Annotated in this window: 54 protein-coding genes and 1 tRNA gene (2 of these 55 running past the window's edge); 36 read left to right on the forward strand and 19 right to left on the reverse strand. The window is 65.3% G+C overall.

Going from position 1 to position 56,699, the window contains the following annotated elements; translation table 11 throughout:
- Positions 1–1,236 carry the 5' portion of an amidase family protein gene (locus tag V6V88_RS24330; RefSeq protein WP_338616770.1) on the reverse strand. Its footprint begins 174 nt before the window's first position, so the window shows 1,236 of its 1,410 coding nt (coding positions 1–1,236); its start codon is at positions 1,234–1,236; its stop codon lies beyond the left edge, outside the window.
- 83 nt (positions 1,237–1,319) lie between these two features.
- Positions 1,320–2,297, reverse strand: coding sequence for a tripartite tricarboxylate transporter substrate binding protein (locus V6V88_RS24335; protein WP_142052943.1), 978 nt, complete (start codon positions 2,295–2,297; stop codon positions 1,320–1,322).
- Between the two features lie 142 nt (positions 2,298–2,439).
- On the opposite strand from V6V88_RS24335, the gene V6V88_RS24340 reads away from it, so the two are divergent.
- The 12 genes from V6V88_RS24340 to V6V88_RS24395 all read left to right on the forward strand — a co-directional run bounded on the left by V6V88_RS24340 (position 2,440) and on the right by V6V88_RS24395 (position 15,146).
- The gene (locus tag V6V88_RS24340) at positions 2,440–3,348 is read left to right on the forward strand and encodes a LysR substrate-binding domain-containing protein (RefSeq protein ID WP_338616772.1); all 909 of its coding nucleotides are present in this window, start codon (positions 2,440–2,442) and stop codon (positions 3,346–3,348) included.
- An 85-nt stretch (positions 3,349–3,433) separates the two neighbouring features.
- Positions 3,434–4,066, forward strand: coding sequence for a GntR family transcriptional regulator (locus V6V88_RS24345; RefSeq protein ID WP_174245413.1), 633 nt, complete (start codon positions 3,434–3,436; stop codon positions 4,064–4,066).
- 27 nt (positions 4,067–4,093) lie between these two features.
- Entirely contained in the window at positions 4,094–5,083 is a 990-nt protein-coding gene (locus V6V88_RS24350) for a tripartite tricarboxylate transporter substrate binding protein (protein ID WP_338616777.1), read from the forward strand.
- 32 nt (positions 5,084–5,115) lie between these two features.
- A complete protein-coding gene (locus V6V88_RS24355; protein ID WP_338616780.1) occupies positions 5,116–6,120 on the forward strand; it encodes a tripartite tricarboxylate transporter substrate-binding protein in 1,005 nt (334 codons plus the stop codon).
- Positions 6,121–6,152: 32 nt separating this feature from the next.
- Positions 6,153–7,214 carry an isocitrate/isopropylmalate family dehydrogenase gene (locus V6V88_RS24360; protein ID WP_223573179.1) on the forward strand — a complete coding sequence of 354 codons (1,062 nt, stop codon included), beginning with the start codon at positions 6,153–6,155 and terminating at the stop codon, positions 7,212–7,214.
- A gap of 2 nt (positions 7,215–7,216) precedes the next feature.
- Complete coding sequence (locus tag V6V88_RS24365; RefSeq protein WP_223573181.1) at positions 7,217–8,089, forward strand: amidohydrolase family protein; 873 nt, start codon at positions 7,217–7,219, stop codon at positions 8,087–8,089.
- Between the two features lie 25 nt (positions 8,090–8,114).
- Positions 8,115–9,029 carry a LysR family transcriptional regulator gene (locus V6V88_RS24370; protein WP_338616782.1) on the forward strand — a complete coding sequence of 305 codons (915 nt, stop codon included), beginning with the start codon at positions 8,115–8,117 and terminating at the stop codon, positions 9,027–9,029.
- A gap of 193 nt (positions 9,030–9,222) precedes the next feature.
- The gene (locus tag V6V88_RS24375; protein ID WP_160144406.1) at positions 9,223–10,197 is read left to right on the forward strand and encodes a tripartite tricarboxylate transporter substrate binding protein; all 975 of its coding nucleotides are present in this window, start codon (positions 9,223–9,225) and stop codon (positions 10,195–10,197) included.
- A 29-nt stretch (positions 10,198–10,226) separates the two neighbouring features.
- Positions 10,227–11,375: a mandelate racemase/muconate lactonizing enzyme family protein gene (locus V6V88_RS24380; protein WP_338616787.1), complete on the forward strand. Its 1,149-nt coding sequence runs from the start codon at positions 10,227–10,229 to the stop codon at positions 11,373–11,375.
- The gene (locus tag V6V88_RS24385) at positions 11,372–12,379 is read left to right on the forward strand and encodes a D-2-hydroxyacid dehydrogenase (RefSeq protein ID WP_338616788.1); all 1,008 of its coding nucleotides are present in this window, start codon (positions 11,372–11,374) and stop codon (positions 12,377–12,379) included. Before V6V88_RS24380 ends, V6V88_RS24385 begins: the two co-directional genes overlap by 4 nt.
- A gap of 225 nt (positions 12,380–12,604) precedes the next feature.
- Positions 12,605–14,458, forward strand: coding sequence for an ABC transporter ATP-binding protein (locus tag V6V88_RS24390; RefSeq protein ID WP_338616789.1), 1,854 nt, complete (start codon positions 12,605–12,607; stop codon positions 14,456–14,458).
- 82 nt (positions 14,459–14,540) lie between these two features.
- Complete coding sequence (locus tag V6V88_RS24395; protein WP_223573190.1) at positions 14,541–15,146, forward strand: hypothetical protein; 606 nt, start codon at positions 14,541–14,543, stop codon at positions 15,144–15,146.
- A 32-nt stretch (positions 15,147–15,178) separates the two neighbouring features.
- Here V6V88_RS24395 and V6V88_RS24400 read toward each other — a convergent pair whose 3' ends face one another.
- Positions 15,179–15,574: a hypothetical protein gene (locus tag V6V88_RS24400; RefSeq protein ID WP_338616793.1), complete on the reverse strand. Its 396-nt coding sequence runs from the start codon at positions 15,572–15,574 to the stop codon at positions 15,179–15,181.
- Between the two features lie 329 nt (positions 15,575–15,903).
- Positions 15,904–16,809 carry a LysR family transcriptional regulator gene (locus V6V88_RS24405; RefSeq protein WP_223573192.1) on the reverse strand — a complete coding sequence of 302 codons (906 nt, stop codon included), beginning with the start codon at positions 16,807–16,809 and terminating at the stop codon, positions 15,904–15,906.
- Positions 16,810–16,995: 186 nt separating this feature from the next.
- Here V6V88_RS24405 and V6V88_RS24410 point away from each other — a divergent pair, with 186 nt between their 5' ends.
- The 4 genes from V6V88_RS24410 (at position 16,996) to V6V88_RS24425 (ending at position 20,470) form a co-directional block, all read left to right on the forward strand.
- A complete protein-coding gene (locus V6V88_RS24410) occupies positions 16,996–17,745 on the forward strand; it encodes an SDR family oxidoreductase (RefSeq protein WP_223573194.1) in 750 nt (249 codons plus the stop codon).
- A 122-nt stretch (positions 17,746–17,867) separates the two neighbouring features.
- Positions 17,868–18,254: a VOC family protein gene (locus tag V6V88_RS24415; RefSeq protein ID WP_223573196.1), complete on the forward strand. Its 387-nt coding sequence runs from the start codon at positions 17,868–17,870 to the stop codon at positions 18,252–18,254.
- A 274-nt stretch (positions 18,255–18,528) separates the two neighbouring features.
- Positions 18,529–19,611 carry a type IV toxin-antitoxin system AbiEi family antitoxin gene (locus V6V88_RS24420; protein WP_280001114.1) on the forward strand — a complete coding sequence of 361 codons (1,083 nt, stop codon included), beginning with the start codon at positions 18,529–18,531 and terminating at the stop codon, positions 19,609–19,611.
- Positions 19,612–19,666: 55 nt separating this feature from the next.
- The gene (locus tag V6V88_RS24425) at positions 19,667–20,470 is read left to right on the forward strand and encodes a hypothetical protein (RefSeq protein WP_280001115.1); all 804 of its coding nucleotides are present in this window, start codon (positions 19,667–19,669) and stop codon (positions 20,468–20,470) included.
- 58 nt (positions 20,471–20,528) lie between these two features.
- Here V6V88_RS24425 and V6V88_RS24430 read toward each other — a convergent pair whose 3' ends face one another.
- The 6 genes from V6V88_RS24430 to V6V88_RS24455 all read right to left on the reverse strand — a co-directional run bounded on the left by V6V88_RS24430 (position 20,529) and on the right by V6V88_RS24455 (position 25,476).
- The gene (locus tag V6V88_RS24430; RefSeq protein WP_280001116.1) at positions 20,529–20,807 is read right to left on the reverse strand and encodes an Arm DNA-binding domain-containing protein; all 279 of its coding nucleotides are present in this window, start codon (positions 20,805–20,807) and stop codon (positions 20,529–20,531) included.
- A gap of 241 nt (positions 20,808–21,048) precedes the next feature.
- Positions 21,049–21,122: transfer RNA gene (locus V6V88_RS24435), tRNA-Gly, on the reverse strand.
- Between the two features lie 131 nt (positions 21,123–21,253).
- Complete coding sequence (locus V6V88_RS24440; protein WP_062839877.1) at positions 21,254–22,240, reverse strand: tripartite tricarboxylate transporter substrate binding protein; 987 nt, start codon at positions 22,238–22,240, stop codon at positions 21,254–21,256.
- Between the two features lie 74 nt (positions 22,241–22,314).
- A complete protein-coding gene (locus V6V88_RS24445) occupies positions 22,315–23,268 on the reverse strand; it encodes a hydroxymethylglutaryl-CoA lyase (protein ID WP_223573201.1) in 954 nt (317 codons plus the stop codon).
- Positions 23,265–24,458 carry a CoA transferase gene (locus V6V88_RS24450; RefSeq protein WP_175234730.1) on the reverse strand — a complete coding sequence of 398 codons (1,194 nt, stop codon included), beginning with the start codon at positions 24,456–24,458 and terminating at the stop codon, positions 23,265–23,267. Before V6V88_RS24450 ends, V6V88_RS24445 begins: the two co-directional genes overlap by 4 nt.
- A gap of 121 nt (positions 24,459–24,579) precedes the next feature.
- Positions 24,580–25,476 (reverse strand): LysR substrate-binding domain-containing protein, encoded by an 897-nt coding sequence (locus V6V88_RS24455; RefSeq protein ID WP_062839874.1) that lies wholly within the window; start codon positions 25,474–25,476, stop codon positions 24,580–24,582.
- A 127-nt stretch (positions 25,477–25,603) separates the two neighbouring features.
- On the opposite strand from V6V88_RS24455, the gene trmB reads away from it, so the two are divergent.
- From trmB to lysM, 4 genes are all read left to right on the forward strand, one after another.
- Positions 25,604–26,458: a tRNA (guanosine(46)-N7)-methyltransferase TrmB gene (gene trmB / locus V6V88_RS24460; protein WP_062839873.1), complete on the forward strand. Its 855-nt coding sequence runs from the start codon at positions 25,604–25,606 to the stop codon at positions 26,456–26,458.
- A complete protein-coding gene (pip, locus tag V6V88_RS24465; protein ID WP_062839872.1) occupies positions 26,458–27,399 on the forward strand; it encodes a prolyl aminopeptidase in 942 nt (313 codons plus the stop codon). The genes trmB and pip overlap by 1 nt, the downstream gene beginning before the upstream one ends.
- 11 nt (positions 27,400–27,410) lie before the next feature.
- Positions 27,411–27,611 (forward strand): sulfur carrier protein ThiS, encoded by a 201-nt coding sequence (gene thiS / locus V6V88_RS24470; RefSeq protein WP_056324916.1) that lies wholly within the window; start codon positions 27,411–27,413, stop codon positions 27,609–27,611.
- A gap of 303 nt (positions 27,612–27,914) precedes the next feature.
- Positions 27,915–28,361: a peptidoglycan-binding protein LysM gene (gene lysM, locus V6V88_RS24475; protein WP_056324913.1), complete on the forward strand. Its 447-nt coding sequence runs from the start codon at positions 27,915–27,917 to the stop codon at positions 28,359–28,361.
- 115 nt (positions 28,362–28,476) lie between these two features.
- Here the strand turns inward: lysM and ffh are convergent, their stop codons facing one another.
- Positions 28,477–29,883, reverse strand: a complete 1,407-nt coding sequence (gene ffh, locus V6V88_RS24480) for a signal recognition particle protein (protein ID WP_056324911.1) — start codon at positions 29,881–29,883, stop codon at positions 28,477–28,479.
- A 107-nt stretch (positions 29,884–29,990) separates the two neighbouring features.
- On the opposite strand from ffh, the gene ccsA reads away from it, so the two are divergent.
- The 4 genes from ccsA to V6V88_RS24500 all read left to right on the forward strand — a co-directional run bounded on the left by ccsA (position 29,991) and on the right by V6V88_RS24500 (position 32,404).
- Positions 29,991–30,833, forward strand: coding sequence for a cytochrome c biogenesis protein CcsA (gene ccsA / locus V6V88_RS24485; protein WP_062839871.1), 843 nt, complete (start codon positions 29,991–29,993; stop codon positions 30,831–30,833).
- A gap of 1 nt (position 30,834) precedes the next feature.
- Positions 30,835–31,089, forward strand: coding sequence for a PP0621 family protein (locus tag V6V88_RS24490; RefSeq protein ID WP_128829324.1), 255 nt, complete (start codon positions 30,835–30,837; stop codon positions 31,087–31,089).
- Positions 31,090–31,183: 94 nt separating this feature from the next.
- Complete coding sequence (gene ampD, locus V6V88_RS24495) at positions 31,184–31,762, forward strand: 1,6-anhydro-N-acetylmuramyl-L-alanine amidase AmpD (RefSeq protein WP_223573202.1); 579 nt, start codon at positions 31,184–31,186, stop codon at positions 31,760–31,762.
- A gap of 18 nt (positions 31,763–31,780) precedes the next feature.
- The gene (locus V6V88_RS24500; protein WP_062839868.1) at positions 31,781–32,404 is read left to right on the forward strand and encodes a glutathione S-transferase; all 624 of its coding nucleotides are present in this window, start codon (positions 31,781–31,783) and stop codon (positions 32,402–32,404) included.
- Positions 32,405–32,413: 9 nt separating this feature from the next.
- On the opposite strand, the gene V6V88_RS24505 is transcribed toward V6V88_RS24500, so the two are convergent.
- The 7 genes from V6V88_RS24505 to V6V88_RS24535 form a co-directional block, all read right to left on the reverse strand.
- Complete coding sequence (locus tag V6V88_RS24505; protein ID WP_056324897.1) at positions 32,414–33,373, reverse strand: tripartite tricarboxylate transporter substrate binding protein; 960 nt, start codon at positions 33,371–33,373, stop codon at positions 32,414–32,416.
- A 72-nt stretch (positions 33,374–33,445) separates the two neighbouring features.
- Positions 33,446–34,867 carry an FAD-binding oxidoreductase gene (locus tag V6V88_RS24510; RefSeq protein WP_223573204.1) on the reverse strand — a complete coding sequence of 474 codons (1,422 nt, stop codon included), beginning with the start codon at positions 34,865–34,867 and terminating at the stop codon, positions 33,446–33,448.
- Positions 34,864–35,829, reverse strand: coding sequence for a 2-hydroxyacid dehydrogenase (locus tag V6V88_RS24515; RefSeq protein ID WP_223573206.1), 966 nt, complete (start codon positions 35,827–35,829; stop codon positions 34,864–34,866). The genes V6V88_RS24510 and V6V88_RS24515 overlap by 4 nt, the downstream gene beginning before the upstream one ends.
- Complete coding sequence (locus tag V6V88_RS24520) at positions 35,826–36,503, reverse strand: RraA family protein (RefSeq protein ID WP_223573208.1); 678 nt, start codon at positions 36,501–36,503, stop codon at positions 35,826–35,828. The genes V6V88_RS24515 and V6V88_RS24520 overlap by 4 nt, the downstream gene beginning before the upstream one ends.
- A 38-nt stretch (positions 36,504–36,541) precedes the next feature.
- Positions 36,542–37,516 carry a tripartite tricarboxylate transporter substrate binding protein gene (locus tag V6V88_RS24525; RefSeq protein ID WP_062839863.1) on the reverse strand — a complete coding sequence of 325 codons (975 nt, stop codon included), beginning with the start codon at positions 37,514–37,516 and terminating at the stop codon, positions 36,542–36,544.
- A 91-nt stretch (positions 37,517–37,607) separates the two neighbouring features.
- Complete coding sequence (locus V6V88_RS24530; RefSeq protein WP_338616803.1) at positions 37,608–38,642, reverse strand: NAD-dependent epimerase/dehydratase family protein; 1,035 nt, start codon at positions 38,640–38,642, stop codon at positions 37,608–37,610.
- A 6-nt stretch (positions 38,643–38,648) separates the two neighbouring features.
- On the reverse strand, positions 38,649–40,124 hold the full coding sequence (locus V6V88_RS24535; RefSeq protein ID WP_338616806.1) for an aldehyde dehydrogenase: 1,476 nt from the start codon (positions 40,122–40,124) through the stop codon (positions 38,649–38,651).
- A 92-nt stretch (positions 40,125–40,216) separates the two neighbouring features.
- Here V6V88_RS24535 and V6V88_RS24540 point away from each other — a divergent pair, with 92 nt between their 5' ends.
- From V6V88_RS24540 to V6V88_RS24570, 7 genes are all read left to right on the forward strand, one after another.
- Complete coding sequence (locus V6V88_RS24540; RefSeq protein WP_062839860.1) at positions 40,217–41,167, forward strand: LysR family transcriptional regulator; 951 nt, start codon at positions 40,217–40,219, stop codon at positions 41,165–41,167.
- Between the two features lie 191 nt (positions 41,168–41,358).
- The gene (locus tag V6V88_RS24545; protein ID WP_223573214.1) at positions 41,359–43,539 is read left to right on the forward strand and encodes an ATP-binding protein; all 2,181 of its coding nucleotides are present in this window, start codon (positions 41,359–41,361) and stop codon (positions 43,537–43,539) included.
- Between the two features lie 284 nt (positions 43,540–43,823).
- Entirely contained in the window at positions 43,824–46,679 is a 2,856-nt protein-coding gene (locus V6V88_RS24550; RefSeq protein WP_338616807.1) for a toxin VasX, read from the forward strand.
- Positions 46,679–47,668 (forward strand): hypothetical protein, encoded by a 990-nt coding sequence (locus V6V88_RS24555; RefSeq protein WP_338616808.1) that lies wholly within the window; start codon positions 46,679–46,681, stop codon positions 47,666–47,668. The genes V6V88_RS24550 and V6V88_RS24555 overlap by 1 nt, the downstream gene beginning before the upstream one ends.
- Positions 47,553–48,782, forward strand: a complete 1,230-nt coding sequence (locus V6V88_RS24560) for a hypothetical protein (protein WP_223573218.1) — start codon at positions 47,553–47,555, stop codon at positions 48,780–48,782. The genes V6V88_RS24555 and V6V88_RS24560 overlap by 116 nt, the downstream gene beginning before the upstream one ends.
- A gap of 33 nt (positions 48,783–48,815) precedes the next feature.
- The gene (locus V6V88_RS24565) at positions 48,816–49,895 is read left to right on the forward strand and encodes a hypothetical protein (protein ID WP_338616809.1); all 1,080 of its coding nucleotides are present in this window, start codon (positions 48,816–48,818) and stop codon (positions 49,893–49,895) included.
- A 124-nt stretch (positions 49,896–50,019) separates the two neighbouring features.
- Positions 50,020–50,958, forward strand: coding sequence for a hypothetical protein (locus V6V88_RS24570; protein WP_338616811.1), 939 nt, complete (start codon positions 50,020–50,022; stop codon positions 50,956–50,958).
- Positions 50,959–50,983: 25 nt separating this feature from the next.
- On the opposite strand, the gene V6V88_RS24575 is transcribed toward V6V88_RS24570, so the two are convergent.
- Positions 50,984–51,805 (reverse strand): IclR family transcriptional regulator, encoded by an 822-nt coding sequence (locus V6V88_RS24575; protein ID WP_338616812.1) that lies wholly within the window; start codon positions 51,803–51,805, stop codon positions 50,984–50,986.
- A 359-nt stretch (positions 51,806–52,164) separates the two neighbouring features.
- Between V6V88_RS24575 and V6V88_RS24580 the strand changes: the two genes are divergently transcribed.
- The 5 genes from V6V88_RS24580 to V6V88_RS24600 all read left to right on the forward strand — a co-directional run.
- Complete coding sequence (locus tag V6V88_RS24580) at positions 52,165–53,172, forward strand: 2-dehydro-3-deoxygalactonokinase (protein WP_338616813.1); 1,008 nt, start codon at positions 52,165–52,167, stop codon at positions 53,170–53,172.
- 9 nt (positions 53,173–53,181) lie between these two features.
- Positions 53,182–53,835 carry a 2-dehydro-3-deoxy-6-phosphogalactonate aldolase gene (locus tag V6V88_RS24585; RefSeq protein ID WP_062839854.1) on the forward strand — a complete coding sequence of 218 codons (654 nt, stop codon included), beginning with the start codon at positions 53,182–53,184 and terminating at the stop codon, positions 53,833–53,835.
- The gene (gene dgoD / locus V6V88_RS24590) at positions 53,832–54,980 is read left to right on the forward strand and encodes a galactonate dehydratase (protein ID WP_338616815.1); all 1,149 of its coding nucleotides are present in this window, start codon (positions 53,832–53,834) and stop codon (positions 54,978–54,980) included. The genes V6V88_RS24585 and dgoD overlap by 4 nt, the downstream gene beginning before the upstream one ends.
- A 26-nt stretch (positions 54,981–55,006) precedes the next feature.
- Complete coding sequence (locus tag V6V88_RS24595; protein WP_056324855.1) at positions 55,007–56,317, forward strand: MFS transporter; 1,311 nt, start codon at positions 55,007–55,009, stop codon at positions 56,315–56,317.
- Positions 56,318–56,613: 296 nt separating this feature from the next.
- Positions 56,614–56,699, forward strand: partial view of a type II toxin-antitoxin system RelE/ParE family toxin gene (locus V6V88_RS24600; protein ID WP_180097601.1) — the 5' portion only. The gene runs 238 nt beyond the window's last position; only the first 86 of its 324 coding nucleotides appear in the window; it begins with the start codon at positions 56,614–56,616; its stop codon lies beyond the right edge, outside the window.

The raw sequence follows: 56,699 nt of genomic DNA on the forward strand, positions 1-56,699 counted from the left end.
GATCAACGGACTCTGCGCCTGCAGGATGTCCGCCATCACGTCGGCGCCCTGCTGATCCCGATCCACCGGGAAAGGCAGCGCGAACGACACCGGCATCAGCAGGACGGGATAGCGTTCAAAGAAGCGGCCCCATTCGCGCAGGATCGTCGTGCGCATCGCCATGGCTTGAACGAAGCCGTCCTTGTCCCGGCGCGGCGTGTGCGCCAGCATGCTTTGGTACGCGTTCCGGATGGCGCGATCGCCCGCGCGCTCGATCTCGCGCTGCATGGACCCGGCGGCTTCGTTCATCAGCACGTCCAGCCACAGCGCGGCCGCGGCGTCGAACTGCGGCGGCTCGGCGACCTCGACGATGTAGCCCGCGTCCTGCAACCAGCCGGCGGCACGTTGCAGCGCGTCGGCCACTGCGGCGTCGGCCTTGTGCTGCGCCGTGCCCGCGAACAGCGCGACGCGACGGTTGCCTGGCAAATCGGGAAACGCCAGCGGCGCAGGCACCCACCAAGGATCGCGCGCGTCGCCACCCGACATCGCCGCCACTCCCAAGCGCAGATCGGCGACGGTACGCGCCAAAGGCCCTTGCGTGGCCGCCATCTGCGATACCACCGGGCGCTCCGAGCGCTGCGTGGCGTTGTAGCCCGGCACCCGCCCCTGCGAGGGCCGCAGCCCCGCAACGCCGCAGCAATACGCGGGATAGCGGATCGAGCCGCCCTGATCGCTGCCATGCGCAAGCGGCCCGACGCCCAGCGCCGCCGCCACCGCCGCGCCGCCGCTTGAGCCGCCCGGTGTGCGCGCCACATCGAACGGATTGACGGTGCGGCCGTGCAGATCGTTGTCGCTGAACCAGCGCCACGAAAACGCCGGGACATTCGTGCGTCCGATGACAACCGCGCCCGCGCGGAGCCAGTTGTCGACCGCCGGATTGTTCTCCTGCGCGATGAGGTCCCGATAGGCCGTCACGCCGTTGGTCGTGGCGGTGCCAGCCAGATCCGCGTTGGCCTTGATCGTGACCGGCACGCCATGCAGCGCGCCCAATGCCTGCTTGCCGCGCACCGCCGCATCGGCGGCATCCGCGGCGCGCAGCGCCTGTTCCGCATACGTCTCCGTCAGCGGATTGAAGGCGGCGTTGACCGCGTCGGCGCGGTCCAGGCAGCTCTGCACGGCTTCTCGGCTGGATACTTCACCGTTGCGGATGGCACGGGCCAGGTCGAGCGCGTTCCAGCGCCAGAGTGCGTTCGTCATGTTGTCTCCCTATTCTGATAACCCTGTTCTGCGCGGACCGCGCCGGCGCACGCGCGCTGCAAAGCCCGTTCCGCGCCGACCGTTCAGTCCGCCGACGCGCCGGACTGCTTGACCATCGCCGCCCAGCGCGGAATCTCCGCAGCGATGAGGCTGGCGAACTGCTCGGGCGTGGACGGCGTGGCATCGACCGACAGCGTCTCGTTCTGCTTCTGCACCGCGGGGTCTTGCAACGCCTTGGCAATGGCGGCGTTCAGCTTGGCGATCACCGGCGCCGGGGTGCCCGCCGGCGTCACGATGCCGCCCCACGACACGACCTCAAATCCCTTCAAGCCCGATTCGTCCAGCGTCGGCACATCCGGCAGCACCGGCACGCGCGTCAGGCTGGTGGCGCCCAGCACCTTGACCTGGCCCGCGCGGATGAAAGGCAGCACGCCCGCCACGTTGTCGATCATCACGTCCAGCTGTCCGCCGGCCAGATCCACCACGGCCTGCTGGCCGCTCTTGTACGGCACGTGCAGCATGGTGGTGCCGGTTTCGCTCTTGAGCATCTCCCCCGCCAGATGCGCGCTGGATCCGACGCCCAGCGATCCCACGCTGACCTTGCCCGGATGCTGCTTCGCGTACGCGGCCAGCTCCTGCACGTTGCTGGCCGGCAGGCCGTTGCGTGCGATCAGCACCAGCGCATTGCTGATGGCCAGGCTGACGGGCGCCAGGCTGCGTTGCGGGTCGTAGGGCAGCTTGGCGTACATGCTCTTGTTGATCGCCAGCGTGACGATATTGCCGAAGCCGATGGTGTAGCCATCGGGCGCGGCCGACGCCAGCGCCTGCGTGCCGACGATGCCGCCCGCACCGCCCCGGTTCTCCACGATGACCGGCTGCCCCAGCTCGCGGCCCAGCGCGTCGGCAATCGGGCGCAGCACCACATCCGGGCCCGACCCCGCGGCATACGGGACGATGAGCTTGATCGGCCGCTGCGGCCAGTCGGCGCGGGCGGCGCTGGCGCCGGTGGCGGCCACGAGGACAAGAAACAAGGAAACGGCACGGCGGGCAAAGATCGGCATGGCATTCTCCTGAAGCGCTTTTCGGGTCAGGCCATCGGTCTTTCCGGGCCTGATCGACGATCAGCTTAGGGATGGTCCGCGCTGCGTGTAAGGCTATATTTTTGTTAAGGTGACCACCTCAGGTTGTCAGGGGCACATCGCCGTGAAAGACCATCAATTGCGCGCGTGGCTGAAAGTGGCCGAACTGCGCAGCATCCGCGCCGCCGCGCGCAGCCTGCACCTGAGCCAGGCCGCCGTGACCAAGGCCATCAAGGAACTCGAAACCGAACTGGACGCGCCGCTCCTGACGCGCAGCCCCAAGGGCATCGCCGTCACGGAATGCGGCGAGCACCTCACGGTTCGGGCCCGCCTCGCGCAGGCGCAGCTTGCGCTGGCGCGCCAGGACATCCGCCAGCTGCTCAGCGGCGCGCAGGCGCGCGTGGCGGTCGGCGTGACGCCCATGGTGATGATGAGCGTGCTGCCCGACGTGCTGGCCGAGTTCCGCGCCAGCATGCCGGCCGCCAAGATCAAGGTTTCCGAGGGACTGCTCCCCGCGGTGCTGCCCGCGCTGCGAAACGGCGCGCTGGATTTCGCGCTGGCCTCGCGCATGAACGACGGCGCCGGCGGGCAGGAATTCGACTTCGAGGAACTGCGGCCGCTGGAATTCATGATCGCGTGCCGCAAGGGCCATCCGCTGGCGCGCGCACGGCGTTGGGACGACATCCGCGGCTGCGAATGGCTGCTCAACGTATCGCCCGGCAGCCACACCGAAGCCTTTCTGCGCGGGCTGCGCGCGCACCGCCTGCCCGAACCCCAGCGGGTCATCGAGTGCGACACCTTCGGCGTCATGTGGAACCTGATGACCCGCAGCGACGCGCTCATCCTCTGCCCGTCCGGCATGCTGGACATCAAGCCCTACGGCGACGAGGCCCGGCGCATCCGGGCCGACGTGCCCATGCCCGTGGCCAGCATCGGCATCATGACGCTGCAGGGCACGCCGCTGTCGCTGGCGGCGGCCACCATGGCGGACCTGTTCCGGCGTCACGTATCGCGCGCACCGCTGGGCGGATAAGGCGGCCAAGCATCTATTTTCAGGGGCCGGATTGTCGACCGATTTTTTGTATGCAAAAATATACAAAAAACGCATCGAGACAGCCTTGCCCATTCCCAAGAGCAATTCGCAGGCCTTCGCGGCCTACAACGAGATCAAGCGCCGCATCCTGGCCGGCATGTTCACGCCCAGCCACCGGCTGCGCGAAGTGGAAGTCGCCGACCAGCTCGACATGGGCCGCACCCCCGTGCGCGAAGCGCTCAAGCGCATTCAGGACGAAGGCCTCATCACGCACGAGCCCGGCCGCGGACTGGTCGTCACCACGATGGACCAGCAGGAAGTCGGCGAGCTCTACTCCATGCGCGAAGTGCTGGAGGGCGCTGCCGCCGCCTTCGCCGCGCGCCATGCCACGGACGCCGAAGTCGCCAACATGCAGGCCATCCTGGACGAAGGCGACGGCGGCGACCCCGTCGCCCAGAACCTGCGCTTTCACCAGGCCATCTACAGCGCCGCGCACAACCGCTACCTGATCCGCTCGCTGCATTCGCTGACCGAGACCACCTACCTGCTGGGACGCAGCACGCTCAGCTCATCGGAGCGGGCCGGCCGCTCCAACCAGGAACACCAGGCCATCGTCGACGCCATCCGCGCCCGCGATGTTCAAGGCGCGCAAGACGCCGCGCAGCACCACATTCACCAGGCCCTGCTGGAACGCCTAAAGATGCTGCGCCAGGGATAAGCGCGGCCATCGATCGGAGACAAGTCGATGAAGCAGTTCAACGTATCCCCGCAGCGGCTGCTGGCGGGGCTGGCCCTTCTGTTGCCCGCGCTTTGCGCGCCGGTGGCTGCGTCCGCCGATTCCTACCCCACCCGACCCATCACGTTGGTGGTGCCGTTTGCGGCGGGCGGCGGCACCGACAGCATTGCGCGCGACATGGCGCGCACGCTGGCCGACAAGCTGGGCCAGTCCGTGGTCGTGGAGAACCGCGGCGGCGGTGGCGGCTCCATCGGCGCCGCGCTGGTCGCCAATGCGCGGCCGGACGGCTACACGCTGCTTTTTGCGACGTCCACCTTCGTGACCAATGCCGCCGCCGGCATCAGCACCACCTATGACGTGCGCAAGTCCTTCGCGCCCATCGCGATGCTGGGCCGCGGCCCGCTCTTCGTGGTGACGGCCAAGGACCTGAAGCTGACCTCCATCGCCGACCTGCGCCAGCTCGCCGCCAAGCCGGGCGCCGACCTGAACTTCTGCTCGGCCGGCAACGGCAGCATCAACCATCTGGCCGGCGAACTGTTCAAGCAGAAGACCAGCGCCGCCATGACGCACGTGCCCTACAAGGGCAGTGGGCCGGCCACCGTCGATCTGCTGGCCGGACGCGTTCAGGTGTTTTTCGCCACCGTGCCCACCATCCTGTCGCAGGTGCGCGACCAGCGCGTGGACCTGCTGGCCGTCACGGGCAAGACGCGCTCGCCGCTGTTCCCCGACACGCCCACCGTGGCCGAGGCAGGCGTTGCCGACTTCGACATCACGACGTGGTGGGGCGTGCTGGCGCCGGCCGGCACGCCGCCCGAGGTCGTCGGCAAGCTGAACCAGGCCATCAACGACGCCGCCTCCGACAAGCTGGTCGCCGACCGCCTGAAGCACGAAGGCGCCCAGGCCATCAGCGGATCGCCCGACGACTTCGGCAAGGCCCTGGCCGCCGAACTGGAGATGTGGCAAGGCGTGGTCAAGAAGTCCGGCATGAAGCTGGACTGACCGGCCCGCCACACGCACAACAAGGAGACACCATGCAGCAGCCCCAACATCCCCTGAACCCCGCGCGCCGCCGCCTGCTGCAAGGCGCGGCGGCCGGCGTGGCGCTGACCCTTGCCGGCGCGGCGCGGGCGGCGGATGCCTATCCCGCCAAGCCCGTGACGATCATCGTGCCCTATGCCCCGGGCGGGCAGGGCGACGTATTCGCCCGCATCCTCGCCGAACGCCTGGGTACGGAATTCAAGCAGACCTTCATCGTCGAGAACCGCCCCGGCGCGTCGGGCGCGGTCGGATCGCGCATCGTGCTGCGCGCGCCCGCCGACGGCTACACCCTGCTGCTGGGCCAAACCGGCGAGATCGCCGTCAACCCATATGCCATGAAGTCGCTGGGCTACGACCCGCTGCGCGAGTTCGCGCCGGTGATCCTGGTGGGGGATTCGCCCCTGGTTCTGGTCGTGCCGGAAAAGTCGCCGCATGCGGACCTGGCCGCGCTGATCGCGGCCGCCCGCGCCAAGCCGGACGCCATCGCCTACGCGTCGTCGGGCACCGCCACGCCGGGCCATCTGGCCGCCGCCGCGCTGGCGCTGGGCACGCAAACACGCATGATCCACGCGCCGTACAAGGGCGCCGGCCAGGCCATGTCGGACCTGCTCGGCGGGCATGTCGACTGCTTCTTCTCCAGCGCATCGGCCGCCATGCCGCACATCAACAGCGGCCGGCTGCGGGCGCTGGCGGTATCCTCGCGGGAGCGCCTGGGCATCCTGCCCAAGGTGCCCACCATCAGCGAGACCGCCGTGCCGGACTTCCAATTCAGCTTGTGGGGCGGCGTCTTCGCGCCCGCGCAGACGCCGCCCGCGGTGGTCGAGCAGCTCAATGCAAAGCTGAATGCCATCCTGGCCGAACCCGCGATCAAGTCGCGGCTCGAAGGCGACGGCGCGGCCGTGCGGCCGAACACCTCGCAGGAATTCACGGCCTTCGTGCGCAGCGAAGCCGCCAAATATCAGAACCTGGTGCAAGCCACCGGGGTCCAGGTCGAATAAGCCCGGCCGAATCATCCACAGGAAAACGCTCCATGAAAATCGTTGTACTCCCCGGCGACGGCATCGGCCCCGAAACCATGGCAGTCGCTGTCGACGTGCTTGAAGCCGCCTCGCGCCGCTTCGGCCTGAACCTGCAGTTCGACCACGACATTGCGGGCCACGACAGCCTGAAGCAGCACGGCGCCACCGTCACGCCCGCCCTCCTTGAAAAGGTCAAGGCGGCCGACGGCCTGATGCTGGGCCCCATGGCCACCTATGACTTCAAGGACGAAGCGCGCGGCGAGATCAATCCGTCGATGTACTTTCGCAAGAAGCTGGACCTGCACGCCAACATCCGTCCCGCGCGGACCTACCCCGGCATGCAGGCGCGTCTGGGCGAATTCGACCTGGTGGTGGTGCGCGAGAACACCGAAGGCTTCTACGCCGACCGCAACGTCGAGTCCGGCGGCAGCGAGATGCTGATAACGCCCGACGTCGTCGTGTCCCTGCGCCGCATCACCCGCCAGTGCTGCGAGCGCATCGCGCGCACGGCGTTCGAGCTGGCCATGACGCGCAACAAGCACGTCACGATGGTGCACAAGGCCAACGTGCTCAAGCTGGGCGACGGCATGTTCCTGGAGATGTGCCGCCAGGTCGCGCAGGAATTCCCGGAAGTCCGCGTCGACGACGTGATCGTCGACGCCATGATGGCGCATGTGGTGCGCGCGCCTCAGCGCTACGACGTCATCGTCACCACCAACATGTTCGGCGACATCCTGTCCGATCTCACCGCCGAACTGTCGGGCAGCCTGGGCCTGGGCGGCTCGCTGAACGCTGGCCGCGACTACGCGATGGGACAGGCGGCGCACGGCTCGGCCCCCGACATCGCCGGCCAGAACATCGCCAACCCGATCTCGCTGATCCTGTCCGGCGCCATGCTCCTGAACTGGCACGGCCAAAAGACCGGCAACCAGGCCTTCCTGCAGGCCGCCGCCGCCATCCAGGCCACCATTGCCGACACCATCCTCGCGCAGGAATGCACGCGCGACGTGGGCGGCAAGCTGGGCACGCGCGAAGCCGGCGCGGCCTTCGTCGCGCGCCTGCAGGCGGGCTGATCATGACGGCGCCGCAGCTTGCCGCCGGCGCCTGCGATTGCCACGTGCACGTCGTGGCGCCGCAGGCCGATTACCCCATGCTGGCGGACCGGCCCTACACGCCCGGCCCCGCGTCCGTGGATGCGCTGCGCGCGCATCTGCAACGCCTGGGCCTGGCCCATGCCGTGATCGTGCAGCCCAGCATCTACGGCGCCGACAACCGCCTGCTGGTGGACAGCCTGCTGGCGCTGGACGGCGCAGCACGGGGGGTGGCCGTCGTGGATGAGGGCGTGGCGGACGCTGAACTCTCGCGCCTGCACGACGCCGGCGTGCGCGGCCTGCGCGTCAACCTCGAAAGCACGGGCGCCAGCGACGCCGCCACGGTCAGCCGCGCGCTGTCGGCCTGGGCCGGCCGCCTTGCGGGGCAAGGCTGGCACCTGCAGGTCTACGCTTCGCTCGACGCCATCGCCGTCGCAGCCCCCGCGCTGGCCCGGCTGCCCGTGCCGGTGGTGCTGGACCACTTTGCGATGATTCCGGCGGCGCTGCCGCTGGACGATCCGCGCGTGCGGCAAGTGCTGGCGCTGGCCGGTGACGGCGCCGCGTACGTCAAGCTGTCCGCGTCGTACCGCATCAGCGCCAACCCCGATGACACCGAAGCGGCCACGCGCGTCACCGCGCTGGCCCGCGCCTTCATCGCTCGCAACCCCGAACGCGCCCTGTGGGCCAGCGACTGGCCGCACACCAACCGCGAACCCGGCAAAGCGCCCACCGAAGTCAGCGCCTATCGCGACGTTCCGCCAGAACGCCTGCTGCGCGAAATCGCGGCCTGGCTGCCCGACGCGGCGTTGCGCCGCCAGGTGCTGGCGGCCAATCCCGCGGCGCTGTATGGTTTCTAGTCCTTAGCGCAGCGGAGTCCGCCGCATGAACCTATCGCTACGCCACATGAAGGCCTTCACGGCCCTGGCGGCATTGCGCAGTTTCACGCGCGCGGCCGAGCACTGCTGTCTGACGCAGAGCGCGTTCAGCGCCCTCATTTCCAACCTGGAAAGCGACCTCGGCGTGAAGCTTTTCTCGCGCAGCACACGCAACGTCGAGCTGACTGCCGAGGGCGAGGCCTTTGAGAACATCGTCGCGCACCTGCTGCCCGAAACGGAGCGCGCCCTGGCCGAAATGCGCGACCACGTCGAGCGGCGCAAGGGCCGCGTCGCGCTTGCCGCGCTGCCGTCGATTTCGTCAGGCATCCTGCCCGGGCTGATCGCCCGCTTCGGCGACGACTACCCCGGCATCAGCGTGCAGGTGCAGGACGTGGCCAGCACCGTGTGCATCGACATGGTTCGCAACCGCCAGGTGGATTTCGCGCTGTGCGCGGCTGTCTATCCCAGCACCGACCTCGACATCGAGGTGCTGGCGCGCGACACCTTTCACTTCATCTGTCCCGCAAGGCACCCGCTCGCGGCCCGCCGCCGCCTGTCGGTGCAGGACGTGCTGGACTATCCCATCATCGGCTTCGAGAGCAACAGCAGCATCCGCCAGCACCTGGACGCCGCCATCTATCCCCGGCAGTGGCTGCGTTCGCACCAGGTCAACAGCCTGTCGACGGCGGCCGGGTTCATCGCGGCCGGCCTGGGCGTCACCATTGCGCCAACTCTGGCGCTATTTCAGTTTCGGCTGGCCGGACTGAAGGCCGTGCCGCTATCGCTGCCGATCAACGAACGCGACATCTGCCTGGCGCGGCGGCGCGACGCCACCGATTCGTTGGCTGCGCAGGCTTTCCTCGCACTGCTGCGAGAACACCTGCAGCCCTCCGTCCAGGCGCTGGCCCGCACGCTGGACTGACGCTTCGCCTGCGATGCCAGACGGGCGGGCGCCTTGCCACCGGCGCACCCCGCCCGCATTGAAGCGCCCGCTTTTCGCCTCGCGCGCATTTATCGATTTCTTCGATTTTCTTATCAAAATTATCCATTCATCGACTGAGAAGCGCTGTCTATCATGGGGTCACAACAGCAGAACAATTCAAGGAGACAACCCCATGAAGCGCCTCGCCCGTGTTCTCGCTGGCGGCTGCCTGTCCGCCGCCTTCGCCTGCGCCGCCCCGCTGGCATTTGCCGATACCTACCCCGCCAAACCCGTGCGCCTGATGGTTGGCATGGCGCCCGGCGGATCCAACGACACGGTCGCCCGCATGGTGGCGGCCGAATTGTCCAAGACGTGGCCGCAGCCCATGATCGTCGAGAACAAGCCGGGCGCGAACAGCACCATTGCCACCGGTGAATTGAAGCGCTCGCCCGCCGACGGCTATACGTTGATGCTGGTGATCTCCTCGCACGTGACCAACACGCTGCTCTACCCCAACCTCACCTACACGCTCACGGATTTCGCGCCGGTCTCGCTGATCGCCGACACCCCGTTCGTGCTGGTCGCCAATCCCAAGTTCGAGCCCAACACCACCAAAGACCTGATCACGCTGGCCAAGAAGAAAGAGCGCGGCATCGACTTCGGCACGCCGGGCCAGGGCTCCACGCAGCACATCTCGCTGGAGCTGCTGGACCAGATGGCCGGCATCCGCATGAACCACATTCCCTACAAGGGCGGCGCGCCCGCGCAGACCGACGTAATCGGCGGGCTGATTCCGCTGATCTTCGCCACGCCCACGCAGAGCCTGCCGTTCATCAAGCAGAACAAGCTCAAGGCGCTGGCTGTGACGTCAAAGGAGCGCCTGCCGCAACTGCCCGACGTGCCGACGCTGGCCGAATCCGGCGTGCCCGGTTACGAGGCCAACGTGTGGTTCGGCATCATCGCGCCGGCCGGCACACCGCCGCAGGTCGTCGAATTCCTGCACAAGGAGATCTCGCGCGTGGTCAGCCAGCCTGCCATGCAGGCGCGCCTGGACGAAATGGGCCTGAAGCCGCTGGATGAATCGCCCGCGCAGTTCCAGCAATTGATCGACAGCGAAAAAGTGAAGTGGGCTGGCGTCATCAAGCAAAGCAACCTCAAGTTCGACTGATCCCAATCCAAACCGGAGCATCCCTGCATATGCCTACCATCGAATCCGTCTCAGTCTGCATCGCCCGCGTGCCGCTCGCGAATCCGGTGACGTTCTCCACGCGCCAGGTCAAGGCGCGCGAGTACTGTCTGGTGCGTATCCGCTCGACCGACGGCCACGAGGGCCTGGGATACTGCTACGCAGTCAACAGCGCGGGACGCCTGCTGTCCGTGGCGGTGACCGACCTGCTGGCGCCGCGGCTGGTGGGCCAGGAGTCCCTGCGGGTCGAAGGTCTGTGGACCGAGCTGTACCAGGAAGCGCTGCTGCTGGGCCGCGCCGGCGGCGTGATGCGCGCGCTGTCCGCCCTGGACACGGCCCTGTGGGACCTGAATGCCCGCAGCGCCGGCGTGCCGCTCTTCCAGTACCTGGGCGCCACGGTGAAGGACCGCGTGCCGGCCTACGCCAGCGGCGGGTACTACCAGCCGGGCAAGACGCCGGAAAAGCTGGCTGCCGAAATGGCGCAGCACGTCAAAGAAGGCTTTCGCGCCGTCAAGATGAAGGTCGGCCTGGAAAGCGTGGCCGGCGAGCGCAAGCGCATCGCCGCCGTGCGCGAGGCCATCGGCGACGACGTGCGCCTGATGCTGGACGCCAACAATGCATGGCGCGACCTGCCCACGGCGCTGGAATACATGCGCGCGTTCGAGCCCTATCACCCCTTCTGGATCGAAGAACCCTTCTCGCCCGACGACATCGACAACCACGTGCGGCTGGCGCGCGCCACGCCGGTCACCGTCGCCACCGGCGAAGTCGAAGCTGGCCGCTGGCGCTTCAAGGACCTGATCGCCAGCGGCGCCACCACCATCCTGCAGACCGACGCGACCGTGTGCGGCGGCATCACCGAATGGCGCCGAATCGCGGCCACGGCGGACAGCCACGGCATCACCGTCGCGCCGCACGCGTGGCACGACGTGCACATCCACCTGGCCGCCAGCGCGCCCAACGCGACCTACGTGGAATGGATGCCGGACGATCACATCGTCAACTTCCGCCGCCTCATCGACCGCCAGCTGCAGGCCGAAGACGGCAACCTGCTGGTGCCCAAGGAGCCCGGTCTTGCCTTTCGTTTCGACGACGATGCGATCGCAGAATACGGCGTCGTCTATCCCGGCGAACGCGACCGGTGGCAGGTCGTCCGTTGAACACGGCCGCCCCCGCGCTGGGCCTGCTGCTGTCGGCCAAGGTCGATGCCGCGCACGGCCCGCGCCTGGACAGCCTGGCCCAAGCGGGCGGCGTGCGCCTGCAACGCCATCGTGTCGAAGCCGCGGACCCCGGACACATCGACGTGGCCTTCTTTTCGCGGGACCTGTACGAAGGCAGCTCGCTGCGCAAGCCCGGGCCGCTATCCGATGCCTTCTTCCGTGTGGCGGACGCCGCGCCCAACCTGCGCTGGCTGCACGTGTGCTCATCCGGCCAGGACTTGCCCCAGTACGCACCCACGTTGGCGCGCGGCATCCCTGTCACCGCGTCAACCGGCGTCACCGCCGCCCCCATTGCCCAGACGGCGGTGGCTGCCATCCTGGCGCAGTCACGCGGCTTCGACCGGTGGCTCGCGTCGCAGGCGCAGCGTGCATGGCAACCCTTGACGGGCGATGCGCGGCCCCGCGACCTCGCGTCGATGCGCGTGGTGGTGCTGGGCGCAGGCGCGATCGGGCAGGAGATCGGGCGTTTGTGCTCGGCGCTTGGCCTGTCCGCCACGGCTGTGCGCCGCCGAGCCGAACCAACGCCAGGCTTTGACACCGTCATCGGTTTGGATCAACTGGACGACGTCCTGCCGCATTGCGACTGGCTGGTGCTGGCGCTGCCCCTGAACGCATCGACCGCTGGCATCGTCGGCGGCCGCCAGCTCGCGCGGCTGCCGCGCGGCGCCCGCATCGTGAACGTCGCCCGGGGCGAGCTGGTCGACCAAGCCGCGCTGACGCACGCGCTGGCCACCGGACACCTGGCGGGTGCGTACCTCGACACCTTCACCGAAGAGCCGCTGCCCGTGGCGTCGCCCCTCTGGTCGCTGCCCTCGGTGTGGATCAGCCCCCACAACAGCGCGGCGTCGCTCGGCCACGAGGACCGCGTCGTCGACGGCTTTGCGGATCGGTTCCGGCACTGGCTGGCGGCTCACGCGGCAGCGCTGGGCGCTGCGCGCCGCTAACCCCGTCTTGCGGGTTCCTTCCGCGTCGATCCCGCCCCTTCCCCGCCGGCCAATCGACCAGGCTTTCATCTCGCGCCGCCGAATCGCTCCCCGCATTTCCCGGCGTTTGCCGAATGCGCTTAAATATCGCTTTGCGCCGGGACTTGCTCCCCCAGGCCCGCCGCGGCCGTGCGCGCCGCGCCAGCGCCTCATCGAAAGCCCCATCCAGATTCCGGAGTCTCTGCCTTGTTCCGCAGATTTGAAAGCCAGCTCAATCCCTTCCCTTCCGAGAACGTGCCCCCGCCGCCCACGGGATTCTTCGCGTTCCTCTGGTTCTGCACACACGGCTCGCGCCGCTACATCGCCGCGCTGGCGATCCTGAGCGCGGCCGTCTCCATTTACGAAGCATGGCTCTTCGCCTTCCTGGGCCAGGTCGTCGACATGCTGACCGCCTGGAACGCCGGAGAGCCTGCGTCGGCGCACGAGCAGCGCGTTCTGTGGGGCATCGCCATCGTGCTGTGCGCCAGCGTCGGCGTTGTCGCGCTGCGCACGCTGGTCCAGCATCAGGTTCTGGCCATCAACCTGCCGCTGCGCCTGCGCTGGGACTTTCACCGCATGATGCTGCGGCAAAGCCTGTCGTTCTTCTCCGATGAATTTGCCGGCCGCGTCACCACCAAGGTGATGCAGACCGCCCTGGCCGTGCGCGAAGTGCTGCTGACCTTCTGCGAAATCGTGCTCGGCATCGCCGTCTACTTCATCACTATCGTCGCGCTGGCTGGCGGGTTCGACTGGCGGCTCATGCTGCCCTTCATCGGCTGGATGGCGCTTTACGGGCTGGCCATGATGTATTTCGTGCCGCGCCTGGGCAAGGTCGGCAAGGAACAGGCGCATGCCCGCTCGACCATGACGGGCCGCGTCACCGACGCCTACACCAACATCACCACCGTCAAGCTCTTCTCGCACACCAACCGCGAGGCCCGCTTCGCGCGCGCCGCCATGGAGGACTTCAAGGAAACCGGCTACCGGCAGATGCGTCTGGTCAGCCAGTTCGAGATCGTCAACCAGGCGCTGGTGTCGGCGCTGATCCTGGGCGCCGGCGGTTACGCGCTGTGGCTCTGGCATGGCAGCGAAATCGGCACCGGCGCCGTCGCCGCCGTCACTGCCATGGCGCTGCGCGTGAACGGCATGTCGCACTGGATCATGTGGCAGATGACCTCGCTTTTCGAGAACATCGGCACCGTGCAGGACGGCATCGCCACCCTGACCCACGCACCCAAAGTCCAGGACGCGCCCAACGCGGCCACCCTGCGCGTCACGCGCGGCGAAGTTCAGTTCGACGACGTCTACTTCAACTACAACAATGAGCGCCAGGTCCTGGACGGCCTCACGCTCACCGTGCGCCCCGGCGAAAAGATCGGCCTGGTCGGCCGCTCGGGCGCCGGCAAATCCACGCTCATCAACCTGCTGCTGCGCTTTTACGACGTCGAGCGCGGCCACATCCGCATCGACGGCCAGGACATCTCGCAGGTCACGCAGGACAGCCTGCGCAGCGCCATCGGCATGGTCACTCAGGACACGTCCCTGCTGCACCGGTCCATCTGCGACAACATCGCCTACGGCCGCCCCGACGCCAGCCGCGAAGAGATCCGCGCCGCCGCGGCCCGTGCGCAGGCCGACGAATTCATCGAACAGCTCAGCGATTCGCATGGCCACACCGGCTACGACACGCTCGTCGGCGAACGTGGCGTCAAGCTGTCTGGCGGACAGCGCCAGCGCATCGCAATCGCCCGCGTCATGCTCAAGAACGCACCCATCCTGCTGCTGGACGAAGCCACCAGCGCGCTCGACTCGGAAGTGGAAGCCGCCATCCAGGAGAGCCTGGACGAAGTCATGCAAGGCAAGACCGTCATCGCGATCGCGCACCGGCTATCGACGATTGCCGCGATGGACCGGCTTATCGTGATGGATCAAGGGCGCATCATCGAACAGGGCAGCCACGCGGAACTGCTGGCGATGAACGGGGTGTACGCGCGCTTGTGGCGTCATCAGAGCGGCGGTTTTCTGGCGGAAGAGCCCAGCGAACCCAGCCAGCAGCCGTGACCGGAGAAGTTTCGTTGCACTTTATTAGGGACGCAATAAGGGTCCGATCGGATAATCCTCGCGCCATTCGATAAGGATCTTTATGTTGAAGTTGAAAGCTGCCCTCCTCATCTCGGCGCTCGGCGCCGCCGCCGTTCTGCCCGCGCACGCCGCCTCACAGCGGTCCGTCGATGCCCGCGAGTTCGACGTTGCCGGCGTCAAGACCGGCATGGACTTTGACGAAGCGCTCGCCGCCGCCGCCAAGAATTTTCATGTGGGCAAGAAAGACATCCGGATCGGCTACGCGAGGAACAACCCCGTCACGAACTCCAAGATGCCGATGAATTTCAGCTACGAGAAGGACGGCATCAACTTCATCGTCCACTTCGAACCGCGCGTGCCCGTCGACCAGCAACGCCCGCTCGCGGTGTCGCAGATCCGTTATGAACTGCCCTGGACCCCGGCCAACAAGGAAGCGATGGGCAAGGCGGCGCTGGAGAAGTATGGCCGCCAGTCCAACTATCCCAACGACCTGAATATGGAGTGGTGCGCCAAGCCCAGCTCGAATCCCGGCATGGGCTGCTCGAACGACATGACGCAGGCGGTATTGAAATACAGCGGCGTCAGCATCCAGATGGTTGACCCGGCATGGACGAATGCACGGATCGAGTTTGTGCAGCGTAGCCAGTCGAGAAAGCCCAGCTTCTGATGCACTGCGGCAAGCGGCGGGACCGCCTGCCGCTACAGCAGTGTCATCGCGGCGGCCGCCCCGGCAATGGCCACCAGCCAGGCCCAGCGCCGCCCCGGAAAAATGGCCTGGAGCAGGCTGCCCCGCTCCAAACGTGCGACGTGATTGTCAATCCCGCGCTGGCACAACGCTTCCATCTCCGCCAGGGCCTGGCGACGCGTCGCGTTGCGGTCGACAGTACCCTCGGTCACGGCCGACTCGAACATCTCGTCCAGATCCAGTTCGGACAGGATGCCCTCGGCCGCCAGCCAGACCAGGGCGCCGCCCAGCGTCATGAAGGGCGCCTGCGGCAGCGCTTGCAGCCTAAGCAGCGCCGCCGCATGGTGGTCAGCGCGAATGACGCCGTCGACGCGCAGGCGCTCAAGAAGCGGGAGGGGAGCCTGCGTCATGCCGGCATGCCAAACAAAAGGAACGCACGCTGGCGCAACATGGAATCAGCACTCCCCGGTAACGAAGTCGATGGCGGGTCCTAGCGGCAAAAAAAGGCCGACTCGGATTCCCTTCATGACGGCGAAGACAAGGAACGCTTCGCCATCGTTTTTCGACGTCGTTTTACCAGCCGCTGTCAGCGCTTAGTGTCCTTCCTTGGCGGTCCATTGATTGAGGGCAGAACAGGCCTCAATTGCGCGAAACGAACCGCATATTCGAAATGGATCGATGGAAATTTTCCTGCGCGTACCCATGCGCCAGGTAATGCAGAATGCCCCGGCAGCCAGGCTCAATCCCCAAGCCGCGCGGGAAGTTGCGCCAAGAGCCAATCAATGAACACGCGCAGCCGGTGCGTGACATGGCGGTTGTGCGGATACACCACATGAAAGGGATACGGCTGGGGCCGCCACGGTTTCAGGATCTCGACGAGCGCGCCACGCTTCAACGCGGGGCCCGCCGCATAGGTAAAGGTCTGCACAATGCCCAAGCCCGCCAGCGCCGCCGCCAGATGCGCGTTGCTTTCGTTCACGCCCACGCGATGTTCGACCTTGATCTCCGTTTTCACGCCATCGCGTTCAAAGCGGAATGGAAATGCCCCGCCGTTCTGCGGCGACAGGTAGCTGACCAGTTTGTGGCCGTTCTTCAACTCATCCGGATATGCCGGCGTGCCGAATTGCTTGAGGTATCCCGGCGTGGCGCACGTGATCAGGTCCGCCTTGCCGATCTGCCGCGCCACCAGCGATGAATCGTCAAGCGGACCGCCACGGATCACGCAATCCACGTTGTCGCTGATCAGATTCACCGCGCGATCCGACACGCCAAGATCGATCCTGATGTCGGGATAACGCGCCAGGAAATCGGGGATCGCGGGGATCAGCACATCGCGCGCCGTGGATCCGCCCACATCGATGCGCAGATGCCCTTTGGGCTTTCCTTGCACCGCCTTGAAGCCGCCGTCGATGTCTTCCAGGTCGCGCACGATGCGCAGCGTCTTCTCGTAGTACTCGCGGCCTTCGGGCGTGACAGTCACGCGCCGGGTCGTACGTTGCAACAGGCGCACGCCAAGGTGCGCCTCCAGGTCCTGGACCATCTTGCTTAGCGTGGCGTTCGGCATGTCCAGCGAATCTGCCGCCCGCGTGAAGCTGCCCGCCTCCACCACGCGGGCAAAGCCGCGAATCGCCGTCAATTGGTCCATGCCGCAGTCTCCTCAAGCTCGCCGATTATCCATAAATATGAATAGTTCTTTCAATCTTACCGGGTTTATTCATTATCCAGGCGGCCCTACAGTACCTCCATGCCCAGTCATTACCGGCCTCTCAGCGGAATTCGCCGCACCGGCACATGACGGTCAACCTTCACTTTCAAAAACATGGAGCGCATCATGAACAACCAACTGAACGGCAAAATCGCCCTCGTCACCGGCGGCACCACGGGTATCGGCCTGGCAACCGCCCAGGAACTGGCCGCGCAAGGCGCGCGGGTCTTCATCACCGGACGCCGCCAGGCGGAACTTGACGCCGCCGTGGCCAGCATTGGCGGCGCGGCCACGGGCATTCGCGCCGACGCGTCGGTGCTGAGCGATCTGGACACGGTCTACGCCCAGATCGCCGAAAGCGCCGGGCGGCTCGACATTCTGTTTGCCAACGCCGGCGGCGGCGACATGATGCCGCTGGGCGCCATCACCGAAGAACACTTCGACCGCATATTCGGCACCAACGTGCGCGGCACCTTGTTCACCGTGCAAAAGGCGCTGCCGCTGCTGGTCGACGGCGCGTCGGTGATCCTCACGGCCTCGACCGTTTCGATCCAGGGAACGGCCAACTTCAGCGTCTACAGCGCCAGCAAGGCCGCCGTGCGCAACTTTGCGCGTTCGTGGGCGCTGGACCTCAAGGACCGCGGCATCCGCGTAAACGTCGTCAGCCCCGGCCCGGTCCGCACGCCCGGACTGGGCGGCCTGGTCCCGGACGAGGCGCGCCAAGGCCTGTTCGATCATCTGGCCGCGCAGGTGCCGCTGGGCCGCCTGGGCGAGCCGCAAGAGATCGGCAAGGCGGTTGCGTTTCTGGCTTCCGACGCGGCCAGCTTCGTCAATGGCGTCGAGCTGTTTGTGGATGGCGGCATGGCGCAGGTGTAAGCGACCGCCGCGCCAGCCCCATGCAGTCGCCTCGACTTGCGATACATCGCTTCCTTGCCCGCCCCCATGGCCTATGCTGATCGCTCCGGCCCGGGGGGGCCGCCTTGCTGAAGGAGCAGTGCATGCTGGACCACATCACCATCCACGTGAGCGACTTCGCGCGTAGCCGCGCGTTCTACCAGAGCGCGCTGGCGGAATTGGGCTATGTGCCACGCAAGACTTTCGAGACCGACATGGGCTTTGGCGCCGGCGACCGCGCCGATGTCGACAACCCGGGCGGCGAGTTCTGGATCCATGAAGGCACGCCCTGCACCCCGCGCGTGCATGTGGCCTTCCGCGCCCGCAGCCGGGACGAGGTCGACGCCTTCCACCGCGCCGCCTTGGCCGCCGGCGGCCGGGACAACGGCCCGCCGGGATTGCGGCCCCACTACCACCCCAACTATTACGGTGCCTTCATCCTGGACCCCGACGGCTACAACGTCGAGGCCGTGTGCCACCGCGCCGCCTGACCGCACGGCGCGTATGGGAATCCCGCGGCGCACGCCGACGCGGACATCCGCACGCGGGGCATTGAATCGATGCAGGGAATGAAATGCCGACGCGGCAGAATCGAAGGATTCGCGTCGCGGGGCTGGGAGCTTGCTGGGGATTGGTGGAGCTCAGTCTTTGCTCCTTGCGTCGACACATGATTTCACTTTATTTGTTGGTTTCAGCAAATGTTGAAATTGACTTGGAAAGTGAAATTTCGGCAACGGATTTCAAAAAATATGCTATTTTCAGCAGATGCTGAAAGATGCCAAATCAATGAAAGATGCCGAGGCGCGGGCTGGTGAGGCGCTGCGCCATTTGCTTGAAAGGATCCCGATCCTTCAGATCGAAGGGATCGAAGCCGAGGCCGTGTCCGACGACTGGGAGCCGGACCTGATCGCCAGACTACTCGTGGACGGGCGACAGCATTTGCTCATCTGCGAGTACAAGTCGAACGGGCAACCACGGTACGCCCGGTCCGCGTTGCTGGAGCTGCGGAACTACGTTGCGCAGCGCGCTCCCGAGGCAACGCCCGTCTTCATCGCCCCCTATATCTCACCTGCGGTAAGGCAACTGTGCGAAGAGAAGGGTGTCAGCTATCTCGACCTGGAAGGCAACGCCCGGGTCGCCTTCCGCGGCGTATTCATCGAACGCATGGTGACAGACAAGCCTGCGGCGGAGCAACGCGAACTCAAGTCGTTGTTCAGGCCGAAGTCGGCCCAGGTTTTGCGCACCATGCTGCGCGAGCCAGGCCGTGCTTGGCGTGTCACCGAGCTGTCGGAAATCTCCGGAGTCAGCCTGGGGCACGTCAGTAATGTGCGCACCGGGTTGATCGATCGAGAATGGGCACGCGCCTCAGATGACGGCCTCGTTCTCTCAGATCCCGACGCGCTGGTGGACGCATGGCGGAACAGCTACACAGCACCGCCAGGTGAGCGGCTGCGGTTCTACACGCCTTTGCATGGAAGCGCGTTCGAAGAAGCTGCCCGTAGCGCACTGCGTCCCAAAGACGGTCCCCGGCATGCTGCTTTCGCATCGTTCTCAGCAGCGCAGTGGCTTTCGCCCTACGGTCGTACCGGCACGCACTATTTCTTCGCCGACGAAGATGGTCTGCGTGAGCTTCAGGCAACGCTGAAGCTCACGCCTGCCGCGAAGGGCGAGAACGTGGTCATCACCGTGCCGAAAGACACGGGATTGTTTGCCGACACCATTGAACCTGCGCCGGGCGCAGTCTGCACAAGCTTGGTTCAAACCTACCTCGACCTCTCCATTGCCGGCGAACGCGGCGCCGAGGCTGCCGACCACCTGCGCAACGAAAAGCTTACATGGCCCAAATGACCCCCCCCAGGAACCACAATCGGCCGCCGAATACGACGACCGCACGACTACGGCCGTGAAATCCGTGCTGATCGAGATCGGCCAGATACTTGGTAGCTTCAAAGGCAAATTCGTCATCATAGGTGGTGCCGTCCCCTGGCTGCTACTGGCCAACGAGGAGATGCCCCACGTCGGGACACTCGATGTAGACATTGGACTTGATGCAGAAGCTCTCGGCGACGGTGAATACGCAACCTTGATCGGTGCGCTTCAGGGTCACGGATATGCCCAGCGCGACGGGCTTCGACGATTCCAACTGGTTCGTCAGGTTTCCGTGAAGGACGGTGGAGGGGGGATCGACATCGTGGTCGATTTCTTGATGCCGCGCGATGCAGAGATCGTCAAAAACAATCCTCCCCTGATCAGCGACTTTGCCGTACAGCGTGCTGACGGCGCTGACTTGGCGATGCGGTTCTATCAACTGGTGGCGGTGGCAGGCCCGATGCCGAACGGAGGGACCAACCGCGTGGAGATCGCGGTGTGCTCTATCCCTGCACTACTGGCAATGAAAGGCCATGCGTTGGCGGGCCGCTACAAGCAGAAAGATGCCTACGACATCTACTACTGCGTACGGAACTATCCTGATGGCATTGAGGCTCTGGCGCAGCAATGCCTTCCGCTCATGGGACACGCAAGCGGCGAGCGAGGTTTCCAACACATCGCCGACAAGTTTGACGCCTTCGAAGGACATGGTCCCACCTGCGTGAGGCGTTTCGTCGAAGACACGAATGCGCTGGGCGATCGCACGCCCGAACAGTGGCAACAGGATGCGTTCGGGCAGATTGACGCGCTGCTACGCGCGATGGCGCTGCGAGCTTGAATCACGCTCAACGAATGACCGCCGCATTGGAAAAAGCACAGCGCCAACGTGCCAAACGCTAACAAAGGTAAACGCAGGCATCAGAGACTAACCTGGGGTTGATGCCTTTGGCGATCATCGCCCTCGCCTCTACCCGCATGGTCCGCGCATCATGCAAGCTCAACTCGGGATAAGTACCGAAAGACATCCGTGACCGCTTGCCTAGCAGCTGGTAGCGGAAATGCAAGGCCTTGCTGCCCTGGGCCGAGATGAGCAACGACAGGCCGTCGTAGGCGCCCAGTGTGTAAACCTTCCGCGTTGCCTTGGCGTTTCGGATATGTACGTCAGTCAGCGCCACGCTTGCTCCACAAATCCTAACTTAGATGGGATAGAAGCCATGGTCGCAGCAACGTCACGCGACGGACAGAAACAATGCGAGATGCCGGCCCCGTATTGATGGACCAAAAAATGTACGGAAATGGGGGCGCTAGAGAGGCATTTTTCCGATCCCCACAGCATGCGGGATGAAAAAAATATTATTCAAATCCAATCACTTGGAATCTCTTCCCAAAGCGACGAACCGGGTACGGAGCGCTACTTGGAGCGGGTGAAGGGAATCGAACCCTCGTATGAAGCTTGGGAAGCTGCCGTTCTACCATTGAACTACACCCGCTCGGGTGTCGTGCCGCGGCCGTGGGCCGGGCAGAGCCGCGATTATAGCGCGGCTTTTTTCGGGCGGGGCGGCGGTAAACCGCCCCGTTCCGGTCAATCGCTACGATAAATCGCGACGAACACCCGCAGCGATCAATTCGCCGTGATGTTGGCCGCCTTGACCACCTTGCCCCAGCGGTCCAGTTCGGTCTGCGTGTAGGCGCCCAGTTCCTTCGGCCCCATGAACGTCGCCTCGGCGCCCTGCTCGGCCGCCTTCTTGCGGAACTCGTCGGTCTTCATGATTTTCTGGATCTCGCCGGCGATCTTGTCCACGACCGGCGCGGGCGTGTCCTTGGGCGCATACATGGCGAACCACGACGAGACGATCAGGTCGGGGTAGCCGGCTTCGGCGGCCGTCGGCACGTCGGGCAGCGACGGCAGGCGGGCGTTGCCCGTGACCGCCAGCGCGCGCAGCTTGCCCGCGGCGATCTGGCCCAGGAGCGGCGGCGGCGTGGTGATGGTCATGTCGACGGCGCCGCCCAAGAGATCGTTCAGCGCGGGACCCGTGCCCTTGTAGGGAATGTGCGTGATCTGCGTGCCGGCCATCTGGTTGAGCAGTTCCGTGGCAACCTGCTGCAGCGAGCCATTGCCCGACGACGCGTAGTTCAGCTTGCCCGGGTTGGCCTTGGCGTAAGCCACCAGTTCCTTCAGGGTCTTGATGGGCAGGTCCGGACGCACGACCACGACCTGCGGCGCCGACAGCACGTTGGCAACGGGCGAGAAATCCTTGATGGGATCCCAGCCGGCGGCGGGCGTCACGTGCGGGGTGATGACCTGAAAGCCCGAGTATTGCAGCAGCAGCGTGTAGCCGTCCGGCTTGGCGCGGGCCACGGCCTGCGCGGCGATGCCGCCCGACGCGCCGGGCTTGTTCTCGACGACGACGCTCTGTCCCAGTGCCGCGCCCAAGGGCTGGGCGATCAGGCGGGCGGCGATGTCGGTGGTGCCGCCCGGCGCGGCGGACACGATCAGCGTGACGGGGCGATTCGGAAAATCGGCCTGCGCGCTGGCGGCGCCGGCGGCAAAGGTCAGGGCAAAGGCGGCGCTGGCGCGCAGGGCGGTGGGCAGGCGGAAAGAGGCCATGCGTTGTCTCCTGGGTATTGTTATCTGTGGGTGGTGTCAGGTACTGCAGGTAATGCTGAAAAGCGGCCGATCAATCAGGCGCCGGCCGGAAACCGTTCCGCCAGCCACGCCGGCGGCGCATGCAGGGCCAGCCTGGGGCCCGCCTGCAACAGCGCGTTGGACAGATCCCGCTGAACCAGGCCCGGCAAATTGCGGACAATGGCCAGCAGCGGTTCCAGCGACACGCCGGTCTGCACGCCCATGCACGCAAACATGTGGACCAGTTCTTCGGTATTGACGTTGCCGCTGGCGCCCGGCGCATAAGGGCATCCGCCCAGGCCGCCCGCCGCCGCGTCAAAGCGGGTGATGCCGGTCTGCCAGGCCGCGATGGCGTTGGCGAGCGCCATGCCGCGCGTATTGTGCAAGTGAACGGTCAGCGGCGTGGCCGGCAGGCGGGCGGCGGCCTGTTCGCACAGCGCCCCCACTTGCGTCGGAAACGCCATGCCCGTCGTGTCGCACAGCGTGATGCCGGCAGCGCCCGCATCGACCAGCCGCGCGGCCAGGTCCAGCACCGTGTCGGGAGGCACGTCGCCATCGAAGGGACAACCGAAAGCGGTCGACAACGACACGTTGCAAGGCGCGCCGGCGTTCGCCGCGGCAGCCAGCACCTGCGACAGCTCGGCAAACGACTGGTCGCGCGTCATGCGCAGGTTGGCGCGGTTGTGCGTCTCGCTGCACGACATGACCAGGTTCATTTCGTCGGTGCCGGCTTCCAGCGCGCGTTCCAGCCCGCGCACGTTGGGCACCAGCGCGGTGTAGATCACGCCGGGACGGCGGCTGATGCGCCGCATGACGTCGACGGCGTCGGCCAGGGCGGGAATGGCCTTGGGCGACGTGAAGCTGGTGACCTCGATGCGCGCGAAGCCGCATTCGGACAGCGCGTCCACGAAGGCGACCTTGTCGTCAGTGGACACCAGGGTCTTTTCGATCTGCAGGCCGTCGCGCGGGCCGACTTCGTTGATCTCGATGCGGTCGGGTCCGTGGTTCATGCAATCACTCCCTTGGCGCGCAGCGCGGCGCGCTGTGCTTCGGTCAGGCCAGCGGACGCCAGCACCGCGTCGGTGTGTTCGCCCAGCGTCGGCGCGCGCTCGCGCACCGCGCCGGGGTTGGACGACAGATACGGGAAGACGGCGGGCATCTCGACCTGCACGCCCGCGGCCGATTCCATCGACGTGATGGCGTTGCGGGCGCGGTAGTGCGGGTCCTTGGCAATGTCGGCCACGGAATAGATGCGGCCGGCCGGCACGCCCGCTTCCAGCATCGCGGCCAGCACGTCGTCGATCTGGCGTTGCTGCGTCCACGCGCCGATGGCGGCGTCGATCTCGTCCACGCGGCGCGCGCGTCCGTCGTTGTGCGCCAGCGCCGGATCCTGCCCCAGGTCGTCGCGGCCAATGCGTGCCATCAAGCGCGTGTAGATGGCGTCGCCGTTGCCGGCGATGAGCACATAGCCGTCCTGGCAGGGATAGGCATTGGAGGGCGCGATGCCGGGCAGCGACGCGCCGGCAGGCTCGCGGACCGCGCCGAACACCGAATACTCGGGCAGCAGGCTCTCGCTGAGATTGAAAAGGCTTTCATACAGCGCGGTGTCGATCACCTGCCCCACGCCGCCCCGCGCATCGCGCTGGTACAGCGCCAGCATCACGCCCAGCGCGCCGTGCAGGCCGGCAATGGTGTCGCCCAGCGACAATCCGGCGCGCACCGGCGCGCGGCCCGGCTCGCCGTTCAGGTAGCGCAGCCCCGCCATGGCTTCGCCAATCGCCGCAAAGCCCGGTTCGCGCGCCTTCGGGCCGGTCTGGCCGTAGCCCGAGATGCGCAGCATGATGAGGCGCGGATTCAGTTCGTGCAGCGCCTCCCACGACAGGCCCCACTTTTCCAGCGTGCCGGGGCGGAAATTCTCGATCAGCACGTCGGCCTCGCGCGCCAGCATGCGCACGATGTCCTGGCCTTCCTGCTGGCGCAGGTCCACGCAGACCGACTGCTTGTTGCGCGACTGCGCCTCCCACCACACCGACGTGCCCTCGTGCAGAAGACGCCATTTACGCAGCGGATCGCCCTGGCCCGGAGGCTCGATCTTGATGACCTGCGCGCCAAAGTCGGCCAGGGTCTTGGCCGCAAAAGGCCCTGCGATGAGTTGTCCCAGTTCCAGCACACGAATGCCGGCAAGAATCTGCCCTGCCATATCGCCTCCCAGGCGCGTCCTACGGTAATGATGGGCGGCAGTGTGCGCGCAAAACGTCAGGATGCGGAATGGACAATCGGGGAAAGGGGCATTCCCGGAACGAGAAACCCCGGGCTAACCCTCAGCGCTCGCCGCGCAGATGGGCCAGCAGCAGCCGCGCGGCCACGGTGAGGGTGTCGGCGTCGCGCACGCCCAGCAGCAGCCAGCGGCGCGCCCATTCGTCGGTCAGCGGAATCAGGCGGATCGGCATGGATCGCGCGTGCGGCTCGGCGGCGATGCGCGGCAGGATGCCCACGCCGCGCGTGGCCGCCACCATGCGGCAGATGGCGTCAAAGCTGCGCACCTGAATGCGCAGCCGCATCGCCCGGCCCATGCGGCCGCTTTCCTCGGACAGGCGGGTCGCCAGCGACGTCGCGGGCGGCAGGCCCACGTAGTCGTAGGCCAGCGTGTCGGCGAAGGCGACCTGCGGTTCGGCCGCGAGCGGGTGGCGTTGCGGCACGATCAGCACCAGTTCGTCCAGGCGGTACGGGAAGGTGGCCAGGCCATCTGCCGGCGTGCGATCGGCAAACACGCCGATGTCCGCGCGGTTCTCCAGCACGGCGGTGACGATGTCGATGCTGTTCTGTTCTTCCAGGTCGATCCGCACCGCGGGGTGCTCGTCCATGAAAGCGGCCAGGTCCTCAGGCAGGAACTGCGTCAGCGACGAGGTGTTGGCGGCGATCCGTACCTGCCCGCGCACCCCTTGCGCGAAGTCCGACAGCGCGCCGGCCATCTGTTCCACTTCCTGCAGCACGCGCAGCGCGTGCGCGAGGCACGCCTGGCCGGCGTCGGTCAGTTCCACGCCGGCGGCATTGCGGTACAGCAGGGGCGACCCGAGCGCCGCTTCCAGGTCGGAGATCCGCTTGCTGGCCGCGCCCACCGCCAGATGCGACTGGCGTGCGCCGGCCGAGATGCTTCCCTGGCGAGCCACGGAGACAAACAGGGCGAGCGTGACGAGGTCGATCCGGGCAACGTTCATGAAAAAGGACTACAGCACAGGGAAACCGGGCTGAAACTATAGCCGCAGGTAAGCGGGATAAATGTGTCCCTATTTTAGTCCTTCTGACCGGCTCCGCGCGGGCAAGCCTGCCACTACAATCGCGCCTATGAATACGAATAGCCCCACGAACACCCCCGCCAGCCCCCCCGCAGACACCGCAGCAGACGCGTCCGCCCAGCCCGCGGAGAGCCCTGCCGCCGCGACCGCCGCTGCGCACGCCGCTGCGCCCGCCGCCGTCTCCGCCGAAACGCAGGCCGCGCTGGCCAGCGCCGCCTATGCGCCCAACAGCCCCGGCGCCACCCACATCCGCAGCTTCGTGCACCGCCGCGGCCACATCACGCAGGGCCAGCTTGCCGCGCTGGAGCGCCTGATGGGCCAATGGTCCATTCCCTACGCCCCCCGCCGCCTGGATCCGGCCGCCGCCTTCGGACGGCAGGCCCCGACGGTGCTGGAAATCGGCTTCGGCATGGGCGAGACCACCGAAAAGATCGCCCTCGCCCGCCCTGGCGACAACTTCCTGGGCGTGGAAGTCTTCAACGCCGGCGTCGGTTCGCTGCTGCGCCGCATCGAAGACTCCAGCATCCAGAACCTGCGCATCATCCAGCATGACGCCGTGGAGGTCGTGCGCGACATGATCGCCCCGGATTCCCTGGCCGGCGTGCACATCTACTTTCCGGACCCCTGGCCGAAGAAGCGCCATCACAAGCGCCGCCTGATCCAGCCCGCGTTCATCTCGCTGCTCGCCAGCCGCATCGCTCCCGGCGGCTACATCCACTGCGCCACCGACTGGGAAGATTACGCGGTGCAGATGCTGGAAGTGCTGAGCGGCGAGCCGCTCTTGAAGAACACCGCGGACGGTTACGCGCCGCGCCCCGATTACCGCCCCCTCACCAAATTCGAGACACGCGGCCTGCGCCTGGGCCACGGCGTCTGGGACCTGATCTTCAAGCGAGCCGCCTGATGCTCTATCCGCCGATCGAACCCTACCGTCAAGGCATGCTGGACACCGGAGACGGACACCAGATCTATTGGGAAATGTGCGGCAACCCCAACGGCAAGCCCGCCGTCTTCCTGCATGGCGGGCCCGGCAGCGGCTGCTCGCCCGTGCACCGGCAGTTGTTCGATCCGCAACGCTACAACGTGCTGCTCTTTGATCAGCGCGGCTGCGGCCGTTCGCATCCCCACGCCAGCCTGGACAACAACACCACGTGGCATCTGGTCGCCGACATCGAGCGCCTGCGCGAAGAAGTCATGGGCGCGGACAAGTGGCTGGTGTTTGGCGGCTCGTGGGGGTCGACGCTGGCGCTGGCGTACTCTGAGACGCACCCGGCGCGCACCAGCGAGCTGGTGCTGCGCGGCATCTTCGGGCTGCGGCGCGCCGAGATCCAGTGGTTCTACCAGGAAGGCGCATCGTGGCTGTTTCCCGACCGCTGGGAAGGGTACCTGGCGCCGATCCCCGAAGCCGAGCGCGGCGACCTGGTCGCGGCGTACCACAAGCGCCTGACGGGCAGCGACCCCGCCGAGCAACTGCGTGCCGCCAAGGCCTGGAGCAAATGGGAAGACAGCACCATCACGCTGCTGCCCAGCCCGCGCCACCAGCAAAGCCATGCCGCCGACCGCGCGGCGCTGGCTTTTGCGCGCATCGAGAACCACTATTTCTTCAACGCCGGCTTCATGGAAGAAGGCCAGCTGATCCGCGACGCGCACAAACTGCGCGGCATCCCGGGCACCATCGTGCAGGGCCGCTACGACGTGTGCACGCCCGCGCGCACCGCGTGGGACCTGCATCGCGCGTGGCCCGAGGCGCACTTTCATCTGGTGCCCGATGCAGGCCATGCCTTCGACGAACCCGGCACGCTGGCACGCCTGATCGCCGCCACCGACGACTACGCCAAACAGTGAGGACCCCTGTCATGCACATCACCCTGAACGGAGACGCCCGCGAGTTCCCGCTGGACACCACAGTGAACGAACTGCTCGAAACGCTGGGCTATGCCGGCAAGCGCGTGGCCGTCGAACGCAACGGCGAAATCGTGCCAAAGAGCCAGCACGCGCAGACGACGTTGTCCGACGGCGACCAGATCGAAATCGTCGTGGCGGTGGGCGGCGGCTGACCCCTTTGTTTGCAGCGCTTCGGCGCCGCATCGCACGTCACCTTGAAGGCCGCTGACACACAGCGGCCTTTTTGCATGCCGCCCCGCGAATGAGGCGGCGTACATCCGCGGATACCAACGTCCTGCGAAGGTGCCAGCATTGTTGCGTAGTCTGGCAAGAGGCTAGCAACCTGTTACACCGCGCCCTCTCGTCGTACGGCAAATGTGCGAGTCATAATCGTTTCTGTCGCGCCGCCCTGCCCCCGGCAGGCGCCTTTGGAGCACGCAGGTTTTCTCACCGCAACATCGATAAAAGGAAACACTATGGGTCTGCTCAATTTCATCAAGGACGTTGGAGAAAAGCTCTTCGGCGCCAGCGAGGCCAAGGCCGCGACGGCGGAAGAATTGAAGAAAGAGCTCGATAAGCACGGCCTGAACGCGGATGGCCTGCAAATCACGGTGGACGGCGACAAGGTCACGGTCGCCGGTCAGGCGTTGAGCACGGAAGAGGCCGAGAAGATTTCGCTGGCGCTGGGCAACACCGTGGGCGTGGCCGCGGTGGATAACCAGTTGCAGGTCAAGCAGGCCACGCCGGAAGCCAAGATGTACACCGTGCAAAAGGGCGACAACCTGTGGAAGATCGCCGAAGCGCAATACGGCAAGGGCCAGGGCGCCAAGAACACGCTGATCTTCGAAGCCAACAAGCCCATGCTCACCAGCCCCGACAAGATCTACCCGGGCCAGGTGCTGCGCATCCCGCCACTGTCGTAAGCGGCCCGCATTCCGACAATCCGGGGGACACCCATGCGTTCCCCGGCTTGTGTCGCGGCGCGGCGCCCCCTGCCCGCCGCGATTGCTTGGCCAGACGCAACGTCTGGCCATTTTTTTACTTCATTCCAAATCGGCCCAAGCCCTTCATGCCGCCCATGGCGCGCATCATCTTGGCCATGCCGCCTTTTTTCATCTGCTTCATCATGCCCTGCATCTGCTCGAACTGAGCCAGCAGGCGGTTGACCTCCTGGACCGGCACGCCGGAGCCGGCCGCGATGCGGCGCTTGCGCGAGGCCTTGATGAGTTCGGGCTTGGCGCGTTCGGCGGCCGTCATGGAATTCAGGATGCCTTCGGTGCGGCGAAGCTGCTTTTCAGCCTGGCCGCCCTGCAACTGGCCCGCGGCCTGCTGGAACTGGGCGGGCAGCTTTTCAAGCAGCGAACCCATGTCGCCCAGCTTTTTCACCTGGCCGAGCTGGTCGCGGAAGTCGTTCAGGTCGAACTTGTTGCCCGACTTGATCTTGGACGCAAGCTTCTGCGCCTCGGCGATGTCGATGTTCTTCTGCGCCTGCTCGACCAGCGAGACGATGTCGCCCATGCCCAGCACGCGCTGCGCCATGCGGTCCGGATAGAAGGGCTCCAGGCCATCCAGCTTTTCCGATACGCCGACGAACTTGAGCGGCTTGCCCGTCACGTGGCGCACCGACAGGGCCGCGCCGCCGCGGGCATCGCCGTCCAGCTTGGTCAGGACGACGCCGGTCAGCGGCAGCGCTTCGGCAAAGGCGCGCGCGGTGTTGACCGCGTCCTGCCCCTGCATCGCGTCCACCACGAACAGCGTTTCCACCGGCTTGACCAGGTCATGCAGCGCGCGGATTTCGCGCATCATGGCCTCGTCGATACCCAGACGGCCGGCCGTATCCAGGATCAGCACGTCGTAATGATGGCGGCGCGCGTGATCCACGGCCCCGCGCGCGATGTCTTCGGGCTTCTGGCTGGGGTCGGAAGGCAGGAAATCCACGCCGACCTGCGCGGCCACGCTCTTTAGCTGGTCGATAGCGGCCGGACGATAGACGTCGGCGGACACCACCAGCACTTTTTTCTTGCCGGTCTTGCGGCCGTGCTGGGTGTGCTGGCCCTCGGTGAGCCAGCGCGCCAGCTTACCGGTGGTGGTGGTCTTGCCGGCGCCCTGCAGGCCCGCCATCAGGATCACGGCGGGCGGCTGGACGGCGAGCGACAGTTCGTTGGCGTCGGCGCCCAGGTCGCCGCCCATGAGGGCGGTCAGTTCCTTGTGGACGACGCCGACCAGCGCTTGGCCGGGGCTGAGGCTACCGGCGACTTCTTCGCCCAGCGCCTTTTCCTTCACCCGCGCGACAAAGTCGCGAACGACCGGCAGAGCGACGTCGGCTTCCAGCAGCGCCATGCGCACTTCGCGCAGCATCTCCTGCGTGTTGGCCTCGGTAAGGCGGGCTTCCCCGCGCAGCGTCTTGACGACACGCGACAGGCGTTGAGTTAGGTTATCGAGCATGAGAGGCGTTTCCGCTTAAACTAGTCGATTGAACGGTGGCCGCAGGCGCGGATTCTGCGCTTTCGGGTGACGTGCACCCCAAAGGCCCCATCCAGACAACGGTTTCTATGTCACTAGGCATTGTATTTCACACAGCGGCTGCCTTGGCGTACGCAGTGCTCGGGGGGTCGCTCTGGATCCGCCTGGCCGGCGCCAAGGAAGTGGAACAGACCGGCAAAATTGCCCGTCTGTGCCTGCTGGGCGCCCTGGTTCTCCATGGAATCGGGCTGCAACAATCGATGCTGGGCGCCCAGCACCTGTTCATCGGATGGGCGCTTGCCTTGTCCGCCGCCGTCTGGCTGGGCATGGTGGTGTTCTGGGTGGAAAGCCTGCTCGTGCGCATCGACGGCCTGCAGTTGCTGCTGCTGCCCGCCGCCGCCATCGCCAGCGGGCTTGCCGCCATCTTCCCGCAAGGGCAATTCGTGCCGCATGCCAACGACGCCTGGCTGCGCGTGCACCTCCTGATCGCCCTGGCGGCCTACGGGCTCATCACCATCGCGGCCCTGCACGCCATGATGATGGCTCTCCTGGACCGCCACCTGCACCGGCCCCTGGACGCGCCGGCCGAGCGCAGCATCATCGGGCGCGTGCTCGATTCCCAACCGCCGCTGCTGGTGCAGGAGCAACTGCTTTTCCGCATCATCTGGATCGGGTTCGTCGTACTGACGCTGGCGGTGGGCTCGGGCTCGATCGCCTCCATGAAGCTGACCGGCAAGATCCTCCCGTTTGATCACAAAACCGTTTTCACGCTGCTGTCCTGGCTGACCTTCGGGGTGCTGCTGGCCGGGCGGCACATCTGGGGCTGGCGCGGCCGCGTCGCCCTGCGCTGGACCCTGACGGGTTTCGGGTTTTTGATTCTGGCCTACACCGGCAGCCGGTTCGTGCTGGAAATGATTCTGCATCGAGGCTGACGTGGGCAAGTTGCTTTTCTGGATCGTTCTGATCATCCTGGTCCTGTTTGTTGCCCGCGTCGCCGGCCGCATGGCCGCCCAGCGGCAGGCCGGCCCGAAGAAAAAGGCGCAGGCCGACGCAGCACCGCCCACCCTGGAATCCATGGTGCGCTGCGCCCATTGCGGCATCCATCTGCCCCGCTCCGAGGCCTTGCTGCAAAACGGCCAGACCTGGTGCAGCGCCGACCACGCGCGCCTGGGTCCGGCCAAGCGCTGAGCCCCCTTTCGAGCGGGCGGGCCAAGTGGCCGGATAGGGCAATCGGCGGGCCCACGGCATAATGGGCGCCGGAATCCTCACTCGCTCCCTCCCTATGCCTTTGCTCCTGGATCGACATGGCTGGCTGGCGCCGGCTCCGGGCGTTTCCCTCTTGCGCTCGCCCAACTGCGACACGCGCCCCGCGGGCGCGCAGGTCTCGCTGCTGGTCCTGCACAACATCAGCCTGCCGCCGGGCAAGTTTGGCGGCCCCGAAGTCGCGGGCCTGTTCCTGAACACGCTCGACTACGGCTCGCATTCCTGGCTGGAACGCCTGCGCGGGCTGCGCGTGTCCGCGCACTTTTTCATTCGCCGCGACGGCGGCGTCATGCAATTCGTCTCCACGGACCGGCGCGCCTGGCACGCCGGCGTGTCGCGCTTTGCGGGACGCGAGCGCTGCAACGATTTTTCCCTCGGCATCGAACTGGAAGGCACGGACACGCTGCCCTACACTGACGAGCAATACGCGTCGCTGCGCAAGCTGACCCATACGCTGCGTTCGCGCTATCCCCTGGTGGCCGCCCAGGGACACGAACATATCGCCCCGGGGCGCAAGACCGACCCCGGGCCGGCATTCGACTGGACGCGCTTCGGGCGCGACAGCGGCTTTGCGCGGCGGCACCTGCCGCCGGCCTGACCCTTGAAAGGATTGGCTATGTTGAAGATCTGGGGACGCCTGACATCCGTCAACGTTCAAAAAGTAATGCTGGCCGTACGCGAGCTGGCGCTGCCGCACACCTTTGTCCAGGCAGGCGGCCCCTACGGCGTGGTCGACACCGACGATTACGCGGCAAAGCTCAATCCCAACCGCCTGGTGCCGGTCATCGACGACGGCGGCTTCATCCTTTGGGAGTCCAATGCCATCGTGCGCTACCTGGCGGCACGCTACGGCGTGGGCACGCTGTGGCCCGAGGATGTCTGCCTGCGCGCCGACGCCGACCGCTGGATGGACTGGCAGGCGACCGAATGGCAGCCGGCCATGGTGCCGGCATTTCTGGGCCTGATCCGCACGCCCGAAGACAAGCGCGACAAGGCCGCCATCGAGAAATCCGTCCAGCGCTCGAACGCGCGCGCCCTGATCCTGGACCAGGCCCTGCAAGGCCGCGAGTTCATCGTGGGCCGTCATCTCACGATGGGCGACATCGCGCTGGTCGCGGCCGCCCATCGATGGCTCGCCATGCCGATTGAACGGCCCGATACGCCCGCGCTATCGGCGTGGTACCGGCGGGTCATGATGCGCCCGGCCCCGCAAGGCGTGCTGACCTTGCCGCTAGGGTAATCGCGCGGGCTACTCCACCCAGGGCGTCTGGGCCCAGATCTGCCGCAGGCGCGCATCGTCGCCCTTCAGGCGCTCCTGCCACTGCGGCCCGTCCACGTAGTCCATTTCCGTGAACTGCTGCTTCATCTGGGTCTGGAACGCCGGATTGGCCGCCACCTTGCCCAGCGCCTGCCGCAGTTTTTCCGACACGTCGGCCGGCAGGCCCTTGGGTCCGACGATGCCGCGTTCCGAGGCAAACACCAGGTTCACGCCCAATTCCTTGAACGTGGGCACATCCGGGCCCAGCGGCGACCGCTTTTCGCTGGCCTGCGCCAACACCCGCATATTCTTGCCGTTGTAGGGCATGACCTCGCCCAGATTCAGGCCGCCAATGACGGTATGCCCTCCCAGCACCGAACTGCGCAAGGGGCCCGCGCCGTTGTACGGAACGTGATTGAGCTTGGTGCCCGTCTGCGCCTGGAACAACACCAGCGCCAGATGATCGTCGGTGCCCACGCCTGTTGAGCCATAACTCACCGCATCCGGCCGTTCCTTGGCGGCGGCGATCAACGCCTGCAAGGTCTTGTACGGGCTGTCGCTGGCCACGCTGAACGCGCTGGGGTCGCGGACCAGATTGGCCAGGTACGTGAAGTCATCGCCGGTGAAGCCCGCCTGACGCTCGATCGGCAGCGACACCAGCCCCGGCATGTTCGTCATCGCCAGCGTGTAGCCGTCCGGCTTGGCGCGCGCCACGTAGGACAGGGCGATCGCGCTGGACGCGCCCGGCTTGTTCTGGACGACAACGGTCGTGCCCAGTTCCTTTTCCAGGAAGACGGCCAAGGCACGGGCCGTCAGGTCGGTGCCGCCGCCGGGCGCAAACCCGACCACCAGTTCGATGGGCCGGTCGGGCCAGGCCCATGCCGGCAAAGCGGCGCAAAGGCCGGCAACGGACAGCGCGGCGCGCGCGAGAGTCTTGCTCATCAGCAACATTTTCTTGTCTCCAGGTGTTATGTCATTGGGCCGGAAGGCCGTCATTGAAATGGTGCGCGCCGTCGCGGCGCGCTACGCCAAGGCGCGATCTGCCGAGGCGGACAGCACCTTGCCGGGATTCATCAGCCCTTGCGGGTCCAGGGCATGCTTGATGCGTCGCATCAGGTCCAGTTCCACGGGACTCTTGTATCGCTCCAGGTCGAGCACCCGGCGTTGGCCGATTCCCTGCTCGGCGCTGATAGACCCGCCGGCCTCGTGCACGCGGTCGTGGACGAGCCGCTGGATCGCCGATTCCGGCACGCCCTGCGGCGGCAGCAGGTTGTAATGCAGGTTGCCGTCGCCCAGATGGCCGAACACGCGCATGCGCACGCCGGGAAACGCCGTGGCCAAGGCATGGTCGGTGGCCCGCACAAAGGCAGGGATGCGTGAGGCGGGCAGCGAGATGTCATGTTTGACACACGCGCTGGCCTTGGCCAGCGCCACGGTGATGCTCTCGCGCAGGTGCCAGAATGCGGCGCTTTGCGCGCCGGACACCGACACTGCCGCATCCAGCGCCTCGCCGGCCTCCAGCGCGGCCGCCAGCACGGCCTCCAGCCGCATCTGCGCGTGCGTTTCGTCCTCGCTGTCCGATAGTTCCAGCAGCGCGCACCATGCGTCCGCCGGCAGATCGGCGAATGGCAGGCGCTGCTGCGGGAAAGCCTGGACCACGTCACGCAGGCACGCCGCCGACATCACTTCAAATGCGGTCAGTCCGGCGCCAAAGCCCGCGCGGGCGCGTTGCAGCAGTTGCAGGGCCTGCTCAAGGCTGGCGACCGCGATCAGCGCGGTTCGCTGCGCGACCGGCAACGAAAACACCTTGAGCACTGCCGCGGTGATGATGCCCAGCGAGCCCTCGCTGCCGATGTACAGATCGCGCAAGTCGTAGCCCGTGTTGTCCTTGCGAAGGCCGCGCAGGCCATTCCAGATCTCGCCCTGCGGGGTGACGACTTCCAGTCCCAGCGCAAGCTCGCGCGCGTTCCCGTAACGCAGCACCTGCGTGCCGCCCGCGTTTGTGGCCAGATTGCCGCCGATGGTGCAGCTTCCTTGCGCCCCCAGCGATAGCGGGAAGAGCCGGCCCGCCTGGCGCGCAGACGCCTGCACCGACTGCAGCACACAACCCGCTTCGACCGTGATGGTGTCGTTGTCCAGATCCAGAGCGCGCACCCGGTTCATGCGCGCCAGCGACAGCACCACGGCAGAACCGCTGACGTCCGGCGTGGCGGCTGCCACCTGTCCGGTGTTGCCGCCTTGCGGGACGATCGGGACCCCGGCTGCCGCGCACAGACGCACGACTTGCGCGACTTCGCCGGTATCGCCCGGCCGCAACACCGCCAGGGCCCTGCCCGTCACGGCCTGGCGCCAATCGGTTAAATAGGGCTGAGCATCCGCGCCCGTGAGCACGTTCGCCTCGCCCAGGCAGGCCGTCAACGCCGCCCGCAGCGCCGCCGGGGTCATGCCTGCATCTCCCGGTCGGCGATCGGCGTGAGCAGCTCGCCGCTGCGCAGGAACGCTGCGACATTATCGAAAACCAGATCCGCCATCGCGGCCCGCGTCTCGTGCGTGGCGCTGCCCGCGTGCGGCATCAGGGAAACCTGGTCCAGATCGGCAAAATCGGCAGCATCGGTGGGTTCCTGCTCCAGCACATCCAGGCCGGCGCCGCCCAACTCGCCCGAGCGCAACGCCGCCAGCGCCGCCGCCTGGTCCACCACGCTGCCGCGAGCGATGTTGACCAGAATCCCTCGCGGGCCCAGCGCGCGAATGACGGGCGCATTGACCAGATGCCGCGTGGCGGCCCCGCCCACGCAGGCCACCACCAGAAAGTCGGCCCACGCGGCCAGGTCCACCAATGATGCTTCATAGGGGTATGGCGACTGCGGCCTGGGGCTTCGATTGTGATAGCGCACCTGCATGTCGAAGCCCGCGCCCCGGCGGGCGATCGCCTCACCGATGCGGCCAAGTCCCAGGATGCCGAGCCGCTTGCCCGATACCCGGGTCGCAACCGGAAATTGCCCGATGGCGCGCCACTGGCCCGTCTTCACGTAGCGGTCGCCCACGGCGGTACGCCGGGCCGCCGAAAGCATCAGCGCCCACGCCAGATCGGCGACGCAGTCGTCCAGCACGTCGGGGGTGACGCTGATCCCGATGCGCCGGTTGGCGGCGGCGCGCAGGTCCAGGGTGTCGTAACCCACCCCCCAGCTGCACACGGCCTGCAGATTCGGCAACGCGTCGAACATCGCCTGCGTGAACCCATGCCGGACAGACGTCACCGCGACCCGCGGACCCGCCAATTCGTCGCCAAATGCCGTCAGGCCCAGCGGCTCCCGCCAGGCCTGCAGGACACGGTAATGAGCGGCCAGGCGCGCATCGAACGCGGCGCCCAGCGATGCCACCTGCACCACCTCGTAGCGGGCAGTCACGCACGGCCTCCGGCGCTGGCGGGAATGTAGTTGGCCGCGGCTGCGGCGTCAGCGAATGACAGGCCGTCCCGAATGCCGCGCTCCACCCGCTCATCCACCTCCAGCGCGTGCTTCGCCGCCGCCAGCACATCCTGCAACCGCGCGCGCGGCACGACGACCAGCCCGGTGTCGTCGCCAACGACAAGATCGCCCTCGGCGACCTGTACGCCGCCGATGGTGACGGGATCGCCCATGGCCTGCAGGCGCAGGCGTGTCTTGCCGGTCAACGGGGTGACATGGCGGCTCGCCAGCCACAGTCCCGTCGCGCGGATCTCATCGACGTCGCGGCAGGCGCCATCGATGACGACAGCGGTTGCCTGGCGCCGCGAGGCGGCCAACGAGGCAATGCCGCCAAAGGTGGAAATGCAGGCCCCCCCGGCGTCCACCATCAGCACGCGCCCGGGGCCTGTGGCGGCCACCAGGCGCCCCACCGCGAAATCGGCGCGGTCGAAGTCTCCCAGGCCGCCCCAGACGTGGCGCGCGGTGACGGCAAAGCCAGCGATACGGCCTTGCCCGCCCCGGCGTTCAATGCCCTGCACCACGCCGGCAATGCCCAGCGTATCCATCGCATCGGCCCAGGTGCTGGTGCCGATGGCGGCGCAGCGCGCCAGCAGTTCTTGATCGTTGTCGCTCATTCAGTAGGTTCTCCCGTCGGTATCGACCGTGCGGCCGCTCAGTCGATCTGTGCGCCGGAGAGCTTGACGCCCTCGGCCCACCGCTTGGCCTCATCGTTGATGAAGGCCTGGAATTGCTGAGGCGAGCTGTTGTTCACATCGCCGCCCATCTCCTGCAGCCGCTTGGTCATTTCGGGCGTGGCCACGACGCGGGCGACATCCTGGTAGATCTTCTCGCGTAGCGCATCCGGCATGCTGGCCGGCGCGAAAAGGCCAAACCAGGTCGCGGCCTCGAAGTTCTTCATGCCCGCCTCGGCCATCGTCGGGACCTGCGCGATGGCCTCGACACGGCGCGGATGCGCCAACGCGATGGCATTGAGCTTGCCCGACTGGATATGGGGCAGCGCGGCCGACAACGTGACGAAGGCCATCTGCACCTGTCCGCCTATCAGGTCGGTCAGCATCGGCGCATCGCCGCGGTACGGCACATGGACCAGCTTGATTCCCGTCCTGGCCTTGAACAGTTCGCCCGTCAGGTGCTGCGGCGTGCCGTTGCCGGTGGATGCCAGACTCAACCCCTGCGGCGCGGCCTTGGCGTACTTGATCAGATCGTCCAGGGTCTTGACCGGCAGCGAGGGCGAGGTCACGAGCACCAGCGGAATCGTGGACGTGAGCGTCAGCGGCGCAAAATCCTTCAAGGGATCGTAGTTGAGCTTCTTGTACAGGCTGGCGCTGATGGTGTGGGCGGCCGTCGTCATGTAGAGCGTGTAGCCGTCGCCGGGCGAACGCGCCACCTGCTCGGCGGCCACCGTGGTGCCCGCGCCTGGCCGGTTGTTGACGATGACCTGCTGCCCCCATGCGGCCGGCAGCTTCTCCGCGATCAGGCGCGCGATGACGTCCGTGGCCCCGCCGGCTGGATACGGCACCACCAGCGTCACGGGCTTGTCGGGGTAGCCCGCCGCCTGCGCCGCGGCCCCACCCAATGCCAGCCCCATGCCGATGGCCACGCCGGCAATGCAATGTCGCAACTTCATTGTCCTGTCTCCTGTGGATGTCGTTATCGTGACTACTGAAGTACGTACTGCCCGCCCCGGCGCTCTATGGCGCCGTGAGCGACATTCCTCCTTACGGCGTCTGCACGGCCTCCTGCGCCTCGCGCCAGGCCAGCAGCCGATTCACGCCCTCCGCCATGCCGACCCGAGGTTGCCAGCCGATATGCTGGCCGGCCAGGTCATGCGGGATGTGGAAGGCGCCGCCCGACGTCAGGCGCACCGTGCCGGGCGGATCCGGCTTGATTTCGGGCTGCAGGTCGCTCTTGCAGTAGTCCAGCACCAGCCGCACCAGTTCGCCGGTGGTGATGGGCTCCGGCCCCGACACATTCACGGCGACGTCGGTGGCGGCGCTTTCAAAGGCGGCCACGTTGGCGCGCGCCACGTCCGAGACGTGCACGAAATGCTTGGTGTCCGTGCCGTCGCCCGGCAACACGGGCCGCTCGCCCTTGCGCACGCGGTCGTAGGTTTCCATGATGTACAGGGAATTGGCGGCGCGGTAATGCTGCCGTTCGCCGTAGACCGTGGAGTAGCGCAGCACCACGTAGTCCAGCCCGGCCTTCTGGTAGTACTGGCGGCATAGCTGCTCGCCCATGATCTTGGACGCGCCATACAGGATGCCCGCGGGAGGCGCGCCCACCGAATGGAAGGGGCCGTTCTCGACCAGCGCGCCCGCAATGCCGGTGCCATAGCCATACACGGCATTGGACGAGGCGAAGACAATCTTCTTCACCTTGTTGGCGCGGCAGGCCTCCAGCATGTTCTGCGCGCCACGGATGTTCACGTCCACGGCCTGCCACGGCGTCTGGGCAAAACCCAGCGTCATGTAGGCGGCAAGGTGCAGCACGCCGTCCACGCCCTCGGTGGCGGTCAGCAGATCGGGCAGGCGCATCAGGTCGCCGCGCACCACTTTCACGCGGGGATTGTCCTGCAGATGCGCGATCGCCTCTGGCGTGCCGAACGCGAAGTTATCCAGCAGGATGACTTCCTTGACGCCGGCCGCCAGCAGCGCATCGGCCGTGTGCGATCCCACCAGGCTGGCCGCACCGGCAATCAGGATGCGCGCGTCGGCCAGGGACAGCGCCGCGCCTTGTTTCTTTTCAGTCGTCATGTTTGCTCAAAGTCCCATCGGTTTGTCGTGCATGCCCCAGTACAGGCTCTTGACCTGGCTATAGAGGCGCAGGCCGTGCAGGCCTTTCTCGCGCCCGATGCCGCTGGCCTTGAAGCCGCCGAACGGGGTCGCGATATGCGATTGCTTGTAGGTGTTGATCCAGATGGAGCCGGCCTCGATCTCACGCGCCACGCGCCAGGCGCGGGCGTAGTCGCCGGTCCACATGCCCGCGGCCAGGCCGAAGGCGGTGTCGTTGGCCTGCTGGACCACATCGTCCTCGTCCTCGAACGGCAGCGCCACCAGCACCGGCCCAAAGATTTCTTCCTGGCACACGCGGGCGCCGTTGCCCAGCCCATCGATCACGGTCGGCAGGTAGAACCATCCGTTGGCCAGTTCGCCCTGTGTGGGCGCCGCGCCTCCGACCAGGACTTTCCCGCCCTCGGCACGGCCAATGTCCACATAGCCCGCCACCTTGTCGCGATGCGCCCGCGAGACCAGCGGCCCCATCTGCGTGGCTGAATCGTCGGGCAGGCCGACGCGGACCTGCCGCGTGCGCTCCACCAGCGCCTGCATGAAACGCCCGTAAATGGACTTCTGCACGAACAGACGCGACCCGGCCACGCAGCTCTGGCCGGCCGACCCGAAAATGCCCGACACCACGCCTGCCACCGCGCGATCCAGGTCCGCATCGTCAAAGACGATATGCGGCGACTTGCCGCCCAGTTCCAGTCCGACCGGAATTAGGCGCTGGCCCGCAATGCCGCCAATGGCGCGGCCGGTTTCGGTGCCCCCGGTGAACGACACCATGCGCACGCCGGGATGCCTGACCAGCGCCGCGCCCACGTCTTCGCCATGGCCGGGCAGGACGGTCAGCAGACCTTCCGGCAGTCCCGCCTCGGCGCAGATGCGGGCCAGTTCCAGCGCCAGTTGCGGCGTTTCCTCGGACGGCTTGATCAGCACCGCATTGCCCGCGGCCAGCGCTGGCGCGGCCTTCTGCGCTTCGTTCATGATGGGCGAGTTCCAGGGCGTGATGGCCGCGATCACGCCAAAGGGCTCGGCCAAGGCCATGGAAAAGTATTCCCCGCGCGGCGACGTCATCTCGTTCTGCCACGTCTCGCTCACGGCGGCGTAATAGCGGAAATGCCCGGCCGCGCTGTCGACCATGTTCAGGCATTCCTTGTAGGGTTTGCCGCTGTCCAGCATCTGCAGGCGCGCCAACGGCTCGCGCTCGGCGGACAGGCGGCGCCCGATTTCGTACAACGTGGCGGCGCGTTGGTCGGGACGCAGCTTGCGCCAGGGCTTGTTTTGATAAGCGTCCCAGGCGACGGCAACAGCGGTGTCAACGTCCTGCGGCAGCGCGCGCGTGACGATGCCGGCGATGCTGCCGTCGGCCGGGTTGATGGAGGTGATGACGGCGTCGCCGTCTTGGCTCTGGCGCCAGTTGGCGCCCAGCCGGAAGGGCTTGTGGCTCGATGCGTTCATAACGTCTATGAATCCGGAGGACTTCGGTAGACGTCATCATCGTCCGGTCAATTATTAGACACAAATAGATATTTCTTCACTATTATTAGCTGATGGCTATCAATATCAAATACCGGCCGCTCAAGGCCTTTTTGCTCGCGGTGGACACCGGCTCCTTCACACACGCGGCCAATCACCTCGGCGTGACGCAACCTTCGTTCACCGCCCTGATCCAGGACCTTGAAGAAGTGCTCGGCCTGCGGTTATTCGAACGCACCACGCGCAGCATCAGCCTGACCTCGGCCGGGCAGGACTTTTATGCCCGCGTGCAGCGGCCCATCGCCGACCTCGAAGAGGCCTACCGCAGCCTGGCGGATCTGGCTGCCGTGCGGCGCGGCAATGTGGCGTTGGGCGCCCTGCCCTCGGCCGCTCTGACGCTTCTGCCCGCCGCCACCGGCACGCTGCGCCAGGCGCACCCGGCGCTGAAGGTGCGTGTGGTCGAGGCCCACAACGACGAACTGGTCGCCCTCTTGCGCACCAACCAGATCGAGTTCGCCGTGGCCGCGCAGGCCGAGCCGGCGCCCGACCTGACGTTCACCCCCTTGGGCGAGGACTGCTTTTGCGCCGTCTTTCCCGCAGGCCACCCGCTGGGCGAGGCGCCGGGGATGCTGCACTGGCGCGACGTGCTGCGCTACGACCTGATCCTGCTCTCGCAGGGGTCCCATGCGCGCCAACAATTCGACCGCGCCGTGCGCGATGAGGTCGGGGCGCCGACCACCGCGCTGCGCTATGACGTCACGCACATGGGCACGGCGGCCGGCATGGTGCGCCAGGGACTCGGCGTCAGTGTGCTGCCGCGGCTGGCGCTGCCAGAGCTGAACCTGTCTGGCCTTCTCTGCACGCCCCTCTGTGACGCGTCGGCGCGCCGCTATATCGGCGTGCTGCATCGCCGCGACCGCACGCTGTCGCCGGCCGCGCAGGCGCTGGTCGAGCAACTGGAGACGGCGATGGCTCACATCCAGCAGCGGCTGTTGCCATTGCCCCCGATCACCGCCGACGCCTGAAAGAACTCGACAACTGCGCGACGATCCGTGACGGCTGACCGACAAATTGCAACACTCGCGTGGCGGGATCCATGTAAATATTCAAAGCCGTTCTCGGGCGCACACCGCGGCGCCACAGGCCAAACGCCTCCATCCATGCATCGTTCCCGCCAGATGACTGATGCGTTGGGGGCACCAGGAAGGAGACTTGCTTGACTTGCCCGCCGCCAGAATCCGCAAGCCACACTGCGCTGCATGAAGCGCAACGCCAGATCCTGCTTTCATCGGCGTCCGGCACGCCGGCCAAGGCATGCCTGGAGGCGCTTACCGATGCCGTCGGCCGCCTGCTTCCCGACGCGCGCGCCTGCGTCATTCTGGCCGGCGCGGGCCGCACCACCGTGCACGACGGATACTCTTCGCAATTGCCTGCCGAGTTCGCCGCGGGCCTGCGCGGGCAGTCGATCGATCAGGCCCTCTTTGCGCCGGCGCTTGCCGCGCGGTGTGACCAGCCAACGGGATGCCTCGATATCGAGGACGCGGGGATGTGGGCGGCGCCTTGGCAATCCCTCTGCGCGCAACACGGTATCCGGGCCTGCCACGCCCAACCGGCGCAGGCTGCCGATGGTGCGCCCGTCGGCTGGTTTCTGTTGTTTCTGCCTCAGGCTGCTGCGTTGAGCACCTGGGAGCAGCGTGTCGCGGAGTTCGGCGCGTTGGCAGCCAGCATCGTGGTCGAACGGGACCGCGCGGCCGCGCATCTTCGGCATGAAGTCCACGCCCTGGCCAGACTGCAGGCGCTGAGCGCCGAACTCGTCGGCCCCGGCGAATTCGAACCGCTTCTGAAAAAAATCCTGGCCGCGGCCGCCGACTTTTCCGGCACCGAGAAAGGCAACATCCAGATCTACGATCCCGCCAAGAACACCTTGCGCATCGCCGTTCACCAGGGCCTGAGCTCACACTTCGTCGAGCATTTCGCGCAGGACGGCTGGGTAGCAAGCTGCGCCGAGGCCGCCAAGAATCTGGCACGGCTGGTCGTGCCAGACGTCGAACAACTGACGGACCTGCGAGGCACCCCGGGGCTAGAGGTCATCCTGGCAGACAACATCCGGTCGATCCAATGCACGCCGCTGCTCAGCCGCAGCGGCCAGCTGCTCGGCATGCTCAACAACCATTACACGTGGCCCGGCGGCCCCACCCCCGAGGCGCTGCGCTACATCGATCTGCTTGCGCGGCAGGCCGCCGAACTGCTCGAACGTCATATCGCGGAATCGGAACTGGCGCGTGAACGGCGGCACAAGGACGAATTCCTGGCGGTGCTGGCGCATGAGTTGCGCAATCCGCTTGCCGCCCTGCGCAACATGCTCGAAGTGCTCAAGCGCGCCGAGCGCGATCCCGCCATGACGGCACGCGCCCGCGAAGTCATGGACCGCCAGTTGCGCCAGCTGGTCAGGCTGGTCGACGACCTGCTCGACGTCAACCGCATCAACCGCGGCAAGCTGGAGCTTCGCCTCACCTCCCTCATGCTGGACTCGGTCCTGCAGCACGCGATCGAGGCTTGCCGCCCCGCCTTGGAACAACACGGGCACCGGCTGAGACTGGTGCAGCCGGACGCGCAGATCACGCTGCAGGGCGACGCCGAGCGCTTGACGCAAGTCTTCGGCAACCTGCTCTCAAACGCGGCCAAATACACGCCTCCCGGCGGCGACATCGAGCTCTTCGTCGACCCGGGCCAGGACAGCGTCGACGTCACGGTCCGCGACAACGGCTCGGGCATTCCACCCGACCAGCTCGACCGGATCTTCGAGATGTTCACGCAGGTCGACCGGACTCTCGAACGCGCGCAGGGCGGCCTGGGCATTGGCCTCATGCTCGTCAAGCGCCTGGTGCAAATGCATGGCGGCACGGTGCGCGCCCATAGCGAAGGCCAAGGCAAAGGCAGCACATTCGTCGTCCGGCTGCCTGTCACCTGCATCCAGGCAGCCGCACCCGAGCAATCCACCAGCGCGCTGTCGCCCATCGCGCGCAAGGTGCTGGTGGTCGACGACAACCGCGACGCGGTCGAATCAATGGTCGCCGTGCTTGCCCTGGAAGGCCACGACGTCACTGCCGCTTACGACGGTGAAGAAGCCATTGCCCTCGGCAACCAGGTCCGTCCGCAGGTGATCCTCATGGACATCGGCATGCCCGGCATGACAGGCCACGAGGCCTGCCGCCACATGCGAACCCTCGACTGGGGCGAGCACGCAACGATTCTTGCGCTGAGCGGCTGGGGCCAGGAAGAGGACCGCCGGGAGTCGATGGAAGCCGGCTTCGATGCGCATCTGGTCAAGCCAGTGGATATGGACGTGCTGCTGGAGATGCTGTCTACGATCGAGCGGCGGGGTGGTCGGGGATAGGGGCAAGCATTGCAATCCGCGCTTCAGTCCTGAGCAGCCTGCAAGATTCCTCCTTGACGGTTTTCAAGGCGTTCACTGGCCGACGCCCGGCGCACGCGCGCCTGCAAATTTCGAATATTTCCTAAGTCGAAAAATCTGCCTTCGTCAGATACTTGCCGCCATTGCCTGGCAGCCGACGGACCACGCACACACAAGCCTCGGTCAATCGCTCAGCCAAGGACTCACTCGCGGTGTCTGCGGCCCACACTGCGCCGCACGCACGTATCGACGAAGGAGGCTTTAGATTGACTGTCATTGCGAAGACCCCGCGAGAGCTTAGCGCCAGTACTACAAGCGACTCCTGCCAGTCAACGCGCAACTGTGCAAAAGTCATCCCATTTTTTCCACTTCGCTACGCCGTCGCTCCCGCCGAGAAGGGCGGATACGCCTACAACCATCCCAATCTCGAAAACGGCTTCCCTGCATTGGACGGTGCCCAGTACGTTTTGCGCGGGCTCCGCGATGACGACGGCTACCTTTACATCCATGACCCGGACAACCGGGAACAGATTCTATGCTTCGTCTATCGCAGCACGGACGGCAGTACCAATGGGGGCCAACGCGGGCCAGCTACATTCCAACGACTTGAATTGGACGCCAAGTTTCGCGCCACGGCACTGGTCGGCGAGTTGCTGCCGTTCCCCTACATCCCAGCTAACGAGCACAAGCCTGCACGGGTCTCGATCTGGTTTGCCGACACGTTATTAAGTCCCCGCAAGCTCACCGCCTTTCTTGGCAACACGAACAACTTGCGAAGCGTGCTGGCCACGGAAGTAAATCTTGTGCCATGGTTGACCGCTTTCAAGGAAAACACCAACCCCGAGATCGCGCCATCCGTCAGACATACCATTCGGTTGGAGGACGTCACCTCGCAACAAGCGGTCGGTCTTGACGGAAATAACCTCCCCTGGTCTGAATACCCGCACGGCAGCCTCTTGCCTACAACGGCCGACATGAGCATGGCGCAAGGTCCCGGCAGCGCGCGGTTCGCGGTCGTCCTTCATGACCCAGTCGGCTTGCTCAGCGAACTGAGCGCAATGATCGCCCCAGCGATCACCGAATGGGCCGAATACAACGCGTATTCGCAAAGAGCACTTTGGGTTTCGAAAGCGGCCGACTCGTTGCTGGACCCGCTTTACCGCAAGGCGTATGAAGACAGCTACAACGGCGACTTGGCAGTCCGTGGCTCGCGAGGGACATCGGCAACGGGCTACCCGCGACTGCGTGCGGTCGCCGAAGCCGAACGGGCTGGCAATGCGGCGCGCGACAAGCGCAGGAAGTTTCTGGATGATGACGCACGGCAAGAGTTTCTGGAAAACGATCTCGCGGCGCGCGACCGGCTAATGAAATCCATCAGCCAGCGGACGGAGCCACTCTGGAAATGGTGGAACTATGCGGGCGCGGGCTCCTGGGGGCCCTCGCTCGCCCTCTATGACTTGGAGGACGATTTCAGCTTTCGAGCCATGCGCGGCGCGATCGCGCGCTGCGTGCTCGCCCTTGCCTACCATGAGAAAGGCAGCCAGGCTCTGGCCGACCAGTTGCTGGAACACGGACCCATTGGCGCGTTTTACTACGCGATGCTCGGCCATCCTGCCATTGCCCAATACGTGAACGCGCCTGCCTTCGCGCAGACGACCGCCCAGGACAATAGCGACGTGGTCGTGAAGACAGCGTCTCTGAGTTTGGACCAAGTGGCGAGCGCGGCCATGAAAGGACTGGAGGAACTATTCAAATCCGTTCCGCCCGACGCTGCCTCGCAACAGATCAGCCAGATTACGCTTGGGCTGCTAGGGAAGAAGGGACTGCTGGCCCCAGAGAGATTCCCCGGATCCCGCTATTCACGAATGCTTGAAGTGCTGGACGGAAGTATCGCATTGAGCGCTCCAGTGCTACTGGACGAAGTCCCCAACACGCTGAGACAAACCTTGCAAGTCAAGGGTTTGACGCCGTTTCGACGCACCAAGCTCAATGCGGTCATAAGTGAATCGATGCCGTTATTTGAGGCCCATGCGGCGAGCGTTAAGGAGACAGAACGAATTGAACACTTCCGAGGTTTGGAGCGGCGGATTTCCCTCTGGCACGGTCTGAAGCTGGGCGCAAGCACGCTTGGCATGTGGGGCAGCGCGGTCAACCTTTCAACCGCTATCAAGAGGCTTGGCCAGCACGACGGAGATGTCATCGCCAGGCTTCTGGATGTAGGTAATAACGCCGCGGGCACTGTCGCCAGCGGCTATGGTTTCCAGAGCGCAATGCAGTATGTCGCCATGCAAAGAGCCGTGATCCGAGCGAAGGGACTAGGCACAAGTGTCTCAAACGTCGCAACAACCCTGGCAGAGCGTCGGATGATCGGCGCATTGAGCGTGTCTGCTCTGGCGGGCGCACTTAAGGCGGGTGGCGATCAACTTGATGCCCGGGGCAAGGTTCGCACATACATAATCATTGACAGCCTTATGCAGTTTAGCGAAGCGGCAGTCGCCGCCGCTTATTTGTTTGGCGGAAAATGGGGCGAAATGTTTGGGATTGCGGCCCTCACTAAATTCTCATCCAGCCCACCCGGTCCCGTTGGGGTTGGACTGGTCGCCTTCGACGTCCTGCGGACACTGTGGGCAAGCTACGTCGAAGGGCAGAAATCCGAGCAAAAGGTTTGCGACTGGCTAGAACATTGCCTATGGGGCAATCATCCGCAGTGGGACTCAGCAAGCAAGGAACGCCTGGAGTTCACGCGCCTTCACCAGGAACCCCGCATCGAGTCAGACATGCTGTTCAACGAGAAACTCGGCAAAGCCACCATCCCGGTCATCGGACCGGTGCTGGTCACTCTCATGCCTGTCCGCACCGTAACAGTCCTCCTCCCCGGTTGGCTCCCGCAGGCCAGCGCCTATGCGCTTACTCAATACAAGAACTTCAGCAGCCAAGGCAAGGAGCAAGGCTATGGGGATCCGAACAAAGAACGAGAATTCGGCGACCCAAGCAAGGTCAAGCTGGTCGACGGCGTGGGGTATCTCACTGTAGAGACGGCAACTCTCATCGGAGATACCGTGCTGACCTACTGGCCGAATGCCTTCAGTGATCCAGAAGTTTCCTTCACGGTAAAAAACTGATGGTCAGCACGAGAAAAGCGGCGCCCAGCTTCCAGGAGGGCATTGAGATCTGGAAGAACCGGAGCGATACAGCGCCGATGGAGCCTGTCGATCTGGCAATGTGGCCGGGCGATGCGGAATTCAAGGACGACATTAGTGAGGGAACTTTGTTCAACGAGCGGTTCATTGAAAGCCGACTCGGTCGGGACGAGCTCCTTGATGACACTTATATGCTGTCGATGCTGCACACTTTTTGCTTTGTGACAGTGACAGCTTATGTCATCACAAACGCGGCGCTTTGGTACTTGTTCATACCGTATCTGTTGTTCAGTTCGCCATTCTTTCTGTCTTTCGGAGCCCTCACGCGAACGGGCGGCCGCGTGCGGTTTAACCGTCAAGCGCAGCTGGTGCAGACGATGGATGGGAAGGGAAACGTGGTGGCAGTACCCTGGCGTGATGTACAACCGTTTTTCCGACTGAAGGTGCCCGCCCGCGTCGAACTTCGATTAGGCTTTCCTCCCCCGCCGGATAACAAGGCAAAGGTCTACGAGCAAGACGGCGTCTTGTGGCTTGGCGGCGGCTTTGATGCCGTCGATGAGGTGCATACGCTATGTGCCGCGCTGCGATTCGAGTTCATACGCCGATACATGGAAGAAGGTCTTCATGCGATTCAGCCGACCGCCGATCTCCCTGCGTATAAAAAACCCTCTGGTCTGCCGCGAGACCCGTTCTTCTACTGGGTTGGACTTGGTCCCTTGATCGACCGGTGGGACGCCCACCATGCAGCCAAATTCAGATGGCCCGACGAAGTGGAGAGGCTCTGCGCCGAAGGGGCGGACCTGTCTGCCTACGACACCACACCTGTCGCCTCCAACAAGAACATCTTCTATCGCTATGACCGCCGCGCCGGCGGGCTTTACTTATGCGATCGCGATGGTGTCCGGCTGCCGCCGCTGTCCGGCGCAGACGCGCCGGATTCCGATCAGCGCACTCTCACAAACTCCCAGTAGCGCCCAAGGCGAGAATTTCGACCTCACCAGCCACAAGCCGCTGGCGCTTGGCACGAAATACCGACTGGATCTATCGGCAATGCGCCTTCGGCGAGCCGGACATCCTCTACAAGGTTACGAACTGATGGGCCGTAAAAGCAATTCTTCGCTCAGTTTTGAGGAAGGCATCAATCTCTGGAAGAAGCGTGGCGACACCGCGGAGATGGAGCCCGTAAATTTGGCCATGTGGCCAGGCGATGCCCAATTCGGAAATGATATTAGTGATAACGCTTTATTTAATGAGCGTTTCATTGAAAGCCAACTCGATCAGGACAAGCTCCTCGACGACACATACATGGTGTCGATGTGGCACACCTTTTGTCTCGTGACGGTGGCAGCGAGCGTCATCACGAATGTGGAACGTTGGCCTCTGGTCTTCCCGTACCTCTTGTTCAGTTCGTTTTTCTTTTTGTCGATGGCCGCTTTGACTCGCCCGGGCGGCCGCATCCGGTTTAATCGCCAAGCGCAATTGGTGCAGACGGTAGATGGGAGCGGCAATGTGGTCTCCGTACCTTGGCGCGCAGTACAGCCCTTTTTCTGGCTGAGAATGCACGCCCGTGTCGGCCTCCGATTGGGATTCCCCCCACCTCCCGACAACAAGGCCAAGATCTACGAGCAAGACGGCGTCTTGTGGCTTGACGGACGCTTTGATGCCCTCGATGACATGCGTGTTCCATCCGCAGCGCTTCGCTTTGAATTCATCCGCCGATACATGGAAGAAGGGCTCGAGGCGATTCAGCCGACCGCGGATCTGCCTGCGTACAAGAAGCCCTCGGGCATGCCGCGAGATCCGTTCTTTTATTGGGTGGGATTCGGCCCGTTGATCGACCGGTGGGCAGCTCACCACGCGGCGAAATTCCAATGGCCCGACGAAGTGGAGCGGCTTTGCGCCGAAGGGGCGGACCTGTCTGCCCACGACACCACACCTGTCGCCTCCAACAAGTACATCTTCTATCGCTATGACCGCCGCGCCGGCGGGCTTTACTTGTGCGATCGCGATGGTGTCCGGCTGCCGCCGCTGTCCGGCGCAGACAAGCCTGATTCCGATCAGCGCACACTCACAAATTCCCAGTAGCGCCTAGGCTGAGAATTCCACCTCGCCAGCCACATGCCGCTGGCGCTTGGCACGAAATACCGTCCGGATCTAACGACCCTGCGCCTTCAGAGGTCCGAACATTTTCTTCAAGGTTACGAACTGATGGGCCGTAAAAGCAATTCTTCGCTCAGTTTTGAGGAAGGCATCAATCTATGGAAGAAGCGTGGCGACACCGCCGAGATGGAGCCCGTAAATTTGGCGATGTGGCCAGGCGATGCCCAATTCGGAAACGATATTAGTGATAGCTTTTTATTCAACGAGCGATTCATAGAAAGCCAGCTTCGTCAGGACGAGCTCCTCGATGACACGTATATGGTGTCGATGTGGCACACCTTTTGTTTCGTGTCGGTGGCAGCTTATATCATCACCAATGCCTCGCTATGGTATCTGGCCTTCCCATACCTGTTGTTCAGTTCGTTTTTCTTTTTGTCGATGGCCGCTTTGACTCGCCCGGGCGGCCGCATCCGGTTTAATCGCCAAGCGCAATTGGTGCAGACGGTCGATGGGAGCGGCAATGTGGTCTCCGTACCTTGGCGCGATGTGCAACCCTTTTTATGGCTGAGAATGCACGCCCGTGTCGGCCTCCGGCTGGGATTCCCCCCACCTCCCGACAACAAGGCCAATATCTACGAGCAAGATGGCGTCTTGTGGGTTGACGGGCGCTTTGATGCCCTCGATGACGGGCATGTTCTATTTGCAGCGCTTCGCTTTGAATTCATCCGCCGGTACATGGAAGAAGGTCTCGATGCGATTCAGCCGACCGCGGATCTGCCTGCGTACAAGAAGCCCTCGGGCATGCCGCGAGATCCGTTCTTCTATTGGGTGGGATTCGGCCCTTTGATCGACCGGTGGGCGGCCCACCATGCAGCCAAATTCAGATGGCCCGACGAAGTGGAGAGGCTCTGCGCCGAAGGGGCGGACCTGTCTGCCTACGACACCACACCTGTCGCCTCCAACAAGTACATCTTCTATCGCTATGACCGCCGCGCCGGCGGGCTTTACTTATGCGATCGCGATGGTGTCCGGCTGCCGCCGTTGTCCGGCGCAAACACGCCGGATTCCGATCATCGCACTCTCACAAATTCCCAGTAGCGCCTGAGCCGAGAATCTCCACCTCGCCAGCCACATTCCGCTGGCACTTGGCACGATATACCGACTGGATCTATCGACAATGCGCCTTCGGCGATCCGGACATCCTCTACAAGGTTACGAACTGATGGGCCGTAAAAGCAATTCTTCGCTCAGTTTTGAGGAAGGCATCAATCTATGGAAGAAGCGTGGCGACACCGCGGAGATGGAGCCCGTAAATTTGGCGATGTGGCCAGGCGATGCCCAATTCGGAAACGATATTAGTGATAACGCTTTGTTCAATGAGCGTTTCATTGAAAGCCAGCTCCGTCAGGACAAGCTCCTCGACGACACATATATGATGTCGATGTGGCACACCTTTTGTCTCGTGACGGTGGCAGCTAGCGTCATCACGAATGTCGAACATTGGCCACTGATCTTCCCGTACCTCTTGTTCAGTTCGTTTTTCTTTCTGTCGATGGCCGCTTTGACTCGCCCGGGCGGCCGCATCCGGTTTAATCGCCAAGCGCAATTGGTGCAGACGGTTGATGGGAGCGGCAATGTGGTCTCCGTACCTTGGCGCGCTGTACAACCTTTTTTCTGGCTAAGAATGCACGCCCGTGTCGGCCTCCGATTGGGATTCCCCCCTCCTCCAAACAACAAGGCCAAGATCTACGAGCAAGACGGCGTCTTGTGGCTGGACGGGCGCTTTGATGCCCTCGATGACATGCGTGTTCCATCCGCGGCGCTTCGCTTCGAATTCATCCGCCGATACATGGAAGAAGGGCTTGAGGCGATTCAGCCGACCGCGGATCTGCCTGCGTACAAGAAGCCCTCGGGCATGCCGCGAGATCCCTTCTTTTATTGGGTGGGATTCGGCCCGTTGATCGACCGTTGGGCAGCTCACCACGCAGCCAAATTCAGATGGCCCGACGAAGTGGAGCGGCTTTGCGCCGAAGGGGCAGACCTCTCTGCCTACGACACTACACCCGTCGCGTCCAACAAGCACATCTTCTACCGCTATGATCGGCTCGCCGGCGGTTTTTACCTGTGCGATCAAGATGGTCTGCGGCTTCGTCCGAGATAGAACCTTCCCGCAAGCCGCTCCCCCCTCACCCCCGCTCCACCTTCCACCCCATCTCCGCCGAAATCCCCGCCGCCGCGCCCTGCACTACCGGCACCATTTCGCGCATGCGCTCCAGCGACATATAAGGCACGGTGCTCGACACGCTGATCGCGGCCACGATGCCGCTGGACGCATCGCGCACCGGCGCCGCCACGCAGCGGATCGAGGGCTCGTTGTCTTCCAGGTCGAACGCATAACCCTGCGACGCGTAGTCGCGCATGCGGTCGCGGAACGCCTCCCATCCCTGCTGCCCGCCCGGCGCGCGGGATGAAACGGGCGCGCCCACGCGATGCAGCGATTTCCATTGCGATTCGTCGGCGTCCAGCAACAGCGCCTTGCCGACGCCGGTTGCGGCAAGCGGCATGCGGTGGCCCACCCGCGAACGCATTTCCAATCCCTTCTTGCCCGGGATTTTTTCCAGATACAGCACGTCGTTGTTGTCGCGCACCGCCAGGTGGATCGTGTCGCCGGTCAGTTCGGCCAGGCTGTCCAGATAAGGGCGTGCCAGCGTCGCCAGCGGAAAAGCCTCGCGCGCCTGGAATCCCAGCTCGATCAGCTTAGGGCCCAGCACGTAGCCCACGCCCGGCAACGCGCGCAGGTAGCGCTCTTGCACCAGACAACTTGCCAGCCGGTGCGTGGTGCTGCGCGCCACGCCAATGCGCGCGCAGATCTCCTTCAGGTCGCGTGCGCCATCAACGACGGCCTGCACCACGGCAAGACCGCGCATCAGCGTCTGCGTGCCGGCGGGCGCGGCGGCGTCGGGGTCAAGCGGGGCGGATTGCTCGGGTGGCAGTGTGGTGGCGGTCATGTTGCGAAGAGGGCGTTGCGGCGCGGCGGGACAGATTGGCAAGCATACCCGGCGCCACGGCACGGATACGTGAGCAAAGCGGGAATCCACGGCCCTTCGCAGGCGGAACAAGTCATGTCGACTATCCATTTAAGGTCGCTTCAAAAGCACTTCAAATTCCCTGTATGTGGGATTTAATTCTATATTTTGAGATTTTTCAAGCGCTGGACTAGAATTTTTGCCATTCGTGCGCTGCGCGTCTCCCGCGCGCTCACCGCAGATTTCAGACAACAAGGTCCGCGCTCCCCTTGCCCGGTCCCGCGCCCCACGACGGCGCTGCGACGGCGCCCGATGCGCGGCCAGAGACGAGACAGACTCTGATGAATACCGGATCGCCCGCCCGTGCGGCTCTTATCGCGCTGGATTGGGGCACCTCTTCGCTGCGCGCCTACCGACTGGATGCCACAGGCCGCACGCTCGATACGCGCCATCTGCCCTGGGGCATCATGCGCCTGCCGCAACCGCTGCAGGACGGCGCCGCCACCACCACGCTGTCCGGCTTCGAGCTGGCGTTTGAACAGGCTTGCGGCGACTGGCTGCGCGCCGAGCCCGCCCTGCCCGTCATCGCGTGCGGCATGGTCGGCAGCGCGCAGGGCTGGAAGGAAGCCGCCTACCTGGATGTGCCCGTCGACCTGGAACGCATCGGCACGCTGCTGACGGTGGTGGAGCGCGCGGGCAGCACGCCCGTCCACATCGTTCCCGGCCTCATCGAGCGCCGCGGCCTGCCCAACGTGATGCGCGGGGAAGAAACCCAGGTGTTCGGCGTGATGGCGGAAGAAGCCAACGTCAACGCCGACAGCGTGCTCATCGGACTGCCCGGCACGCACTCCAAATGGGTCAACGCGCGCCGCGGCCGCGTCACTCACTTCGACACGTTCATGACCGGCGAGGTCTACGCGGCGCTGCGCGGCCACACCATTCTGGGCCGCACGATGGCGGACGCCGCCACCCCTGACCTGGCTGCCTTCGAGCGCGGCGTCAAGATCGCTGGCGTGCCAGCGGGCCGCGCGGGCGTCATGTCCACCATCTTCAGCACGCGCGCGCTGGGCCTGACCGGCGAACTGGCGCCCGAATCGCAGGCGGACTATCTGTCGGGCCTCCTGATCGGCCATGAAGTCGCCGCGCTGGCCGAGATGTTGCGCCAGCAGGGCGAATTGCCGCGCGTCGTGCTGTGCGGCGACCCGGCGCTGTGCAAGCGCTACACCCTGGCCATGCAGCACTACGGCCTGGGCGTGCCCGAACAGGCGCAGAACGCGACCGAGCGCGGCCTGTGGCACCTGGCCATCTGCGCCGGCCTCGTCATCCCCTCCACCCCGATCCCCGCCTAGGAACCTTCGATGAACCATCCCGGTCTCCAAACCGCCATGGCCCACTGCGGCCTGATCGCCATCCTGCGCGGCATCACGCCCGCCGAAGCCGAGCCCGTCGGGCAGGCGCTGTACGACGCGGGTTTCCGCCTGATCGAAGTGCCGCTCAATTCGCCGGATCCGCTGGACAGCATCCGCGCCATGCGCGCCGCGCTGCCCACCGACTGCCTCATCGGCGCCGGCACCGTTCTCAATCCCGACGACTGCGCACGCATCCAGCAGGCGGGCGGCGAACTCATCGTCATGCCCCACAGCGACCCGGCGGTGATCCGTCAGGCCAAGAAACTGGGCATGGCGTCCTGCCCCGGCGTCGCCACGCCCACCGAAGCCTTCGCGGCGCTGGCTGCCGGCGCCGACGTGCTGAAGATGTTCCCGGCCGAGCAGCTGGGCCCCGCCGTGCTCAAGGCCTGGCGCGCCGTCATGCGCCCGCCGATCGCCCTCGTTCCCGTGGGCGGCATCACGCCCGACAACCTTTCCAGTTACGCCCAGGCGGGCGCCAGCGGCTTCGGCCTGGGCTCCGCCTTGTACAAACCCGGCCTGTCGGCCGAAGCAACCGGCCAGAACGCGCGCGCTTTCGTCGCGGCCTGGCAACGCGCCTATCCTGCCCAGGAGACACAAGCATGAAGATCACCAAGCTCACCACCTACATCGTGCCGCCCCGGTGGTGCTTCCTGAAGATCGAGACGGACGAAGGCATCGTCGGCTGGGGTGAACCCGTCGTCGAAGGCCGCGCGCATTCGGTTGCGGCCGCCGTCGAGGAACTGTCGGACTACCTGATCGGCAAGGATCCCCGCAACATCGAAGACCACTGGACGGTCCTGTACCGCGGCGGCTTCTACCGCGGCGGCGCCATTCACATGAGCGCGCTGGCCGGCATCGACCAGGCGCTGTGGGACATCAAGGGCAAGCACCTTGGCGTACCCGTCTCGCAGCTTCTGGGCGGCAACGTGCGCGACCGCATCCGCGTGTACTCGTGGATCGGCGGCGACCGTCCCGCCGATACCGCGGCGGCCGCCAAGAGCGCCGTCGAGCGCGGCTTCACCGCCGTCAAGATGAACGGCACCGAAGAACTGCAGTACATCGACTCGTTCGACAAGGTCGAAAAGTGCCTGGAGAACGTTGCCGCCGTGCGCGACGCCGTCGGCCCGAACGTGGGCATCGGCGTGGACTTCCATGGCCGCGTCCACAAGCCCATGGCCAAGGTGCTGATGAAGGAACTTGACCCGTTCAAGCTCATGTTCATCGAAGAGCCCGTGCTGAGCGAACACTACGAAGCGCTGAAGGAACTGGCGCCGCTGACGTCCACGCCCATCGCGCTGGGCGAGCGCCTGTTCTCGCGCTGGGACTTCAAGCGCGTGCTGTCCGAAGGCTACGTCGACATCATTCAGCCCGACCCGTCGCACGCCGGCGGCATCACCGAGACCCGCAAGATCGCGGCAATGGCCGAAGCCTACGACGTCGCGCTGGCGCTGCATTGCCCGCTTGGTCCCATCGCGCTGGCCACATGCCTGCAGATCGACGCCGGCTGCTACAACGCGTTCATCCAGGAACAGAGCCTGGGCATCCACTACAACGCCGCCAACGACCTGCTCGACTACGTCCGCAACCGCGAGGTCTTTGCCTACGAGGACGGCATGGTCGCGATCCCGCAAGGTCCCGGCCTGGGCATCGACGTGAACGAGGAATACGTCAAGGAACGCGCCGCAGTGGGTCACCGCTGGCGCAACCCCATCTGGCGTCACGCCGACGGCAGCTTCGCCGAATGGTAAGCCGATAAAAGAGAGAGGAGACACCATTGTCCACCGCCGCCCACACCGGCCTGCAGAGCGCCCAGCGCCCGACCCGCAGCCGCTACATCATCATGGTGATGCTGTTCATCACCGTCGTCATCAACTACCTGGACCGCAGCAATCTTTCCATCGCCGCACCCGCCCTCAAGGACGAGTTCGGCCTGGACACCTGGCATGAAGGCCTGATCCTGTCCGCCTTCGGCTGGACCTACGCCGCCATGCAGATCCCCGGCGGCTGGCTGGTGGACCGCGTGTCCCCACGCGTGCTGTACGCCGCCGCGCTGATCCTGTGGTCCGCGGCCACGTTCTTCATGGGCTTTGCCGGCAGCTTCGTCATCCTGTTCGTCCTGCGCCTGGCCGTGGGCGCGCTGGAGGCCCCGGCCTACCCCATCAACAACCGCGTCGTCACCACCTGGTTCCCGGAACGCGAACGCGCCACCGCCATCGGCTTCTACACGTCCGGCCAGTTCGTCGGCCTGGCGTTCCTGACGCCGGTGCTGGCCTGGTTGCAGCACCACTACGGCTGGCACATGGTGTTCGTCAGCACGGGCCTGCTGGGCATCATCTGGGGCGTGCTGTGGTTCATGATCTACCGCGAACCGCGCCAGTTCAAAGGCGCCAACGCGGCCGAGATCGAATTGATCCAGCAAGGCGGCGGCGTCGTCGACCTGGACACGCGCGTGCGCGAAAAGAAGGCCCCGTTCAACTGGAACGACCTGGGGTTGGTCATGAGCAAGCGCAAGCTGTGGGGCGTGTACCTCGGCCAGTTCTGCCTGACCTCCACGCTGTGGTTCTTCCTGACGTGGTTCCCCACGTACCTGGTCAAGTACCGCGGCATGGACTTCATCAAGTCCGGCTTCCTGGCGTCGGTACCGTTCCTGGCGGCCTTCATCGGCGTGCTGTGCTCGGGCGTCCTGTCCGACTTCCTGATCCGCCGCGGCGCCACCGTCGGCATGGCGCGCAAGTTGCCCATCATCCTGGGCCTCTTGATCTCCACGTCCATGATCGGCGCGAACTTCACCGACTCCACGCCCTGGGTCATCTTCTTCCTGGCCGTCGCGTTCTTTGGGAACGGCCTGGCGTCGATCACGTGGTCGCTAGTGTCCACGCTGGCGCCGGTGCGCCTCCTGGGCCTCACCGGCGGCGTGTTCAACTTCGTCGGCAACCTGTCGTCGATCTGCACGCCCATCGTCATCGGCTTGCTGGTGTCCAAGGACAGCTTTGCGCCGGCGATCGTGTATGTGTCGTCGCTGGCATTGCTGGGTGCACTGTCGTATATCTTGCTGGTCGGAAAGGTGGAGCGGATCGAGGCTTGAGGACTTGGCCTGGGTTTGAACCCTGGCTTTGAATGAAGGGGCGTCCTGCGGGACGCCCTTTTTTCTTGTCGATCCCAATACGTCCTGTTTCGTCGTTCACACAGACACAAACGACATCGTCCCCTTCCGCGTGCTCGGCCGCCGGCGTGATGAATCCATCACGCACCTCCATTGCGCCGCTCCTTTCGTTCGCCGGATCATCCGTTAGCTCGCAGCCCCTTTGCGAGGAGATGAAGAGACACGGAGTCAGCGCCCCATACGGCTTGACTTTAATTCGTCAATAAACGAATATCCGCATGGTCGAAATCGAACATTACCTGGCCCCTGATGGGCATACGAATCCTTATCTCGATTGGCTGAACAGTCTGCGAGATAACCGCAT

This window comes from Achromobacter sp. E1, from assembly GCF_037039475.1.
In the GTDB taxonomy this organism is placed as follows: Bacteria; Pseudomonadota; Gammaproteobacteria; order Burkholderiales; family Burkholderiaceae_B; genus Achromobacter; species Achromobacter mucicolens.

What these genes read in the sequence shown, in the direction of transcription:
- V6V88_RS24335 (WP_142052943.1), bottom strand. Translation starts at nt 2,297, where the DNA reads ATGCCGATCTTTGCCCGCCGTGCCGTTTCCTTGTTTCTTGTCCTCGTG.
- V6V88_RS24350 (WP_338616777.1), top strand. Translation starts at nt 4,094, where the DNA reads ATGAAGCAGTTCAACGTATCCCCGCAGCGGCTGCTGGCGGGGCTGGCC.
- V6V88_RS24355 (WP_338616780.1), top strand. Translation starts at nt 5,116, where the DNA reads ATGCAGCAGCCCCAACATCCCCTGAACCCCGCGCGCCGCCGCCTGCTG.
- V6V88_RS24360 (WP_223573179.1), top strand. Translation starts at nt 6,153, where the DNA reads ATGAAAATCGTTGTACTCCCCGGCGACGGCATCGGCCCCGAAACCATG.
- V6V88_RS24365 (WP_223573181.1), top strand. Translation starts at nt 7,217, where the DNA reads ATGACGGCGCCGCAGCTTGCCGCCGGCGCCTGCGATTGCCACGTGCAC.
- V6V88_RS24370 (WP_338616782.1), top strand. Translation starts at nt 8,115, where the DNA reads ATGAACCTATCGCTACGCCACATGAAGGCCTTCACGGCCCTGGCGGCA.
- V6V88_RS24375 (WP_160144406.1), top strand. Translation starts at nt 9,223, where the DNA reads ATGAAGCGCCTCGCCCGTGTTCTCGCTGGCGGCTGCCTGTCCGCCGCC.
- V6V88_RS24380 (WP_338616787.1), top strand. Translation starts at nt 10,227, where the DNA reads ATGCCTACCATCGAATCCGTCTCAGTCTGCATCGCCCGCGTGCCGCTC.
- V6V88_RS24395 (WP_223573190.1), top strand. Translation starts at nt 14,541, where the DNA reads ATGTTGAAGTTGAAAGCTGCCCTCCTCATCTCGGCGCTCGGCGCCGCC.
- V6V88_RS24400 (WP_338616793.1), bottom strand. Translation starts at nt 15,574, where the DNA reads ATGACGCAGGCTCCCCTCCCGCTTCTTGAGCGCCTGCGCGTCGACGGC.
- V6V88_RS24405 (WP_223573192.1), bottom strand. Translation starts at nt 16,809, where the DNA reads ATGGACCAATTGACGGCGATTCGCGGCTTTGCCCGCGTGGTGGAGGCG.
- V6V88_RS24410 (WP_223573194.1), top strand. Translation starts at nt 16,996, where the DNA reads ATGAACAACCAACTGAACGGCAAAATCGCCCTCGTCACCGGCGGCACC.
- V6V88_RS24415 (WP_223573196.1), top strand. Translation starts at nt 17,868, where the DNA reads ATGCTGGACCACATCACCATCCACGTGAGCGACTTCGCGCGTAGCCGC.
- V6V88_RS24420 (WP_280001114.1), top strand. Translation starts at nt 18,529, where the DNA reads ATGCTGAAAGATGCCAAATCAATGAAAGATGCCGAGGCGCGGGCTGGT.
- V6V88_RS24440 (WP_062839877.1), bottom strand. Translation starts at nt 22,240, where the DNA reads ATGGCCTCTTTCCGCCTGCCCACCGCCCTGCGCGCCAGCGCCGCCTTT.
- V6V88_RS24445 (WP_223573201.1), bottom strand. Translation starts at nt 23,268, where the DNA reads ATGAACCACGGACCCGACCGCATCGAGATCAACGAAGTCGGCCCGCGC.
- V6V88_RS24450 (WP_175234730.1), bottom strand. Translation starts at nt 24,458, where the DNA reads ATGGCAGGGCAGATTCTTGCCGGCATTCGTGTGCTGGAACTGGGACAA.
- V6V88_RS24455 (WP_062839874.1), bottom strand. Translation starts at nt 25,476, where the DNA reads ATGAACGTTGCCCGGATCGACCTCGTCACGCTCGCCCTGTTTGTCTCC.
- trmB (WP_062839873.1), top strand. Translation starts at nt 25,604, where the DNA reads ATGAATACGAATAGCCCCACGAACACCCCCGCCAGCCCCCCCGCAGAC.
- pip (WP_062839872.1), top strand. Translation starts at nt 26,458, where the DNA reads ATGCTCTATCCGCCGATCGAACCCTACCGTCAAGGCATGCTGGACACC.
- thiS (WP_056324916.1), top strand. Translation starts at nt 27,411, where the DNA reads ATGCACATCACCCTGAACGGAGACGCCCGCGAGTTCCCGCTGGACACC.
- lysM (WP_056324913.1), top strand. Translation starts at nt 27,915, where the DNA reads ATGGGTCTGCTCAATTTCATCAAGGACGTTGGAGAAAAGCTCTTCGGC.
- ffh (WP_056324911.1), bottom strand. Translation starts at nt 29,883, where the DNA reads ATGCTCGATAACCTAACTCAACGCCTGTCGCGTGTCGTCAAGACGCTG.
- ccsA (WP_062839871.1), top strand. Translation starts at nt 29,991, where the DNA reads ATGTCACTAGGCATTGTATTTCACACAGCGGCTGCCTTGGCGTACGCA.
- ampD (WP_223573202.1), top strand. Translation starts at nt 31,184, where the DNA reads ATGCCTTTGCTCCTGGATCGACATGGCTGGCTGGCGCCGGCTCCGGGC.
- V6V88_RS24500 (WP_062839868.1), top strand. Translation starts at nt 31,781, where the DNA reads ATGTTGAAGATCTGGGGACGCCTGACATCCGTCAACGTTCAAAAAGTA.
- V6V88_RS24505 (WP_056324897.1), bottom strand. Translation starts at nt 33,373, where the DNA reads ATGTTGCTGATGAGCAAGACTCTCGCGCGCGCCGCGCTGTCCGTTGCC.
- V6V88_RS24510 (WP_223573204.1), bottom strand. Translation starts at nt 34,867, where the DNA reads ATGACCCCGGCGGCGCTGCGGGCGGCGTTGACGGCCTGCCTGGGCGAG.
- V6V88_RS24520 (WP_223573208.1), bottom strand. Translation starts at nt 36,503, where the DNA reads ATGAGCGACAACGATCAAGAACTGCTGGCGCGCTGCGCCGCCATCGGC.
- V6V88_RS24525 (WP_062839863.1), bottom strand. Translation starts at nt 37,516, where the DNA reads ATGAAGTTGCGACATTGCATTGCCGGCGTGGCCATCGGCATGGGGCTG.
- V6V88_RS24530 (WP_338616803.1), bottom strand. Translation starts at nt 38,642, where the DNA reads ATGACGACTGAAAAGAAACAAGGCGCGGCGCTGTCCCTGGCCGACGCG.
- V6V88_RS24535 (WP_338616806.1), bottom strand. Translation starts at nt 40,124, where the DNA reads ATGAACGCATCGAGCCACAAGCCCTTCCGGCTGGGCGCCAACTGGCGC.
- V6V88_RS24540 (WP_062839860.1), top strand. Translation starts at nt 40,217, where the DNA reads ATGGCTATCAATATCAAATACCGGCCGCTCAAGGCCTTTTTGCTCGCG.
- V6V88_RS24555 (WP_338616808.1), top strand. Translation starts at nt 46,679, where the DNA reads ATGGTCAGCACGAGAAAAGCGGCGCCCAGCTTCCAGGAGGGCATTGAG.
- V6V88_RS24560 (WP_223573218.1), top strand. Translation starts at nt 47,553, where the DNA reads ATGACCGCCGCGCCGGCGGGCTTTACTTATGCGATCGCGATGGTGTCC.
- V6V88_RS24565 (WP_338616809.1), top strand. Translation starts at nt 48,816, where the DNA reads ATGCCGCTGGCGCTTGGCACGAAATACCGTCCGGATCTAACGACCCTG.
- V6V88_RS24570 (WP_338616811.1), top strand. Translation starts at nt 50,020, where the DNA reads ATGGGCCGTAAAAGCAATTCTTCGCTCAGTTTTGAGGAAGGCATCAAT.
- V6V88_RS24575 (WP_338616812.1), bottom strand. Translation starts at nt 51,805, where the DNA reads ATGACCGCCACCACACTGCCACCCGAGCAATCCGCCCCGCTTGACCCC.
- V6V88_RS24580 (WP_338616813.1), top strand. Translation starts at nt 52,165, where the DNA reads ATGAATACCGGATCGCCCGCCCGTGCGGCTCTTATCGCGCTGGATTGG.
- V6V88_RS24585 (WP_062839854.1), top strand. Translation starts at nt 53,182, where the DNA reads ATGAACCATCCCGGTCTCCAAACCGCCATGGCCCACTGCGGCCTGATC.
- dgoD (WP_338616815.1), top strand. Translation starts at nt 53,832, where the DNA reads ATGAAGATCACCAAGCTCACCACCTACATCGTGCCGCCCCGGTGGTGC.